The sequence below is a fragment of the Desulfosporosinus meridiei DSM 13257 genome (genome assembly GCF_000231385.2).
Taxonomy (GTDB): Bacteria; Bacillota; Desulfitobacteriia; order Desulfitobacteriales; family Desulfitobacteriaceae; genus Desulfosporosinus; species Desulfosporosinus meridiei.
Genome location: NC_018515.1, coordinates 1,121,868 through 1,179,538 on the forward strand (window position 1 = coordinate 1,121,868; position 57,671 = coordinate 1,179,538).

At 41.7% G+C, this 57,671-nt stretch carries 51 protein-coding genes, 1 tRNA gene and 1 pseudogene (2 of these 53 cut by a window edge); 44 read left to right on the forward strand and 9 right to left on the reverse strand.

Annotated elements, in window-relative coordinates:
- A protein-coding gene (locus tag DESMER_RS05235; protein ID WP_014902028.1) for a LytS/YhcK type 5TM receptor domain-containing protein crosses the window boundary here: on the forward strand, positions 1–1,210 show its 3' portion. It extends 491 nt beyond the left edge of the window; only the last 1,210 of its 1,701 coding nucleotides appear in the window; its start codon lies beyond the left edge, outside the window; its stop codon occupies positions 1,208–1,210.
- Entirely contained in the window at positions 1,207–1,968 is a 762-nt protein-coding gene (locus DESMER_RS05240; RefSeq protein WP_014902029.1) for a LytR/AlgR family response regulator transcription factor, read from the forward strand. Before DESMER_RS05235 ends, DESMER_RS05240 begins: the two co-directional genes overlap by 4 nt.
- A 146-nt stretch (positions 1,969–2,114) precedes the next feature.
- On the opposite strand, the gene DESMER_RS24655 is transcribed toward DESMER_RS05240, so the two are convergent.
- Positions 2,115–2,249, reverse strand: coding sequence for a hypothetical protein (locus DESMER_RS24655; protein ID WP_282433052.1), 135 nt, complete (start codon positions 2,247–2,249; stop codon positions 2,115–2,117).
- A gap of 223 nt (positions 2,250–2,472) precedes the next feature.
- Between DESMER_RS24655 and DESMER_RS05245 the strand changes: the two genes are divergently transcribed.
- The 7 genes from DESMER_RS05245 (at position 2,473) to DESMER_RS05275 (ending at position 11,985) form a co-directional block, all read left to right on the forward strand.
- A complete protein-coding gene (locus tag DESMER_RS05245; protein ID WP_014902030.1) occupies positions 2,473–3,192 on the forward strand; it encodes a FadR/GntR family transcriptional regulator in 720 nt (239 codons plus the stop codon).
- Positions 3,193–3,376: 184 nt separating this feature from the next.
- Positions 3,377–5,110 carry an L-lactate permease gene (locus DESMER_RS05250; protein WP_014902031.1) on the forward strand — a complete coding sequence of 578 codons (1,734 nt, stop codon included), beginning with the start codon at positions 3,377–3,379 and terminating at the stop codon, positions 5,108–5,110.
- Between the two features lie 257 nt (positions 5,111–5,367).
- Positions 5,368–7,017 carry an L-lactate permease gene (locus DESMER_RS05255; protein ID WP_014902032.1) on the forward strand — a complete coding sequence of 550 codons (1,650 nt, stop codon included), beginning with the start codon at positions 5,368–5,370 and terminating at the stop codon, positions 7,015–7,017.
- Between the two features lie 190 nt (positions 7,018–7,207).
- Positions 7,208–8,596, forward strand: a complete 1,389-nt coding sequence (locus DESMER_RS05260; RefSeq protein WP_014902033.1) for an FAD-binding oxidoreductase — start codon at positions 7,208–7,210, stop codon at positions 8,594–8,596.
- A 2-nt stretch (positions 8,597–8,598) separates the two neighbouring features.
- Positions 8,599–9,888, forward strand: coding sequence for a (Fe-S)-binding protein (locus tag DESMER_RS05265; RefSeq protein ID WP_014902034.1), 1,290 nt, complete (start codon positions 8,599–8,601; stop codon positions 9,886–9,888).
- Between the two features lie 126 nt (positions 9,889–10,014).
- Positions 10,015–10,728 carry a FadR/GntR family transcriptional regulator gene (locus DESMER_RS05270; protein WP_014902035.1) on the forward strand — a complete coding sequence of 238 codons (714 nt, stop codon included), beginning with the start codon at positions 10,015–10,017 and terminating at the stop codon, positions 10,726–10,728.
- Positions 10,729–10,908: 180 nt separating this feature from the next.
- A complete protein-coding gene (locus DESMER_RS05275; RefSeq protein ID WP_014902036.1) occupies positions 10,909–11,985 on the forward strand; it encodes a 4Fe-4S binding protein in 1,077 nt (358 codons plus the stop codon).
- A 36-nt stretch (positions 11,986–12,021) separates the two neighbouring features.
- On the opposite strand, the gene DESMER_RS05280 is transcribed toward DESMER_RS05275, so the two are convergent.
- A complete protein-coding gene (locus tag DESMER_RS05280) occupies positions 12,022–12,291 on the reverse strand; it encodes a hypothetical protein (RefSeq protein WP_014902037.1) in 270 nt (89 codons plus the stop codon).
- 130 nt (positions 12,292–12,421) lie between these two features.
- Here DESMER_RS05280 and DESMER_RS05285 point away from each other — a divergent pair, with 130 nt between their 5' ends.
- The 5 genes and pseudogenes from DESMER_RS05285 to aroF (DESMER_RS05305) form a co-directional block, all read left to right on the forward strand.
- Complete coding sequence (locus tag DESMER_RS05285; protein WP_014902038.1) at positions 12,422–13,669, forward strand: BaiN/RdsA family NAD(P)/FAD-dependent oxidoreductase; 1,248 nt, start codon at positions 12,422–12,424, stop codon at positions 13,667–13,669.
- Between the two features lie 88 nt (positions 13,670–13,757).
- Positions 13,758–14,210, forward strand: coding sequence for a hypothetical protein (locus DESMER_RS05290; RefSeq protein ID WP_242831051.1), 453 nt, complete (start codon positions 13,758–13,760; stop codon positions 14,208–14,210).
- 232 nt (positions 14,211–14,442) lie between these two features.
- A complete protein-coding gene (locus DESMER_RS05295; protein ID WP_014902040.1) occupies positions 14,443–14,859 on the forward strand; it encodes a HutP family protein in 417 nt (138 codons plus the stop codon).
- A 13-nt stretch (positions 14,860–14,872) separates the two neighbouring features.
- Entirely contained in the window at positions 14,873–15,250 is a 378-nt protein-coding gene (gene aroH / locus DESMER_RS05300; RefSeq protein ID WP_014902041.1) for a chorismate mutase, read from the forward strand.
- A 27-nt stretch (positions 15,251–15,277) separates the two neighbouring features.
- Positions 15,278–16,102, forward strand: a pseudogene (gene aroF, locus DESMER_RS05305) (3-deoxy-7-phosphoheptulonate synthase); the annotation flags it as partial.
- 86 nt (positions 16,103–16,188) lie between these two features.
- On the opposite strand, the gene DESMER_RS05310 reads toward aroF (DESMER_RS05305), so the two are convergent.
- Both DESMER_RS05310 and DESMER_RS05315 read right to left on the reverse strand, forming a co-directional pair.
- Positions 16,189–16,893, reverse strand: a complete 705-nt coding sequence (locus tag DESMER_RS05310; RefSeq protein WP_014902043.1) for a response regulator transcription factor — start codon at positions 16,891–16,893, stop codon at positions 16,189–16,191.
- Between the two features lie 19 nt (positions 16,894–16,912).
- Positions 16,913–18,592, reverse strand: a complete 1,680-nt coding sequence (locus DESMER_RS05315; protein ID WP_014902044.1) for an ATP-binding protein — start codon at positions 18,590–18,592, stop codon at positions 16,913–16,915.
- Positions 18,593–18,974: 382 nt separating this feature from the next.
- Here DESMER_RS05315 and DESMER_RS05320 point away from each other — a divergent pair, with 382 nt between their 5' ends.
- The 9 genes from DESMER_RS05320 (at position 18,975) to DESMER_RS05360 (ending at position 28,532) form a co-directional block, all read left to right on the forward strand.
- The gene (locus tag DESMER_RS05320; RefSeq protein ID WP_014902045.1) at positions 18,975–21,551 is read left to right on the forward strand and encodes a molybdopterin-dependent oxidoreductase; all 2,577 of its coding nucleotides are present in this window, start codon (positions 18,975–18,977) and stop codon (positions 21,549–21,551) included.
- Positions 21,552–21,569: 18 nt separating this feature from the next.
- The gene (locus DESMER_RS05325) at positions 21,570–22,148 is read left to right on the forward strand and encodes a 4Fe-4S dicluster domain-containing protein (RefSeq protein WP_014902046.1); all 579 of its coding nucleotides are present in this window, start codon (positions 21,570–21,572) and stop codon (positions 22,146–22,148) included.
- A 3-nt stretch (positions 22,149–22,151) separates the two neighbouring features.
- Positions 22,152–22,994, forward strand: a complete 843-nt coding sequence (locus tag DESMER_RS05330) for a dimethyl sulfoxide reductase anchor subunit family protein (protein WP_014902047.1) — start codon at positions 22,152–22,154, stop codon at positions 22,992–22,994.
- Positions 22,995–23,021: 27 nt separating this feature from the next.
- Positions 23,022–23,699, forward strand: coding sequence for a TorD/DmsD family molecular chaperone (locus DESMER_RS05335; protein ID WP_014902048.1), 678 nt, complete (start codon positions 23,022–23,024; stop codon positions 23,697–23,699).
- Positions 23,700–24,110: 411 nt separating this feature from the next.
- Positions 24,111–25,148 carry a 3-deoxy-7-phosphoheptulonate synthase gene (gene aroF, locus DESMER_RS05340; RefSeq protein ID WP_014902049.1) on the forward strand — a complete coding sequence of 346 codons (1,038 nt, stop codon included), beginning with the start codon at positions 24,111–24,113 and terminating at the stop codon, positions 25,146–25,148.
- Positions 25,138–26,058 carry a prephenate dehydrogenase gene (locus DESMER_RS05345; protein WP_014902050.1) on the forward strand — a complete coding sequence of 307 codons (921 nt, stop codon included), beginning with the start codon at positions 25,138–25,140 and terminating at the stop codon, positions 26,056–26,058. Before aroF (DESMER_RS05340) ends, DESMER_RS05345 begins: the two co-directional genes overlap by 11 nt.
- 83 nt (positions 26,059–26,141) lie before the next feature.
- A complete protein-coding gene (aroA, locus tag DESMER_RS05350; RefSeq protein WP_014902051.1) occupies positions 26,142–27,428 on the forward strand; it encodes a 3-phosphoshikimate 1-carboxyvinyltransferase in 1,287 nt (428 codons plus the stop codon).
- Positions 27,429–27,432: 4 nt separating this feature from the next.
- A complete protein-coding gene (locus DESMER_RS05355) occupies positions 27,433–28,182 on the forward strand; it encodes an AzlC family ABC transporter permease (RefSeq protein WP_014902052.1) in 750 nt (249 codons plus the stop codon).
- A 29-nt stretch (positions 28,183–28,211) separates the two neighbouring features.
- Positions 28,212–28,532: an AzlD domain-containing protein gene (locus tag DESMER_RS05360; RefSeq protein ID WP_014902053.1), complete on the forward strand. Its 321-nt coding sequence runs from the start codon at positions 28,212–28,214 to the stop codon at positions 28,530–28,532.
- Positions 28,533–28,610: 78 nt separating this feature from the next.
- On the opposite strand, the gene cls is transcribed toward DESMER_RS05360, so the two are convergent.
- Positions 28,611–30,146 (reverse strand): cardiolipin synthase, encoded by a 1,536-nt coding sequence (cls, locus tag DESMER_RS05365; RefSeq protein ID WP_014902054.1) that lies wholly within the window; start codon positions 30,144–30,146, stop codon positions 28,611–28,613.
- A 309-nt stretch (positions 30,147–30,455) separates the two neighbouring features.
- Positions 30,456–30,647, reverse strand: a complete 192-nt coding sequence (locus DESMER_RS05370) for a hypothetical protein (RefSeq protein ID WP_014902055.1) — start codon at positions 30,645–30,647, stop codon at positions 30,456–30,458.
- Positions 30,648–30,738: 91 nt separating this feature from the next.
- On the opposite strand from DESMER_RS05370, the gene DESMER_RS05375 reads away from it, so the two are divergent.
- On the forward strand, positions 30,739–31,392 hold the full coding sequence (locus DESMER_RS05375; RefSeq protein ID WP_014902056.1) for an HAD hydrolase-like protein: 654 nt from the start codon (positions 30,739–30,741) through the stop codon (positions 31,390–31,392).
- Here DESMER_RS05375 and DESMER_RS05380 read toward each other — a convergent pair.
- On the reverse strand, positions 31,389–31,631 hold the full coding sequence (locus DESMER_RS05380) for a hypothetical protein (RefSeq protein ID WP_014902057.1): 243 nt from the start codon (positions 31,629–31,631) through the stop codon (positions 31,389–31,391). The two genes, DESMER_RS05375 and DESMER_RS05380, sit on opposite strands and share 4 nt — an antisense overlap.
- 91 nt (positions 31,632–31,722) lie before the next feature.
- On the opposite strand from DESMER_RS05380, the gene DESMER_RS05385 reads away from it, so the two are divergent.
- From DESMER_RS05385 to DESMER_RS05480, 20 genes are all read left to right on the forward strand, one after another.
- A complete protein-coding gene (locus DESMER_RS05385) occupies positions 31,723–32,448 on the forward strand; it encodes a CPBP family intramembrane glutamic endopeptidase (RefSeq protein ID WP_014902058.1) in 726 nt (241 codons plus the stop codon).
- Between the two features lie 11 nt (positions 32,449–32,459).
- On the forward strand, positions 32,460–33,140 hold the full coding sequence (gene cmk / locus DESMER_RS05390; RefSeq protein WP_014902059.1) for a (d)CMP kinase: 681 nt from the start codon (positions 32,460–32,462) through the stop codon (positions 33,138–33,140).
- 3 nt (positions 33,141–33,143) lie between these two features.
- Complete coding sequence (locus DESMER_RS05395; protein ID WP_014902060.1) at positions 33,144–33,740, forward strand: lysophospholipid acyltransferase family protein; 597 nt, start codon at positions 33,144–33,146, stop codon at positions 33,738–33,740.
- An 82-nt stretch (positions 33,741–33,822) separates the two neighbouring features.
- Positions 33,823–35,805, forward strand: a complete 1,983-nt coding sequence (locus DESMER_RS05400) for a bifunctional 4-hydroxy-3-methylbut-2-enyl diphosphate reductase/30S ribosomal protein S1 (RefSeq protein WP_014902061.1) — start codon at positions 33,823–33,825, stop codon at positions 35,803–35,805.
- 150 nt (positions 35,806–35,955) lie between these two features.
- A complete protein-coding gene (ftsW, locus tag DESMER_RS05405) occupies positions 35,956–37,110 on the forward strand; it encodes a putative lipid II flippase FtsW (RefSeq protein ID WP_014902062.1) in 1,155 nt (384 codons plus the stop codon).
- Positions 37,111–37,160: 50 nt separating this feature from the next.
- A complete protein-coding gene (locus tag DESMER_RS05410) occupies positions 37,161–37,787 on the forward strand; it encodes a hypothetical protein (protein ID WP_014902063.1) in 627 nt (208 codons plus the stop codon).
- Between the two features lie 117 nt (positions 37,788–37,904).
- Positions 37,905–39,236, forward strand: coding sequence for a radical SAM protein (locus DESMER_RS05415; RefSeq protein ID WP_014902064.1), 1,332 nt, complete (start codon positions 37,905–37,907; stop codon positions 39,234–39,236).
- Positions 39,229–40,560 (forward strand): ribosome biogenesis GTPase Der, encoded by a 1,332-nt coding sequence (gene der / locus DESMER_RS05420; RefSeq protein WP_014902065.1) that lies wholly within the window; start codon positions 39,229–39,231, stop codon positions 40,558–40,560. The genes DESMER_RS05415 and der overlap by 8 nt, the downstream gene beginning before the upstream one ends.
- An 8-nt stretch (positions 40,561–40,568) precedes the next feature.
- Positions 40,569–41,162, forward strand: a complete 594-nt coding sequence (gene plsY, locus DESMER_RS05425; protein ID WP_014902066.1) for a glycerol-3-phosphate 1-O-acyltransferase PlsY — start codon at positions 40,569–40,571, stop codon at positions 41,160–41,162.
- Positions 41,163–41,353: 191 nt separating this feature from the next.
- Positions 41,354–42,367 carry an NAD(P)H-dependent glycerol-3-phosphate dehydrogenase gene (locus DESMER_RS05430; protein ID WP_014902067.1) on the forward strand — a complete coding sequence of 338 codons (1,014 nt, stop codon included), beginning with the start codon at positions 41,354–41,356 and terminating at the stop codon, positions 42,365–42,367.
- A 245-nt stretch (positions 42,368–42,612) separates the two neighbouring features.
- On the forward strand, positions 42,613–44,097 hold the full coding sequence (gene spoIVA / locus DESMER_RS05435) for a stage IV sporulation protein A (protein WP_014902068.1): 1,485 nt from the start codon (positions 42,613–42,615) through the stop codon (positions 44,095–44,097).
- 184 nt (positions 44,098–44,281) lie between these two features.
- On the forward strand, positions 44,282–45,100 hold the full coding sequence (locus tag DESMER_RS05440) for an EFR1 family ferrodoxin (RefSeq protein WP_014902069.1): 819 nt from the start codon (positions 44,282–44,284) through the stop codon (positions 45,098–45,100).
- A gap of 596 nt (positions 45,101–45,696) precedes the next feature.
- A complete protein-coding gene (locus DESMER_RS05445; RefSeq protein WP_014902070.1) occupies positions 45,697–46,233 on the forward strand; it encodes a biotin transporter BioY in 537 nt (178 codons plus the stop codon).
- A 14-nt stretch (positions 46,234–46,247) separates the two neighbouring features.
- The gene (locus DESMER_RS05450) at positions 46,248–47,132 is read left to right on the forward strand and encodes an energy-coupling factor transporter ATPase (RefSeq protein WP_014902071.1); all 885 of its coding nucleotides are present in this window, start codon (positions 46,248–46,250) and stop codon (positions 47,130–47,132) included.
- Positions 47,125–47,901 (forward strand): energy-coupling factor transporter transmembrane component T family protein, encoded by a 777-nt coding sequence (locus tag DESMER_RS05455; RefSeq protein ID WP_014902072.1) that lies wholly within the window; start codon positions 47,125–47,127, stop codon positions 47,899–47,901. Before DESMER_RS05450 ends, DESMER_RS05455 begins: the two co-directional genes overlap by 8 nt.
- Positions 47,902–48,068: 167 nt before the next feature.
- A complete protein-coding gene (locus DESMER_RS05460; RefSeq protein ID WP_014902073.1) occupies positions 48,069–48,515 on the forward strand; it encodes an ACT domain-containing protein in 447 nt (148 codons plus the stop codon).
- Positions 48,516–49,251: 736 nt separating this feature from the next.
- A tRNA-Pro gene (locus tag DESMER_RS05465) sits at positions 49,252–49,328 on the forward strand.
- Between the two features lie 690 nt (positions 49,329–50,018).
- Complete coding sequence (locus DESMER_RS05470; protein WP_014902074.1) at positions 50,019–50,528, forward strand: VUT family protein; 510 nt, start codon at positions 50,019–50,021, stop codon at positions 50,526–50,528.
- A 626-nt stretch (positions 50,529–51,154) separates the two neighbouring features.
- Complete coding sequence (locus DESMER_RS05475) at positions 51,155–52,321, forward strand: WCX domain-containing protein (RefSeq protein WP_014902076.1); 1,167 nt, start codon at positions 51,155–51,157, stop codon at positions 52,319–52,321.
- 5 nt (positions 52,322–52,326) lie between these two features.
- Positions 52,327–53,304 (forward strand): helix-turn-helix transcriptional regulator, encoded by a 978-nt coding sequence (locus DESMER_RS05480; protein ID WP_014902077.1) that lies wholly within the window; start codon positions 52,327–52,329, stop codon positions 53,302–53,304.
- Positions 53,305–53,520: 216 nt separating this feature from the next.
- Here the strand turns inward: DESMER_RS05480 and DESMER_RS05485 are convergent, their stop codons facing one another.
- Entirely contained in the window at positions 53,521–53,925 is a 405-nt protein-coding gene (locus DESMER_RS05485; protein ID WP_014902078.1) for a response regulator, read from the reverse strand.
- Positions 53,926–54,126: 201 nt separating this feature from the next.
- Positions 54,127–57,671, reverse strand: the 3' portion of a protein-coding gene (locus DESMER_RS22535; RefSeq protein WP_014902079.1) for an ATP-binding protein. 328 nt of this gene lie beyond the right edge of the window; the window shows 3,545 of its 3,873 coding nt (coding positions 329–3,873); the start codon falls outside the window, past its right edge — the gene reads right to left on this strand; it ends in the stop codon at positions 54,127–54,129.

The following is a 57,671-nucleotide window of genomic DNA, read 5'->3' on the forward strand; positions in this document are numbered from 1 at the left end:
CCTAATCATGGTCATTGCTATGCCAATGGTTCTATTCAATGGGCTTGGAGTGGGTCTTTTTTTATATATTATTAAGACAGTTTATCATGAGGAAGAACAGATTGCCGCCCTACAAGCCCAGAATGTCTTGCAAATAGCTGATATAACTTTGCCTTATTTTCGAAAGGGTTTAAATTTAGAAAGTGCTCAAAAAGCTGCTGAAATTATTCAAAAAATTTCCAAGGTGGCAGCGGTGGCAATAACCAATAAGCAGCAAATAATCGCTTATGTCGGTTTAGGATCGGATCACCATTTTATAGGACAACCATTTATGACAGAGGCAGGGCATAAAGCCTTACGGGATGGTAAATCTATCCAGATTTCTGAAGTTGAAACTGAGTGCAAGTATCCAAATTGTCCTTTACGCTCAGCTATTGCTGTCCCTCTGCGCCCTGGTGAAAAGACAATCGGAGCTTTAATTTTATATCGTGCTCGGCGAGGGAAATCAATTATCGACGTAACTTTAGCAGAGGGACTGGGGAAACTTTTTTCCACTCAACTTGAGTTAGCCGATCTTGAACACCAGAAAGAGTTAAGCGTTGCATCTGAAATACGAGCACTTCAAGCTCAAATCCAGCCTCATTTCCTATTTAATACCTTAAATACTGTAGTAAGTTTAATCAGGAGTCAGCCGGAAAAAGCGCGGGAGGTTCTTATTTTTTTGGGTGAATTCTTACGCCGCAATATGCGTCAAGGGGTTTCATTCCACACTGTACGGGAAGAATGTAAACATGTCGAAGCCTATATGGCTATCGAAGAGGCTAGATTTTCCAACAAGTTAAAGGTAGATATGAACATTGAGACAGGAACTGAGAATATTATATTGCCACCGCTAGTCTTGCAGCCACTGGTTGAAAATGCAGTTAGACACGGACTGTTACCTAAGGATAGCGGGGGTACAGTTTCAATCCATGTCCACAAAGATGGTGATAGCATACAAATTATAGTTCGAGATGATGGAATAGGCATATCTAGTTTTAAGCTGCGCGACATTTTTGAAGGAGTTGAAGAGGAAGATGCTGAGATAGGAATCGGTCTAAAGAACGTACATCGACGTTTATTAAGACTATACGGACAGGGACTACTGATTGAAAGTATCCTTGGTGTGGGAACGATTATTTCCTTTCGAGTACCCATTTCAAGAAGTGTACTTAGAGGAGTGACATTATGATCAAAATAGTATTAGTAGACGATGAACAACCGGCGCGTGAAGAACTAAGATTTTTGTTGGAGAAAAATTCTGAAATGGAAATCATCGGTGAGTTTTCAAGTGGAGTGCAGACTATTGAAGGAATTCCCAACCTGCAACCGGAGGTTATCTTTATGGATGTCCATCTGCAAGATATGGATGGTATTGATGTTGTTCGAGCTCTTCAACAGTTGGATATGCGGGCATCCGTTGTTTTTGCTACTGCTTATGATGTTCATGCTATACGCGCTTTTGAACTTAATGCCGTGGATTATATTCTTAAACCCTTTTCTCAGGAACGTTTGAAAGTTACAATTGATCGTATCCAACAACGTATACAGTCACATGACCAGGAATTGACGCAAAAAATATCACGTTTAATTCAAGAAATAGGGGTTAAACAACGACCGCGCAAACTTGCAGCTACCTCTAAGGGACGAGTTGTCTTGATTGACCCGCAGGAATTGCTTTATGTAGTCGCTGAAGGTCGCTATGCCAGTTTGGTAACTGAACACAAAATGTGGCCCACGACGTTCAGTTTGCACGAAATTGAAGAGAGACTGGATCCTGCCCAGTTCTTGCAAACTCACAGAGCTTACATTGTTAACCTAGATCGTATTAAAGAAGTAATTCCTTGGTTTAACTCAACCTATAAGATTATTATCGATGGCGAGAAAGCAACTGAAATTCCGGTTAGTCGAACTTATATCAAAAAACTAAAAGAACGGCTTGATGTTTGAGTGTTCAAAGAAGAACACTTTTTTTTTGTGTAATATAATGAATATGCAAAACATTACGTAAATTCATAATCTCATGTCAAATTTTATGTGTTTGGTGCAAATAATCTAGAGAATTTTCGCACAATATTATATTCTTTGTTTATTACTTAAATGGTCGGGTTCAATGGTCTGATGACCATCCATTCTCTTCCAGCATTGACGGCAGCTATAGCTGGGAAGTCGAGTCCGACCATCAAAGGAACAGCAGCTGCAGCAGGAGTACCGACCTGCTGCGGCAACATACAACAAATCAAGTGAATCAGGTCAAGACCTGCTTCACTTTTTATCTAAGAATAAAGAGTCGGGAAGGATTGCCTGGGATACCGATCGGTTCATGAAGGAACTTGTTATTTGCTGGATTTAATACAGCGTTTTACTCTTTAAAACAAAGAAGTAGTAACGGCCTTCGGCTTAAAACCAAGGAGTTTATTTTGATACAACCCGATATGCGAGGAGAGAAATAGGGTGATACTTAAACCCATCAAAACCCCAAAAGTTTATGAACAGATTGTTGATCAGATCAGCCAACAAATTGCCCAAAGTCATCTAAAACCAGGAGATCGCCTGCCTTCAGAAAGGGAATTAGTAGAGCGGTTTAAGGTAAGCCGTGCCTCAATAAGAGAAGCTCTTAGTGCTCTTGTGATGATGGGACTGGTAGAAGTACGTTCTGGGGAAGGAACTTATATCAGGCGAGTAAATGCAGAATCCGTAGTAACCCCTTTAGCATGGATGTTGGTGATCGAAAAGAATACAGATTTGGAACTTTATGAGGCACGAAAAATTATAGAGGTACAGACTGCCGGTTTGGCGGCAGAGAGAGCAAATATTGATGATTTGAAGGACATGTCCGAAGCGTTGGAAATTATGCGAAAAGATTTAAAATTGCATCAGTTGAGCGAAGAAGCAGATCATAACTTTCATTATGCAATTGCCAAATCAGCCCATAATAAAATTCTCTTTCGTTTGATGACTACTCTTTCAGATACTCTTAAAAAGAGCTTAAAAAGCAATCGAAGTAAGATTTTTGAACATGAAGATTCTCCTCTGAAGTTATTAAATGAGCATTTTAACATATATGAGGCTATAAAGAATCGTGACGTTGAAAGTGCTCAAAAACTGATGTTGGATCATCTACTAGGGGTAGAGAATAATCTTAGAAAATACATAGTCAATGACAGCAAATAAGGAGTCAACAACATTAAAAAAATTTTACAATAACCAAAAGTAATTCCTGGTATAAATTCACAATACCTAGGAATTTAAGTAGGTCTATGGGTAATTTGTAAGGAGGAATGCTTGGAAAAGACTCAGTTTACTCGGACTTGTAACTCTCATTAAGCACGTCATATTTTGGAAGGAGGATTTATCATTGACCTATCTACAGAATTATAACCCGACAGGTAACTTTTGGTTCTCTGTATTCTTAGCAGCTGTACCTATTCTGACTTTACTCTACTTTTTAGCCCTCCACCCTCATAAAGCTAAAAACGGTGAAAGAATCTTAGGAATTTATGCCCCCTATGCAGCTGCTATTGCAGTTGTTGTTACTTTTTTCATATGTGTTTTTGTTATGAAAATGCCTGCCACCTCAACTGCCGCGGCCTTTGGGTATGGTGTGATAAGCGGATTGTTCCCTATTGGCTGGATTGTTTTCGGGGCAATTTTCTTATACACAATGACAGTTGTTACCGGTAGGTTCGAAATAGTTAAAGACTCAATTGCCGGAATCACGCCGGATCGACGTTTACAGGCCCTGCTCGTTTCCTTTAGCTTCGGTGCCTTTATCGAAGGGGCTTCGGGTTTTGGTACTCCCGTAGCAGTGGCTGGTGCTATCATGGTTGGTTTAGGTTTCCGCCCCTTGACAGCTGCAGTTGTCTGCTTGATTGCCAATACAGCACCGGTTGCGTGGGGAGCTATCGGAACACCAGTACTCACTCTTGCAAAAGTCACTGGTATCCCGGACGGCATGATTACTATGATGGCAGGCAGACAATTACCGTTTTTCTCAATCCTCATTCCCTTCTGGTTAGTCGCAACACTGGTAATAATGGAAAAAGGCAAACTTAAGGAAGTCTTTGAAGTATGGCCTGCAATTCTCGTTACTGGAGCTTCCTTTGCTGTTACCCAGTTCATGATGGCCGAGGCTGGAATGACGATGCTTGTAGATATCGGATCGGGAATTATGAGTATTGTTATCACCTCAATCTTCTTGAAAATATGGAAACCTAAAAATGTTATTACCAATGAAATGGCTTATGCAAAACTAGAGGGAAGAGATCCAGGCAAACCGAAAGTTATCCCAAAACATCCTCTACCCGTTCTTCTTCAGGCTTGGATGCCTTGGGTATTCTTGGCTATCTTTGTAGCCATGTGGGGTGTCCCCAGTATCAAGGCTTGGTTGACCTCTCTCTTTAATCCTAGTTTTAACATTCCCTATCTTCATGGCTTAGTGTTTAAAACAGCACCGGTAACTGCTGGAGCTGTGGCAAAAACCGGAGAGGCTGCTGTATTTAGCTTCAATATATTTACAATGGCAGGAACAGGGATTCTAATCGCAGCGTTTATTACCGGAATCTTATTCCTCAGAGTCACTGCAGCTCAGTGGAAAGAAATTCTTGTTACGACAATTGTCCGTTTGAAAATTCCTCTTTCTGTTATCTCTTTAGTTATTGGCTTAAGTTACATGACAAAATATGCAGGAACTGACGTTATCCTTGCTTTAGCCTTTGCGAAAACAGGGACATTCTATCCCTTCTTTGCTGTTATGATTGGATGGCTGGGGGTTTTCCTTACCGGTAGTGACACAGCGTCAAACTCGCTCTTCGGTAACCTTCAGTTAGTAACCGCTCAGCAGTTGCATCTTGATCCTCTCCTCATGGTTACTGCTAACAGTACAGGTGGAGTTATGGGTAAAATGATCGATGCTCAGAGTATTACGGTTGCGACGGCTGCTTGCTATGCTGACGCTGACGAGGGGGTCAGAAATATCGGAGTTATTTTCCGGAAAGTATTCTGGCACAGCGTTGTGTTAGCAATGTTAATGGGTGTTTTAGTGTGGCTGCAAGCCTACGTATTCACCTGGATGATCCCAGTAATGAAATAAAAAAATCCAACAGGGCTGGCCTATTTATTTAGGTCATCCCTGTTAATTTAGTGTAAGTAAAGTATTGATATAACCAACTGGAATAGATGAGATTGCAGCATTAAAAATTAAAAAGCTGAGGCTTAGCCCTCAGCTTTTTAATTTTTAATTTTAATTAACAAAAAATGAATATTTAAACTGAGAAGCGTAAACAATTCCATAATAGTTGGCATTTCGAACACAGCGAGTCAAAACAAAATGAAAGGTGGAAGTTATAAATGCAATGGACACAAAACTATTCCGCGCTTGGAGGTAGTATTGGACTTACCGCATTAGTGGTATCTTTGCCTATCTTCTATTTACTATGGGCCTTAGCGGTAAAACGCATGAAAGGGCATATAGCTGGAGTAACCACGCTGATCTTTACGAATATTATTGTAATTCTAGTATACAAGATGCCAATAGGAGTTGCGCTTTCAGCAAGTGCCCTTGGAATACTAAATGGATTATTTCCAATTGCCTGGATTATTGTAACTGCAGTTTTCTTGTATAACTTAACTGTTGAAGCAGGTCAATTCGATATCATTAAGAGTTCAATCGCTTCTTTGTCCAACGACCGTCGTCTCCAAGCACTTCTAATTGCTTTTTCCTTTGGCGCTTTTTTAGAGGGTGCTGCTGGATTTGGTACTCCTGTAGCAATTACTGGTGCAATTTTAATCGGTTTGGGCTTTGAACCCCTCTATGCGGCAGGCCTTTGCCTGATCGCTAATACCGCTCCGGTAGCCTTCGGAGGAATTGGCGCTCCGATCATAGCCGCTGGTGCAGTAACCGGCGTCAATGCAGATATAATTTCTGCTGCAGTGGGTCGTCAACTTCCATTCCTTTCCGTTTTTATACCATTATATTTAATTATTCTAATGGCCGGCTGGAAAGGCGCCAAAGAGGTTCTGCCTGCTATTGCGGTTTCAGGTTGTTCCTTTGCTATAGCTCAGTGGTGGTCTTCTAACTACCTGGGACCAATGTTGCCGGATATAATTTCTTCACTGTTTTCACTTATTACCACAGCAATTCTACTCAAAGTTTGGAAACCCAAGAATATCTGGCGTTTTCCAAATGAGAAGAGTGAAAAGATCGAACAATACAAGAAATACTCCGGCGGTCAAATACTTAAAGCATGGTCTCCTTTCTTAGTGCTTACGGTTATGGTGGGAATTTGGGGCACAACAAGCTTTAAAAATTTTGTCACCAAACAGCTGGAATGGTTTGTTAATATTCCCCATTGGCCTGGGCTTGACGGCCTAGTCTATAAAACCATGCCAATTGTTACAAAACCGGCGGTTTACTCTGCTAGTTACAAATGGGATTTCTTCGCTGCTGCTGGAACCGCGATTTTAATCTCTTCAATAATCACAATGTTAATTCTTGGTGTTAGTCCAGCCAGGGGAGCAAAAGTAGCACGGGCAACCTTGAAAACTCTAATCTATCCTACCATTACAGTAAGCTCAGTACTTGGCTTTGCCTACATTGCTAACTATTCTGGATTATCTTATACACTGGGGATTCTTTTTGCAGGAACCGGTCATTTGTTTCCCTTCTTCGCTCCGGTTCTCGGTTGGCTCGGTGTATTCTTGACAGGGTCTGACACCTCGGCAAACGCCTTGTTCGGACAACTGCAAAATGTAACGGCTCAACAGGTTGGAGTAAACCCTGTTCTGACCATTGCCTCGAACAGTTCGGGTGGAGTTGTAGGAAAGATGATTTCTCCTCAATCTATAGCAGTTGCGACGGCCGCGACGGGTTTAGTTGGTAAAGAATCTGATCTATTCAGATTTACACTCAAACATTCGATCTTTCTCTTACTGCTAATTTGCATTATGACCTATCTACAGGCGTATGTCTTACCGGGAATGATTCCAGTTATTCAATAAAATCAAATAAATGTAAAAAATAAATAAATAAACCTAAAATGGGGAAAGGATATTTTTAACCTTTCCCCTTTATTTGAAATAAAATGCGTTTTACATATTGAAATACATTAACAATTGAATTAATATATGGTTAGGTGGTCTGACTATCAGACGAAATTTATAGTTTAAAAATACTATGGGGGGTAGATGAATGCTAGCTCGTGAAGTTATAGAAGATCTAATTAAAGTATTGGGTAAGGAAAACGTCCTCACGGAGCAGGAAGACTTACTGACCTATGCTTATGACGCGACGGCTGCGATGAAACATCATAAGCCGGGTGTCGTGGTTTCACCCCTTAATACCGAGCAAGTTGCAGAAGTTGTAAAGATAGCTAATCGCTATAAGATTCCGGTCTATCCACGTGGTTCGGGTACGAACTTAAGTGGAGGTACTATTCCTTCTGAGGACAGTATCGTTCTATCAATGCTTAACCTGAATAAAATCCTTGAAGTGGATCAGGATAATCTAACGGCAACCGTTCAACCTGGAGTAATTATTCAAGATCTGAATAACGCTGTACAGCAGTTTGGCTTGATTTATCCGCCAGATCCGGGAACAGTTACAACCGCTACTATGGGCGGTTCAGTTTCAGAATGTTCTGGAGGATTGCGTGGACTCAAGTATGGTGTTACCAAGCATTATATTATGGGTTTGCAAGTAGTCTTAGCGAACGGGGAAGTTATTCGCTGGGGTGGAAAAACCGTCAAAAATGTTACTGGCTATGATTTAGTAGCTCTCTTTACCGGAGCAGAAGGTACCTTAGGAATTATCACGGAAATTCTTGTGAAGTTAATCCCGGCACCTGAGGCTCGTAAGAGTATTATGGCTGTTTTTGATGATGTTGACAAGGCTGGAAAAGCTATTGCGTCAATTATCAGAAATAAGATTATCCCTGCTACCCTTGAGATTATGGACAATGTTACGATCCAAACTGTTGAACACTTTGTTCATGCTGGACTGCCCTTAAATGCTGAAGCAGTTCTGCTAATTGAAGTAGACGGGTATAAAGAAGTTGTTGAGCGGGAAGCCGTTTTGGTTGAGCAGATTTTAAAAGAAGAACAGGCTGCCGATGTCAAAATTGCTAAGGATGATAAAGAACGGGATCTATTATGGTTAGCACGTCGAAGTGCCCTTCCGGCCTTAGCTCAAAAAAGGCCTACCACGGTTCTAGAGGATGCTACTGTGCCCAGAAGTAAAATCCCCGATATGATCAAAGCCATTCGGAAAATCGCTGACAAGCATAAGCTCAACATTGCTACCTTTGGTCATGCCGGAGATGGCAACCTGCATCCAACGATCTTAACGGATGAGAGAGATCTAGACGAAATGAAGCGAGTTCACTTAGCTGTCGATGAAATATTCCAAACAGCGATTTCTTTAGGAGGAACTCTTTCCGGGGAACACGGAATTGGAGTTGCTAAAATGAAATACCTAGATTGGGAATTTGGTGAAGCTGGAGTTGCATTACTGCGAAGTATGAAAGAAGCCCTGGATCCCAACTATGTGTTGAACCCGGGGAAAATAGTGAGGAGGGACTAATCGTGTCCGTATATAATTCTCTGGATTCGATTACCGAAGAACTCCATAAATGCATGAAATGCGGAAACTGTATGGCAGTTTGTCCTATTTACAAGGAAACTCGCCAAGAAGTTGCCGTAGCAAGAGGAAAGATCAGCCTTGTCGAATTCCTCCTTTCAGGAGAAGCTGAAATGACTCAAGGGCTGGCAGAGCGTTTTTCTCTGTGTACAACCTGTATGGCATGTAATAATAACTGTCCCTGTGGAGTTAGATTTGATAAAATTATTTTAGCTGCTCGGGCTGAAGCCGTTCGTAAAAAGGGTCTGCACCCTGTCAAAAAGATTGCCTTTACGGCGCTTAAGATGCAGCGGATGTTTGATTTTGGTATGAAAACAGGCAGCATGTTCCAAGGCGTGGCCTTAAAACACGTACCTCATAAAAGTGATCGTATTGCCAGAATGCGTTTTGATATTGGCATTGGAACGGATAAAGTATTCCCAATGTTAGCCAGTAGGACACTGCGTTCGGAGTTTCCGGAAGTTGTTAAAGTCGAAAAACCGAAGATGAGAGTGGCCTTTTTCACGGGATGTATGATTAATTACTTCTACACTGATATTGGGAAAGCAGTTGTAGAAGTTCTCAAAGAAAATGACATTGAAGTTGTAATTCCTAAGGGTCAGGGATGCTGTGGAATTCCCGCCTCAGTAAATGGAGATGTTGCCTCGGCCAGTGCTTTAGCAAAACGGAATTTAAGAGCCTTTGAGAAGCTGGGCGCGGACGCTTTGGTAGTGGCATGTTCTTCCGGAGGAACTGCTTGGAAGCATGTCTTTGGTGAACTTTTGGACAATGATCCGCAGTTTAAGGCCTTAGCCGATAAATGGGCTGGCAAGTCCTACGATATTTCCGAATTCCTGATTCACAAAGTACCTTTCAAAAAGGAAGGTTTAGGACGAGTAAATCGTAAAGTGACTTATCATGATCCCTGTCACTTGAATCGTGGACAAGGGATTAATAAGGAGCCGCGAGAAATCTTAAAGAGTATTCCGGGTGTGGAATTGATTGAAATGAAAGAACCGGGGCGTTGTTGCGGGATGGCTGGATCTTTCAGCCTTGTGCACCCTGATCTCTCTGTACAGATATCTGATCGTAAGACAGCGGATATTGAGTTGACCCACACTGATACGGTGGCAACAGGCTGTCCAGCATGTAGGTTACAGCTAAAAAGCGGAGTGGAAAATGCCGGAATAAATGAAGAAGTTGTGCATACTGTCCAAATTTTGGCTGAATCATACCGAGCTGGCAAAAAGAAGTAAATCAGGGTGGTGAAAACATGGGAACACTTTAAGAATAAAGTGTTCCCATGTTTCATATAGTGGATAGCTATGGTAAACTAAGTACGGTTATGGTTTTACAACCGATGTGCGAGGAGTGAAAAAAGGGTGATTCTAAAACCCATTAGAACCCGAAAGATCTACGAACAGATTGTTGATCAGATCGGTCAACTCATTGCCGAGGGACAACTAAAGCCTGGTGACCGGCTACCCTCAGAGCGGGAATTAGTTGAACGGTTTCAGGTAAGTCGTGCGTCTATTCGGGAAGCGATCAGTGCCCTAGAGATGATGGGCTTAATAGAAGTGCGTTCCGGCGAGGGAACTTATATTAGGCAGGTTAATATTGAATCTGTTGTAACCCCTTTGGCCTGGATGCTCTTTATAGAAAAAGACACTGACCTGGAACTTTATGAGGCAAGAAAGATTTTAGAAGTTCAGGCTGCCGGATTAGCGGCTGCGAGAGCGGATGAAGATGAAATAAATGAGATGTTTGCAGCGTTAGAAATTATGCGGAAGGATCTCGAATTACATCATCTAGGTGAAGAGGCTGACCATTACTTTCATTATGCAATTGCTAGAGCGACCCATAATAAAATCCTCTTTCGCTTAATGAATACCCTTTCGGATACAATGAAAAAGGCCCTTAAAACCAGCCGCAGTAAGCTTTATGAACACGAAGACACCCCTGAAAAGTTGTTTAATGAGCATTTTTTAATATACGAGGCTATTAAAAATCATGATTCTGAGAAAGCTAAAAAAATGATGTTGGATCATCTAGTTGGAGTTGAGAACCATCTCGCTAAGTATATGATTGAGGATTAAAAATTAAAGAGGCAGAAACAAAAAACAGTTTCTAGCCTCTTTTGGCACTGCTCTCCAGAACAAACGGGATAATAAGAATGAGAGAGTTAGCCTACGGCAATCCTAATTATGTGAAAATGAATTAAGAAAGCAAGAAAGAATTGTGATGGACAAGAAGTAAATAATAGTGAGGACAAAACTATGACATGTCAAATGGTTTATCACAACGGTAATTGTCTTAACACAAAAAGACCCTATGCTCGTTCCTGTAAGCTATGTATTGAGAGTTGTCCCCATCAAGCTATCTCAAACTATCGTGAGCTTGATACTAAGAGTTGTACAGAATGCGGAGTTTGTATGGCTGTCTGCCCAAGTGGCGGCTTTGTAGATCATTCCATCGACAAATTCTATCAATATCTCCAAGAGGCTGAAGAAATTGTATTGAATTGTCCAAAAGCAGTCCCCGGTGGTTTTGAAATACCTTGTTTGGGAATGCTGGATAGGGATAGCTGGATGACCCTAATGCTGTTAGCCAAGGAAAAATCGGCAACAATTAGCACAGGATCATGTGCAGACTGTCCTGATCGCCAGGCATGTGCAATTAGCGTTGAGGCCTTTAAAGGGGTTCATGCGGACTGGCCGACACATCCTGTGATTCATATCAAGGTTCGACCGGATCAAGGGTCTGGGGAGGGGCATGAGGCTAGTATTAATAAGGCGCCCGGGTCAGGCGTTCAAAAGGACAGAACCTTGGGATGGAGGGAGAAAAGTCGGGAAAAGATCGAGGAATGGCTGCCGAGCCTAACGGCAGATGAGACTTATCATATCCCAAAATCTCGTCAGTGGCTCATTGAAGCCTTCGAGGCTTCCTCAGAAGAGAAGATTCCCTTTCAGGCTATTTCAATTGCGGATTCCTGTACAAGCTGCGGAGTCTGTGCAGCAATATGTCCTCAGGGAGCTTTACAGAAGCGGGAAGAAATGAACTCAGCCTCTAATGAGGAAGATTTGACCAAAGAAGATAGAATCACATCCCTGCGGCTGATTTTTGAACCTATGAAGTGTGTTCAATGCCATCGCTGTGTAGAGACCTGTCGTTCTCAGGCCTTAACCTTTAATTATCAACCATTGTCTCATAAACTAATAACCGGTAAAATACTAGTCCACGAAGGCAGCCCCAAGTATTGTAACCAATGCGGTAAACGCATTTTCGATAATGGAGACTTGTGTTTGGTTTGCGCTACAAGTGGTCCTGAAGGTGGAGGTTTTTTTACTCGCTAAATTTAGAAGCTTAAAGAACAACTTAGGAGAATAATACTAGGCATGGTGCCCGCCGCATCCACAGTGGGCGCTGTGCTCATGTGGTTTTTTCTTGCCTTCACGAAGGATTTGGCCCGTCATATGAGTCACATGAGATATTGGCTGCTGTTGAACCTCTTTAGCCAAGCTGATAACTTCCTGGATCTCTTCTTTGGTTAAACCGATGTTTAATCCTTCGGTTATTGATAGGCGTAGTGCTGCCAGGGCATTGCAAGCAACTGCCGCAGAAATTTGCGAAACAATTGTTGTGCGTTGATCAAGACTCATAATGAATTCCTCCCAAATGATTATTAGTATTAGCTTTCCTCAATCTTAGCACATAATAGTTTATGGGGCAAAATGCACGTTACATATCAAATGCTAATGAGAATCCTTGTGTCAGAGAAAGGAATTAATAATGAACGAGTATGATGTTATTGTAGTTGGCGGTGGCGCTGCCGGTATGATGGCTGCCGGACAAGCAGCCAGCGAAGGCGCAAGAGTTCTGCTTTTAGAAAAGAAGGAACGTTTAGGGCGAAAAATTGCGATTTCAGGTAAAGGACGCTGCAATATAACCAATGTTGAAAATGTGTCCGATTTTATAAGCCATTACCCTGGAAATGGCCGCTTTTTGCATGGAATTTTGAGAGATTTTGATAATGTGGCCTTGAGAGAGTTTCTTGCTAATTATGGCGTTGAGACCAAGGTTGAGCGAGGAGGAAGAGTTTTTCCCGTCTCGGATGATGCGGAAAAGATTGTTGAAGCATTTATTATCTTTCTTAAGAAAATGGGGGTTATTATTAAATCCGGTATTAGTGTAGAAGAGGTTCTGGTTGAAGATGGGCATGTGGTTGGAGTAACAGGAAATGGACAAAAGTACTCAGCTCCCCATGTGGTTATTTGTACGGGTGGGGCTTCATATCCAGCAACCGGTTCAAATGGGGATGGATTCCGATTCGCTCGAAAACTAGGACATTCAGTTATTACCCCCAGACCGGCGTTGGTTCCGCTTAAAGCGGCAGAGGGTTGGGTTAAAGAACTGCAAGGGCTTTCTTTGCGCAATGTGGAGGCTTCCTTATGGATTGGAGGAAAGAAACAGCATTCGGAATTCGGGGAAATGTTGTTCACCCATTTTGGAGTGTCTGGCCCCATTATTTTGACCTTGAGCCGACAAGCCGGGGATGCCCTTCGTGAGGGGAAGAAAGTCCAATTAAAAATTAATCTTAAACCAGCCTTAACTAATGAGCAATTAGATCTTCGAGTTCAGCGGGATTTTCAAAAGTATAGCAATAAACAGAGTAAAAATGCCTTTGATGATCTTATGCCGCAAAGTTTGATACCTGTCTTAATCCGCCTGAGTGGGATAAACCCAGATGGGGTAGTTCATCAAATTAGCCGGGAAGAACGCAAGGCTTTGGTTAAATTGTTGCAGGAATTATCGATTACTATTACAGACACCCTTTCTATGGAAACTGCTATAGTAACTGCCGGGGGAATTAATGTCAAAGAAATTAATCCCAAAACCATGGCTTCGAAATGTGTTGAAGGACTCTTTTGGGCCGGTGAAGTTGTGGATGTTGATGGGATAACAGGCGGGTATAACCTCCAGGCTGCTTTTGCCATGGGTTATAGAGCTGGCCGGGCGGCAGGAAATGTTATAGGATAGTTCATGGATATGAGGTCTGATTAATTAGCTTCTTGCATAAACTCTTTTCGAGGTGATGTACGTGCGTCGAAGAGGGAGTTTAATTGAGTTGTTATGGAATATGATCCAGCGAGGAGAACGACGAATCATTAGAGTTATGGTTTTAGCTTCAGTATTGCTTTTAGTAATGCAATTAAGCGCTGTAAGGGACCCTCTTGAATTCTACGTTTCTGTAGCGTCTAAGGTAGAAGCGCCTCCTTTAGAGTTGCCGGCACTTGCTCCCGCAGATCCTCAACAGTCGGCAAAAACCTGGATGATTACCTTAAAGGCAACTCCTGCTGCTCCAATTAGGGTGGTTCAAAATGGAACAGTTATCGCAAATTTAGCCAAAGGAGAACAGCAAATAGCCATTCAATCAGGTCAGATTCAACTTGACGGAATAGGTATTAATCAGACCGTAAAGGTACAGGTTATAAAAAGAGATAATCAATTGCTAGAGCCTCGTCAAAATCAAATTTTTATAATCCAGGGCAATATTCAGAACATGGTCATAAAGCAGTAATGTTGCAAAGCGCTCTCGGTGGTACTATAATTATTGGTAATAATTGTTGGGGGTTTTTCTCATAGAGTATAGATGAGAAAAGGAGGGTAGTATGGTAGGATGGTATAGGTATAGTATGATAAGCGAATAATTGAAGAATGGTGGGATGGTTTTTACAAAAATCAAAGGCACTGAGAAGTGTCTTTTTCTACCATTGTGGTTGTTAATTAGTTTGGAGAGGAAGAATGCTTAGATGACACAAAGCAAAAAAATCGCACTTGCTGCGTTAAAAATGGCTATGACTGAAAGTCGGGAAGAAGAAACCCTTTTGAAAGAATCTTATCTCAAAATGGGGGTCAAAACAGCTGCGGTTGATTATGGTGGTGAGTATATCGCTTCTGTTCGCAAAATTGTAGAACGTGCTATAGTAGCTGCCAAACGCGAAGGGGCGATCCGTGAGACCCATGGAGATGAGGGGGCTGTTGCTGGAGCCACGCGTGAAGCCTTAAGTCAAATAATGAACAAGGCTATAGGTTTGAATATTGGCGGAAAAATTGGTATTGCACGTCAAAATGATCATTTAAGTGTGGCAGTTTTTTTTGGAATTGGACTCTTACATTTAGATGAGGTGGCTGTTGGTCTGGGACATCGAGTTGCTCCCAAGGAATAAGGGGGGAAGAACGATGGTGCGAGGTATAAGGGGTGCGACCACGGTTGAGCACAATGATGCTGCGGAGATTCGAGAAGCAACCCAGGAATTATTGCAAATGATTCTCTCTGAGAATTCACTTTGCACCGAGGATTTGGTGAGTGCTATATTCACGGTAACCTCAGACTTAGATGCTGATTTTCCGGCATCAAGTGCCAGGGCGATTGGCTGGCAGCTGGTACCGCTTCTATGTTCCACAGAAATACCAGTTCCCGGTGCACTTCCCTATTGTATCCGCGTTCTGCTGCACGTTAATACTGAACGCAGTCAAAAGGAGATTCGCCACATTTTTTTGCGAAATGCGGTAAAATTACGTAAAGATCTTCTCGAGGGTGATCCCGAAAAAGATTAGACACCAAGCTATAGTAGGAAGAAGGAGAGCGCGATGAAGCTAATCGCTCGACGGAAGGAAGAACAACAAGAAACCACTACGGTTCGAGTGGGAGATGTTATCATCGGGGGCCCTCAGTTGGTCGTCATTGCCGGTCCCTGTGCTATCGAAAGTTATGACCAGCTGCTCAGCACAGCACTGGAGGTTCAACGTCTTGGCGCTACAATGTTAAGAGGTGGTGCTTATAAACCAAGAACTTCTCCCTATTCCTTTCGAGGTAAAGGTATAGGAGGCTTGGAAATGTTAGCTCAAATCAAAGCATTAACCGGTCTGCCGGTGGTGACTGAAGTAATGGATGCACGAGATATTGAACGAGTTGGGCTAGTTGCGGATATGTTTCAGATTGGTTCTCGAAATATGCAAAACTATACTCTCTTAACTGAGATAGGGAAAACTAAGCATCCTGTCTTTCTTAAAAGGGGTTTAGCTTCTACTTTAGAAGAATGGATTTATGCTGCAGAGTATATCATGGCAGAGGGTAACGATCAGGTAGTATTATGTGAACGAGGGATTCGAACCTTTGAGACCTATACCCGTAACACAGTGGACATAACAGCTATACCTGCGTTAAAGGAGTTAACTCATCTGCCTGTTTTTTTAGACCCGAGTCATGGTACAGGAAAAAGGTCGTTGGTTAACCCTGTTGGTTTGGCTGGAGTTGCCGCGGGTGCAGATGGATTAATGATCGAAGTCCATCCTCAACCAGAGCTTGCGTTAAGTGATGGAGATCAATCCCTCAATTTTCATAATTTTGAAGAATTCATGGATAGACTTAGACCTGTTGCGCAGGCTGTAGGACGAGAAGTTATTTAGATCAAATTATTTAGCTGCTTTTCAAGAATAAGAAGAGACCGGATTGCTGGTAAGTGCGGCAATCCGGTCTCTTCTATGTTGATGGACTAATCACAAAATTTATAGCCTACTCCCCATACTGTCAAAAGATACTCCGGATGGGCAGGGTCAAGCTCGATTTTCTCCCGGATTTTCCTGACAAAAACTGTAATGGTTCCGGGACTTCCCAAATATTTTTCTCCCCACAGATTATCAAAAAGCTGCTCTCGCGTAAACACTTGGCCGGGATGTTCCGCCATAAACCATAGGAGTTCAAATTCTTTGGAGGTGAAGTCAACTTTTTCCCCTCGTACTTGTACTTCAAAACTCTTATTGTTAATTTCTAAATCCTTAATCACAATACTATCCTCATTTTTAGAGGAGCTGGTGGATTTCTCTTTTAAAGAGGCTCTGCGAAAGATAGCTTTTATGCGTAAAGTCAGTTCTATGGGACTAAAGGGTTTAGTAATATAGTCATCAGCCCCCATGTTGAACCCCACACTCTTATCGACAATATCCCCTTTGGCCGAAAGCAAGATGATTGGAACATTACTGATTTGACGAATTCTTCGACAAACTTCGAAGCCATCAATTTCGGGGAGCATGACATCAAGAATAATCAGATCTGGCTTTTCGAGGGCAAACATTTGCAAAGCTTTTTCTCCGTCGGCAGCATAAGAAAAGTCATACCCCTCTTTTTGAACAAGATGCTCTACTATGGTATGAATTCTTTCATCGTCATCCACCAACATTACTTTTAAACGCTCCAGCATTTTCACCCTCTTTTTCACTTTATTCAATATCCCAGACAGGAAGACCGACAATGAAAGTACTACCTCCGCCAGATCTACTTTCTACCTTAATCCAGCCTTGATGGAGTTCTACTAATTCTTTGGCTAAGGCTAGACCCAAGCCGGTTCCTCCGTATTTACGCGAAGAAGAACTATCGGCCTGGGTAAACTTTTCAAAAATATAGGCTTGATATTCTTCTCTGATTCCTATGCCATTGTCGGTCACTTTAATAATGATCTCTTTTCTTAGATCATCAAATTGAACTTGAATTCCAACCTTGCCCCCTTTTTCCGTGAACTTGACAGCATTTCCAGCCAGATTTTCCACAACTCTGCGTATCTTCTCCGGATCGGCTTTAGTTAAGGGTACATCGGGAGCGACTTGAACCTGAAATGCCAATTCTTTGCTTTGAGCTAAAGGGGCAATGACACTCTCCACAGAAGCTACTATGTCGGTCATATCTAGAACTTCTAACACGAGCTGATCTTTCCCTGCTTCAATTTTGGCCAGATCCAGAATGTTATTGATCAGCCTTAGCAGGATTTGGCTGTTCTGGAGTACTTCCTTCAGATAGTATTGCTGTTTTGTATCTTTTGGAGGAATCCCAACAGAGATAAGTTCGGCGAAGGCCATGATCGATGTAAGAGGAGTTCTTAACTCGTGGCTCATAACTGCTAGAAATTCTGATTTATAAAGATTGCTTTCTTTTAATCTGAGATTTACCTGTTCAAGCTCCTGTTTATGCCTTTGTAAAAGCAAATTGCCTTTTTCTAATTCATCCGTTCGCTGTTCTACTTTTAATTCCAGGTTCGTATATAAATCCTTCAGCTGTTCAATCATAGTCTGAAAATGTTTGGTCAGCCTTTTTATTTCTCCCTTAGCCTTCAGATTAGTTAGATTTACATCCCATTTGCCTGCTCCTACTTGAGCAACAGCCTGCTCCAATTCACCCAGAGAGCTTGTCACCATTTTGGTTACTAAAGAATAGATACCAGTGACACACACTAAAATCAGAATGACGGAAAAGAAGCCATTGCTAAATAAACTTCTCTTAGTATTGTCCATATAGATATCCATGGGCATTGTCAGACTAACGGCTCCGGCAAAATCCCCGATAGCCAGACCTTCCTTGGCGAATCCGGAGATGTCGAGTTCTCCTTGAGGCTGTCCATGACAGTTTAAGCAATTTTCGTCGATACTTAAAGGGGACATATAGCGAAAAACCATTTCCCCCTTCTCTTCTTTGATAGCAAAATATTCCGTTGTGGAGGGATTTTCCTTAAGCCTGGTCAGACCCTCAATTTCAAATTCATCTGGGGCATTTAAGACGTTCCTATATTGTAGATTGGTTGGGTTTATCCTGTATTCCGTTTCGCTGGCCAGCATCATCCCTACTCCCATAGCCACCGTGGAACAGCTTAAATGCTTGAACTCAAAGTTGCCTTTAGAATCGTAATTGATCTTATTCTGATTGATAGCTACGAATTCCATCAAAGCTTTTTGCTGCTCAGAGATAATCTGAGCTTTTTCTATTAGCTCTCGCTCAGTCTGTTTTTTCTCTTCAGAATAATCCCAGGAAAACTTAATTCCCATCACAGTAATAATTATGATAACTGTAGCCAACATGAAACGAAACGTTAAATTATCCCTTACTCCCCCGAAAAATTTGCTATTTTGCATAGCTTACCCCACTTTGCCTTGTATTATTATCCCCTGTTCGGGTTACCTGTTACTTCAAGTAAGGGTTTAGTTGGTATTTATTGTTATAGAAAAAAGTAATTACGATTATTAAAAAGTCTATCATATTCTCGGCGTTTTGTAATTTTTTATTTTTAGGAAATTTGTCTTTAGTATCCAATTTAACTAATTAAAAAAATAATATTATATTAATAATCTATTAATATTTAACAATAAGATCATTAATATCTTTGTGTTAAGCTAGAAATTAGTACTGCTTATAAAGTTTTAAATGTAGCTATTATTAATAAAGGGGGGCAAATTAGATTCTTTTATGTGAATTATTTAGCTTTCTACTTGTTTTATAAGGAGGTTATTACAACAAATGGCTAATTTTATGGATAAAGTTAACAGTCTGAACCTTAGTCGAAGAAGTTTTATTAAGGCCAGCACGGCTGCAGCTGCCAGTTTATCCTTAGTGGGTTGTGGCAATACATTAAAGACAGCGGGTGTTGATCAAGCTGCAAGTCAGGAAGGCAAGTGGATAACTGCTGCTTGTTGGCATAATTGTGGCAGCAGATGCTTGAATAAAGCATTTGTGATTGATGGTGTGGTTATTCGCCAAAAAACCGATGATACCCATCCGGATACTCCGGACTTCCCGCAACAAAGGGCTTGTCTGCGCGGACGTTCTCAACGGCAGCAGGTTTTTGGTGCTGATCGACTAAAGTACCCCATGAGACGGAAAAACTGGGCTCCAGGTGGCGGTCAGAAGGAGCTGCGGGGTAAAGATGAATGGGTCAGAATTTCTTGGAAAGAAGCTTTAGATTCCATTGCGGGTGAAATGAAACGGATCAAAGAAGAACACGATAATCGGGCCTTCTTTGCCGATGGTGGCAGCGTATCAAAGATTTTAAGTTTATATGGTGGTTATGTAGGTAATTGGGGCACTACATCCCGAGGTACTTGGCACGGTACCAATGGCCCCATTGGCTTTACCCCCTCGGCAGTTGAGGGTATCAATGACCGCTTAGATATGCGCAATTGTGAAACAGTGATTATGTTCAGCATGAACCCGGCTTGGAGTGCCGGAGGGAATCCTTCCTATAATTTTCTCCAAGTGAAAAAGGCCGGTGCTGAGTTTATTGGAGTTGACCCCTATTATAATGATACCTATGCTTTATTAGAGGCGGACTGGATTCCTACTCGTCCGTCAACGGATACGACTCTGCTGTTAGGAGCCGCTCATACTTTAATTGTTGAAGACAATCCCATGACCAACCCTTTAATTGACTGGGAGTTCTTAAAAAATAATACCATCGGCTTTGATGCCGATAGTATGCCGGAAGGTGCTGATCCAAAGGAGAATTTTAAGGACTATGTCTTAGGGACCTATGACGGTGTGCCTAAAAGTGCAGAGTGGGCTTCTGAGATTTGCGGTGTAGAGCCTGATCAAATCCGTTACCTGGCTAGAGCTATGAATAAAAATAAGAAGGTTGCTATCATCTTTGGCTGGGCCTCTGCCCGAACCCAAAATGCGGATAGTCTTCCTCATATGGTGATGACTATCGGAGCGATGACTGGGCATATCGGAAAATCAGGCCATATGTGCGGAGTAAGTTGTCATACCGGCTCCAGCAATGGCGGGCCTTCCTTAGTAAGCCCTGGCGGCAATGGTTTGCCCACTGTAAAAAATCCTGTCACAGATAGTATGAATCATACGGAAATGTGGAGAGCTATTCTTGAGGGCAAATACAATTTTACGGGCAATATGCAATGGCTTAAAGGCGAAATGCGGGATATTGACATTCACATGATTTATCATGACACGAGTGCCAGGCTGCAAACCGCTGATGGCATGACGAAAGGGATCGAAGCTCATCGTAAAGTCGATTTAGTCGTTAGCCATGCCCAATTCTTGACCACTAACGCTAAGTATTCCGACTTCGTGCTTCCCTTGACCACTGAATGGGAAAAACTCGGCGGGTTCGTTACAGGCAATCGGGAAATTCTGATTATGTACTCTCAAATCACCGAGCCGATGTATGAATGTCAAAGTGATGAGTGGATAGCTATGGAATTAGGCAAACGTCTGGGAGTAGATCCTAACAAGGCATTTCCTATTGATTCTAAACAACAGCTTTTCAATCAAATCGCCGGTGCCACTGTCATTGCCGAGGATGGAGTAACCAAAGAGCCTTTGGTTACCATTACTGAAGCGGATATTGCTGAGCGCAAGGTAAAAGGAAAACCGCAACAAGGCAGAATTAGCCTGAAAGAATTTCAAGAAAAAGGGATTTATCAAGTTGAAAGAAAACCCGGCGATAACTACGGCTTTATTGCTTTAAAGGAATTCCGGGATGATCCGGCAGCTAATCCACGCAAAACCACCAGCGGCAAAATGGAGATCTATTCTCAGGCCTTGGCTGATAGAATTAACAATATGGGTTATAGCAAAATTAGACCTATTCCCACCTACACTCCGCCGGTTGAAGGATATGAGGCCACCTTTAGTGATTGGAAAGGTAAAGTGAAAGGGGATTATCCTTACCAGGTCATCAATCCCCATTATCTACGCCGTTCACATTCTGTTTTCGACAATGTTCAGTGGCTCAGAGAGACCTGGCCCAACCCCGTCTTCATTAGCGAAAAGGATGCTAAAGAATTAGGCATCAGCGATGGGAATACGGTTTTATTGACCAGTCAGCATGGCAAGACCTTGCGTACTGCTTGCGTTACTGAGCGTTTTATGCCTGGGGTCGTTGGCTTGCCTCATGGTTCATGGGTTGACATGGATGAGAAAACAGGAATTGATACTGGGGGCGCAGACAATATTCTTTGTGGTCCGGTGTCGACGGGGCAAGGTGCATCAGGCTGGAATAGCTGCGTGGTTAAAATGGAAAAATATTCAGATCTGCCATTAACTCCCGACGTTAAAAAACCACAAAGAATTATTTTCTAGAAAGGAGAGTGGGCGAGAATGGGACGTATGGGATTCTATTTTAATATGACGACTTGTATAGGCTGCCGAACTTGTCAAATTGCTTGTAAAGATAAAAACGATCTAAAGATAGGTACTATCTTTAGACAAGTAAGAAATTTTGAAACGGGTGTTTTTCCGACTCCTGGTGTGTACCATTATTCGGGAACCTGTAATCATTGTGCTAATCCTAAATGCGTAGAAGGTTGCCCTACCCGTGCTATGCATGTTGATGCCGATGGTACGGTACAGCACGATAAAACCAAGTGTATTGGCTGTCGTTATTGCACTTGGGCTTGTCCTTACGGGGTTCCTCAATTCATTGAAGAGTTAGGCAAGGTAAGCAAATGCGATGGATGTAAGGATCTTCGGGATCAAGGAGCAACCCCTGTTTGTGTGGAGGCCTGTCCGATGCGTGCTCTGGAATGGGGAGAGCTGGAAGAATTAAAAGCCAAACATGGCAGCGACATCACCAATGATCTGCCGATTCTCCCGCCTTCCTCTACGACCAACCCATCGGTGCTTATTAAAGCAAAAGCCATAGCCAGGCAAAAAGATTTCCGAAAAAAGGAGATTTAGAAAATGGACGAAACAGCTTTATTGATATTTACCCTTTGTCTGCAGGCTGCTATCGGCAGCATGATCTTTATTACCTTAGGGAAACAGCTTTATAAAGACAAACAGTTTAAAGTTGCCGCACTAATCTCAGCGGGCTTAAGTGTTGCAGGAGTTTTGGCTTCCTTTGTGCATTTAGGGCAACCCTTTTCGGCTTTAAATTCCCTCTCTAACTTAGGGAGTTCTTGGTTAAGCAAGGAAGCTCTGCTGGCAGGAATCTTCATGGGTATCGCTGTGCTATACGCTTTCGTCCAATACTACAGGCCGGAGAGCCAAGGTCTTAATACAGTCTTAAGATGGGCTGGATGTGCCGTCGGTCTTGTCACCGTCTTCTCCATGGCTAAAGTATATACCATGGCCAGTGTGCCGGCTTGGGATGGAATGAACACCTTTGTGGATTTTTATACAACAGCCATAGCTTTAGGTGCGCTGATCTTCTTAGTGTCCGGCTTTAAGGAGCTAAACGAAGCTAATCATAGACTTCTTCCTTTTATCGTTTTAGTTGCAGTAGTAATTCAAGCTGCTGTAGCGGTTCCCTATGCTTTTAGCTTAGGACAGAACGGGATGGCTGCTCAAGAGAGTGCTAAGGCACTTAGTGATATGGGCGTAGTCATTGCTCTGAAATGGCTGCTTATTCTAGGAGGGGCCGGACTTCTTCTGTGGCCGGCCATTGAGAAAAGCGGTACGACGGGGTCTAAATCTGCTGCAGGAATGATTTATGTGGCGGCGGCTATCTTGTTAATCGGTGAGATAATAGGCAGATATGTTTTCTATGCTTCAATGATCACCTCTCACATTGGTTTGACTTAAAATACGGATAAAGGGAGGTTTAAATCTATGAAAACCGAATCTAGGCAGGATGATATTGCAATACTCTTGGCAAACAGAACCTATCTATATCGTTTATTGCAAAACTCATTTGGAAATGAACCTGCCCTAGAGACAATCCGGATTCTAAACAGCGATCATACTCAAACCTCACTAGCTTTACTGTCTTTAGAAGATAGCCTAGATCTTGTCAGAGATTTTACGGAGCAATTAGAAGAGAATGAGGACGATGCTCTGGACGAGGTTCGCATTGAATATACGCGGTTGTTTCTCGGTCCAACTAAATTGCCTGCTCCTCCTTGGGAATCTGTTTATGTAAGCAAAGAGAGGCTGATATTTCAGGAAAGCACCTTAGAAGTGCGCAAGTGTTATTTGAAATATAACTTTCTCCCTGCTCAATATCGTTTTGAGGCCGATGATCACCTGGCTTTAGAATTAGATTTCATGTATAATCTCAGCAACCTTGCTGAAATCGCCTTCCAAGCAGAAGATATTGTTAAGTTTAGAGCGATTTTAAAGGATCAAAAGGCTTTTTTGACGGAGCATTTACTTGTCTGGGTTCCTCAGTTTGCATCGGATTTGGAGGCTGCCAGGCCTCATTCCTTCTACAGAGGTATTGTCTCTCTATTAAAGAGATACCTAAAAACAGATATAAAGGTTATTGATGAAATACTGACGAGCCTTTAAGTTTTTCTCGGGAATTTGATATAACTTCACATCGCAATAAAACAAGGTGGACTTCTTTTTCTAAGGAGTCCACCTTGTTTTGAACTAGTGGGAAAACCTATGTAATAATTACGATAGAATATTTTAGTGATCAAAGGGGTTGTAGGGACAGCCCATTCTATGTTAAGATAGCTCTAATTTAATTTTATCTGAAGCTAAGATGAACTTGATCAAATCTTTGTATAAGCAAGCTTTGTTTGGCAAAGCTTAAGTAGGATGGTTTTCCGTTATCGCGTGAGCGGTTCGAACGGATTTGCCGATGAGTTGTTAGAATAGTAGGATGGGAGCAATTGGAATCAAGGCACCCTCTATTCAGGGTGTCTTTTTGCATCCAAATTAAATAAATGTAGGATGGTAGAAAGGGGTATTAAGATGATTGTAGTAATGAAAACGGGTTCAACGGCAGAACAGATTGAAGAGGTTTCTACACGATTAGCTGAGGAGGGCTTTAAGATCCATCTTTCCCAAGGGGTAGAAAAGACAATTATGGGGGCAATTGGAGACCGTAGTCGCCTTGAAGCCCTCGATTTAGAAGCATTGCCTTTTGTAGAAAAGGTTGTGCCTATTTTAGCCCCTTATAAATTGGTGAGTCGAGAATTTCATCCAGCAAACAGTATTATTCGTATTGGCGATCAAGAAATTGGCGGTAATAAGGTTCATGTCATGGCGGGGCCCTGTGCGGTTGAAAGCAGGGAACAAATTCTAGAAACAGCACATGCGGTGCGAGAAGCAGGGGCGACCTTTCTACGTGGGGGTGCCTTTAAGCCAAGAACCTCACCATATTCTTTTCAGGGACTTGAAGAGGAAGGATTGCGTTATCTAGCCGAAGCCCGGGAGAAAACCGGTCTTTTAGTAATTACTGAGGTTATTGATGCTCGAGATGTTTCTTTGGTGGCGGATTATGCAGATGTACTTCAAATTGGGGCTCGTAATATGCAGAACTTCATTCTTCTTAAAGAAGCGGCCAAGTGTGGGAAGCCGGTTCTTCTCAAAAGAGGACCGTCTGCAACCTTGGAAGAGTGGATGATGGCGGCAGAGTATCTTATGGATGGCGGGAATTACCAAGTTATGTTTTGTGAGCGTGGAATTCGAACTTTCGAAAGCTACACTCGAAATACTCTGGATTTGAGTATGGTTCCGGCCTTGCATACACTTTCCCACTTGCCGGTCATAATTGACCCTAGTCATGGAACTGGAAAGTGGCATTTAGTCCCTCCTATGGCAAAAGCCGCTCTGGCAGCAGGAGCCGATGGCTTAATTGTTGAAGTTCATCCACACCCTGAAAAAGCAGTTTCAGATGGCAAACAATCTTTAACACCTGAAAAGTTCAAAGTCATGATGGACGATTTGGCAAGACTGACTTCTGTGTTAGATCGTGAGTTAGGGGAAGTGAGTAAGCGTGCTGAGTGACGAATCTATATTTACCAAAAGTGTAAAAGAATTAGCACCGGGATGGTCAGGCCTTCGAATACCGAGGGCTTGCATTTTCGGTCTGGGTCTCATTGGAGGATCTTGGGCGGGAGCTTTGCATAATGCGGGGTGGGATGTTTCAGCAATCGATTCTGAAAAGGCCAGTATCAAGGAAGCAGTTGAGCGGGGCTGGCTGCAGGATGGTTGGACATCTGTGCCAGAGTTTTTGGATGTGGATTTGATAGTATTAGCACTTCCGTTACAGATACTGGAGGAAGGGCTTGATCAATTGACGGGAAGGATTCCTAAGGGAGCAGTTGTTACGGATGTGGGAAGCCTAAAGAGAGGTATTTGCAGGAAATCAGGAGTTGACAACCAGACGGATTTTCCTGAATTCTATTTTATTGGCGGACATCCCATGACCGGTTCCGAACAGTCGGGATTTAGAGTGGCAGATCCTAACCTTTTTCAGGGTTACCCTTACGTCCTAACACCTGACAAGGATTGTCCGCCTCATGTCTATCAAAAACTAGCCGCTACTTTAAAAGGATTTGGCGCCAAAGTAGTATTTCGGGAACCTCTTGAACATGATGTGGAAGTGGCAATGGTTAGTCATATCCCCCATTTGTTAGCCGTAGCCTTAACCTTAGCAACTCAAGATGCTTCCAAAGAAGGTAAAGAGCCTTTTGCTTTAGCCGGTCGTAGTTTTCGTGATATAACACGCATAGCAGACAGTTCTCCTGAAATGTGGAAAGAAATAATGGTTAAAAATGCTGACGCAATTTTAGGCGGACTTACTTTATGGGAACAAAGAGTCCGGGAGTTGAAGGAGTCCCTTCTGCAAGGGGATGGAGAGGGGATTGCCGAAGCCTTTCGTAAGGCTCACCTGGCGAGGGAAAGTCTTAATTAAGTAATATCGTATGTGATTGATAAGTTTTTAGGTTATAATAGAGACTACCAATGGTAATTGAATGCGCTGGGAGGTAATCATTTATGGGAGGCGTGTATATAAAGCCGATCACCAAACTGAGAGGCGAAATCAGAGTTCCTGGCGATAAGTCTATTTCTCATAGGGCAGCACTTTTTGGCGGGATGGCTCATGGAGAAACACATGTATCAAACTTTTTATTGGGCCAGGACTGTTTAAGTACCCTTCGATGCCTTAAACAATTAGGAGTATCTTGGGAAAGACAGGGTACTGATGTGTGGATAAGAGGTGAGGGCATTGAGGCATGGAAGGAACCAGACGATGTTCTTGATGCGGGTAATTCCGGAACGACCATGAGACTGATGCTGGGTGCTCTGGCGGGAAGTCCTTTTACTGTTACCATGAGCGGTGACCACTCTCTGCGATCACGACCTATGCGCAGAGTTACCGACCCTCTTAAAATGATGGGGGCTCAGATAATGGGGCGCAAGGATGGGAATTTTGCTCCCCTTACAATGCAAGGTGGTCAGTTAGAGGGCCGTGTCTTTAATACCCCTGTTGCTTCAGCTCAAATAAAATCCGCTATTCTTTTGGCAGGGTTAAGAGCTCACGGAGAAACTAGTGTGCAGGAACCTGCGCTTTCTAGAGATCATACGGAACGAATGCTCCGAGGGTTCGGAGTTGATGTCCGGAGCCATAAGACCCTTGTGAAGATCCAAGGTGGTGGAAGTCTCAAGAGTCAAGCTGTTTCTGTACCGGGGGATATTTCATCGGCAGCCTTCTTCTTAGTCTTAGGAAGCTTGGTAGGGCAAGGAGAGATTATTCTGCCCCATGTTGGTGTCAACCCAACTCGTACCGGAATCTTAGAGGTATTGATGGCCATGGGTGCAGATATTGAATTAATCAATATTCAAGAACTATGCGGTGAACCTAGAGCTACTATACGTGTACGTCCTGCTAAACTTAAAGGTGTGGAGATAGCCGGAGACATAATTCCTCGTCTGATTGATGAGATCCCTATCCTGGCTGTAGCAGCGAGTTTGGCTGAAGGAGAAACCGTTATTCGGGATGCGGCAGAACTGAGAGTTAAAGAAACGGATCGGATAAGTACTGTTGTGCAAGGGTTAAGTGCTCTGGGGGCTAAAGTGGAAGAACTTCCGGATGGTCTGCGTATCTATGGTCAGACTTCGTTGAACGGAGGACAAGCGAGCAGTTTGGGTGATCATCGCCTGGCTATGGCCTGGGCCATCGCCGGGATGCTGTCAAAGGAAGGAGTTAGTGTGGAAGACATGGCCGCGGCTGATGTTTCATACCCTGACTTTTTATCTGTTATAGAGAAAGTAGCTGGATAACTCAATGTCTTACAAAGGTGATAAATCTAATAAAGCTATTGAAAAGGGATTTGCCTACGGATTGAGGCAATCATTGACCATTGCAATTGGATATGCACCAGTGGCTATAACCTTTGGTATACTTGCAACTCAGTTCGGATTAACCTTTTGGGAAGCCGGATTTATGTCGCTCTTTGTGTATGCCGGGGCTTCTCAGTTTATTGCAATTGAAATGATCCATCAAGGAGCAACCCCTTTAATGATTGGGGTTACAACCCTTATTGTAAATATTCGACATTTTATCATGAGCTTGTCGGTTGTTCCTTACTTCCCGGAGAGATCACTTCCTTGGTCACTGGGTTTGGCTCAAGGGCTTACCGACGAAACCTTTGTGCTTAATACAAAGGTTTTGCAGAATGTTGAAGGGGAAGAAAATCGTCGTAGAGTTATGGCAGGAATTAACCTAGGAGCTTATTCTACTTGGGTAAGCTTTACAATCCTAGGGGGATTAATTGGCAAATGGCTCCCGATTCAGTTCTCGGGTTTTCAATTTGCTCTCTTAGCTTTGTTCATCATCCTAACAACATCCTCTCTGTCTAAGAAGAATTATATGACGTATATCTCAGCTGCCGTTCTGGCAGTTTTCTTAAAGGTACTGATTCCCGGGAAAATTTACTTAATTATTAGTGTGGTTGTTGCCGCAGGCATCGGGGCATGGTGGCGTGGGAAGAGAGTGTCTGAGAGTGTCGGCTATGACAGCCAAGAGAGTATTTAAGAGGTTTAGAATGAGAAGGGAAGAGATTCATGTCAATCCAATTGCTTGAAACCGTTTTATTAATGACAATTGTTACATATGGTTCGCGGGTACTGCCTTTTCTATTGTTTAAAGGAAAGAATGTTAAGGGGTTTGCTCGAGATTTTATCGAACTTGTCCCCATTGCCTTACTTGCTGCCTTGGTTGTTCCTGAGCTAGTAACACCGAGTGGAACAATTGTTATTGTAAATAACCCCTTTCTCTGGGCGGGAATTTTGACATTTCTCTTTTCAAAATTCGTACCGAATTTATTTTTAGGAATCCTCTTTGGGATGAGTGTGTTCTGGGGGTTGGATAAATTACTCGTGTAAGAATAGCCGCGACTTAATTAAAAAATTCTTCTCAAAAATAATAACCGTGCAGACCTTTACTGCACGGTTATTATTTTATTACATAAGCGGGGCGAAAACACGCAGAACAGAACGACCTAGACGCTTGTACCATTTGACAGCCCGACAGTCCGCCAATGTGACAGGTTTACATCGTTCTACGGTCGAAAGAAAATCCTTAGTTACTTCCAAAACGCTTTGTGTTTGGTAAAGCCAGACCCCGCATTCGAAATGTAAGAATAGACTGCGGTAATCTAAATTAATTGTTCCGACAACAGCCAGCTTGTCATCAATCACCAGGGATTTAGCATGCATGAAGCCTGGGGTGTACTCATAGATCTTTACGCCGTTTTCCACAAGGGCATCATAGTTTGCGCGGGTCACAGCATGAACGTACCATTTATCCCAGATGTGAGGGGTTATGATTCGAACATCTACATTTCGCTTAGCTGCAGAGCAAAGGGCAGTAAGCATCACATTGTCGAGAATGAGATAAGGGGAATAGATATAGACATATTGCTCAGCTGTGTTGATGAGATTCAAATAAATGGTTTCTCCTAACGACTCGTCGTCTAATGGAGTGTCGCCAAAAGGCTGAACATAGCCATCCGAGAAGAATTTCTTTATATCCTTGGTCATAGGTTTGAAGTGTTCATAGTCTTCATCTGTATTTCGCTGATGACTCCATAGCGACAGAAACATTACAGTAAAGCTCCAAACAGCATCTCCTTGAAGAAGGACAGCTGAATCTTTCCAGTGTCCATATTTATTATAAGCGTTGATATACTCATCTGCGAGATTGATACCGCCTGTAAAGGCAGTATAACCGTCGATGACTGCAATTTTTCGGTGATCACGATTGTTCATTCGAGTCGATAGAACTGGGATAAAGGGGTTAAAAGCACAGCACTTGATTCCCATTCGTTCAAGTTGTTTATGATAGCCATATGGTAACGTAAAAAGACATCCGACATCATCATAAATGACACGAACATCCACTCCTTGACTTACCTTTTCGATTAGAATATCCAGTACGGAATTCCAGAAGGTTCCTTCTTCAATGATGAAGTATTCCAGAAAAATATATTTTTCCGCCTTGGTTAGTTCCTCTAGTAAGCGTGCATACATTCGCTCTCCAGGTGTAAGATACTCAGAAGTCGTGTTTTGATAGACCGGACAGAAGGAATAGTTTTCTATATAGTATGACTGATTGGCTGCACTTAAGCTTTTGGCTTTGATTTCCTGGCTAAGCATCTCGTTATGACCAAGTAATTTGATCATCTTCTCCTGAATCGCCTTCATTTTTCTTCTTGAACGCTTACTTAATTTCTTACCGCCAAATAACAGATAAAAAAGTCCACCAAAGATGGGAAAGAGCATAATTGGAACAATCCAGGCAATCTTATAGGCGGGATTTACCTTGCCGCTTAATATCCTTAGCAGGGCTACTACACTAAGTAATGTACAAATTGCATAAAAATAAACAAAGAAGTTACTGAATTTCCAAATGACAAGGACTAAAGCAAATACTTGGATAAGAATAGGTATGCCGACTAAAAAGATCCTGTTAAGTAGAAGCTTCAATATCCTTTTCATACACACCTCTATATTATAGAACTTAGGTTATATATTGACTAAATAAAGTATACTCAATAATATATAGTGAGTAAATATATTCTTACGTATTGTGCGGAGCTCAAACATAAATGGATCTTCCGGCCTATCATACCATCAAGTTGGGTGGAGTTGCTGTCTCAGGTGATTAGTTGCTCACTGAAATGTATATAAGATTTAGTTGTTATTAATTTGAAACTCCGAGAATACTCTCGGAGTTTCATTTAGGTAATCTAGCATAGGTGCTATAATAGATTTAAGTTAGAAAGACTTATGAGGAAACAAGTTGATCTATTGGGGGTAACTATTAGTAGGCGTGGAATCACTCATTATTTCCATTTCCTCGTCATCTTCATAGCAACCGCACCCTCGCGAAACTATGGTTAAACCATACCTCTCTGATTTACGTCCCAGAATGAAAGCTAAAATAAGACTAACAAAAAATAACATTCCATGGGTATGATAGTGTTTTTGATGAAACATTTGTTATCCCTCCTTTAGTTTTAGAATAGCCGCAATAGCTTAGATTCATCCCGGAAATTTAAGGAAATAATATTCTGATTTGGAGGTTTATATGCGCTACGATATTCTGCTCTGGGATTTAGATGGAACTTTAACAGATTCGAAAGAAGGGATTACCCGCTCGGTTCAATACGCGTTAAGTCAGTTAGGTTATCCCATACCTAAAGCAGATGATCTCGAATGGGTCATTGGGCCGTCGTTAAAAGAGAGTTTTAAAATACTACTAGAAACTCAAAATGATGCACTGTTAAATGAAGCAGTGTTGACCTATAGAAGGCGTTTTCAAGAAATAGGACTCTACGAAAATGAAGTTTACTCTGGAATCCCAGAGTTATTGTTGCAGTTAAGAGAAAAGGGGTGTAAACATTTTTTAGCAACATCCAAACCAAGAATTTTTGCAGAAAAAATTCTTCAACATTTTTTACTAGCAGAGTACTTTGATGTTATCATGGGAAGTGAGTTAAACGGTCAGTTGGCGGAAAAGGAGACAGTCATTAAAGAAGTTCTGAAAAAAGCTCCTAAGGCTTCACTGTCAAAAGCAGTAATGATCGGTGATCGGAAATATGATGTTTATGGTGCTCGGGAAAACAAAATTGATGTGATAGCTGTTGGATATGGGTATGGGACTGCTGAGGAATTACAAGTAGCAAAGCCTGACTTTTTTGCGCCAAATGTTGAGAGTTTAGGAAAGCTGCTTTTAAGTTAATCCATGGTCTGCGGATACCGGACGGCGGCATCTAGGTAGACGTAGTTTTCATCTCTTTCTTGACGAACCATTCCTACGATACCGTTGTCCTTAGCTTCTTCCAAGTATTTATGAACTACAAATTGATAGGCCCGCTCATCCCAAGGATCCAGAAAATCTGTGACTGTATTGAAATAGGTTTCAATGGGAATTTTAAGATGATGATGATAAACTTGTAGGGTTATCTCTGATGACTCCATAAAAATTCCTCCTTTAGGGTTTAGTCTAGGAAAAAATTAATTGAATTATGTGCTCCGACGTTTTGCCCGCTAAGAAGAAGGAGAGTGAGTAATGGACAATAATGGACTAAATCTAACAGATGGTGAAAGTCCACGTTGCGACCGAAAATTAAATTGGGTCGACTTAGCCTTGGTATTAGGTGGAGTTATAGGTATTTATGTCGGCTTAGCTTTTGGAACGTTTTGGTTGATGGATCTTTGGCCCCACGAACGGGTTTTGATGTATTTGAATGCTTTTTTGACACAGTTATCTTTCGCCCTGTTAATCTATTTTCTAAAACGTGTCAGGCGCTGGACGTGGGCTGATTTTGGCTGGAGGGATGTACCTTTACGAGTGATCTTTTCCAAGGTTTTGGTATTATACGCTTTAACTTGGGTGGTTAATATTTGTTACGCTATTGCACTTTTTAATTATGGGTTTACACCTCCCGAGACGGATGTATACTCCAAACTTTTAGGAGATGTTACAGGGTATACATTGATTCTTAATTTGCTGTTGGCAGGCATTTTAGCCCCCCTTGTAGAAGAAACCCTGTTTAGAGGAGTTATCTTTGGAGGTCTGCAAGCCTACTTTGGAAAATGGACAGCAGCAGTCATAAGTGCGATTATTTTCTCCGCCCTTCACTTCCAGGCCTATGGATTTTTCCCACGCTTTGTTTTAGGAATGGTGCTTGTTTATCTTTATGATCGCTATAAGTCCCTTTATCCTTCCGTTGGGCTGCATGCTTTGAATAATATAGTTGCTACACTTATCGCGGCTAAAATAATGATTGAGTAAAAGGAGCAAATATGATGATAAAAAGGCAACAGCACGCCTTACAGATTGCCCTTGATGGCCCTGCAGGTGCAGGGAAAAGTACAGTTGCCAAGATTGTAGCTGAGAAATTAAAGCTTTTTTATGTTGATACCGGGGCAATGTACCGAGCAATTGCTTATAAAGTGCTTGAAATAAATGCACCAATCGACGATGAAACCAGAGTTAGTCAGATTGCTAAAGAGACTGAGGTTGTCCTAGATCATTCGGATAAGAGGATTGTTTGGTGTGATGGAGAAGAGGTTACTGAGGAAATTCGTTCTCCTGAGGTATCCCGTGCTGTTTCCGTGGTGGCCTCCTACCCTGGAGTCAGAGAACGTTTAGTCGAGCTTCAGCGCCTAGAGGCAAACCGGGGCGGAGTGGTTATGGATGGTCGGGATATTGGTACTTATGTTTTGCCGGAAGCAGATTTTAAATTCTTTTTGACGGCTACACCTGAGGAGCGAGCAAGGCGTCGGTGGTTAGAACTTGCGAAAATAGGTAAAGAAGTGCCCTTACAAGAGGTTACTCAAGACATGGTTGAACGCGATCGTCTTGATACAGAGCGCCAGGTCTCTCCACTGAAGCCTGCTGAAGATGCAATTATTCTGGATACAACAGGAATTGGTATTGACGAGCTTGTAACTAAGATTCTGACGCTGGTGCAGGGAGGTTAAGCAATGACGTTTTATAGTTTTGCTAAGGGAATCTTTCGTCTGCAATTTCGGCTAATGGGATGGAAAGTGCAAGGGGTAGAGAACATGCCTTGTGAAGGTCCGGTTATTTTAGCGATTAACCATGTTAGTATGTGGGATCCTGTTGTAGCAGCTTGTAGTGTTCCTCGTCATGTCTCTTTTATGGCGAAAGAAGAGTTGTTTTCCTTACCGATTTTGGGAAAGATTTTCTCAAGACTTGGTGCTTTTCCAGTTAAACGTGGGCATGGAGATATGAATGCAATTAGACAATCTTTGGCAATCTTAAAAGGCGGAGGGGTTTTAGGGCTTTTTCCCGAAGGAACTAGATCGAAGACTGGAGAAATTCAAAAGGGTATGCCTGGAATGGTTCTTCTAATGGAAAAAAGCCAAGCCTCGGTTGTTCCCGTAAAGGTAAGAGGGACAAAACACATGTTTACTAAAGGTTGGGGGAAAATTACTATCGTGCTTGGTCAGCCTCTGACCGCACAGATGCTTAAAGTTCCGGAAGGTGTCGAAAACCGTCGTGAATGGATTGCTGATCGTATAATGCAGGCGATGATTGAGCTTCCGGAAGCAAAGTAAAATGTTTCTCTATTAAATTGGCAGGATTTTTAGAACAGTATAGAGAATTAGTTCTTTACAATTTTTAGGGGGGTTCTAAATTTTGAAAGTCGTACGCGCAGCGAAGGCTGGGTTTTGCTTTGGCGTGAAGCGCGCCCTTGAAATGGCTGAACGGACATCGGAGACATCTCATGCAGTATCACTTGGCCCGCTCATACACAACCAGCAGGTTGTTAAACGCTTAGCGGAAAAAGGCATCCAGGTTGTAGATGATTTAAAAGAGGTCACTAATCAACAAGCCCTGATTATTAGGTCTCATGGTGTAGCGCCGAGTGTTTATCAAGGGGCGGAAGGCATAGGAGTTCAAGTGGTGGATGCTACCTGCCCTTTTGTCCAGAAAGCTCAACGTTTGGCGGCGATGTCTGCCCAAAAGGGGCAGCAAGTTATTGTCATGGGGGATAAACTTCATCCTGAGGTACAGGGAATTCTCGGCTGGGCTGGGAATGAGGCAGTCCCTATCCAGACGGTTGAAGAAGCAAAAGAGCTTCCATTTTATCCTCATCTGGCTGTTTTAGCACAGACGACCCAACTAGCAGAGAATTTTGCTAAGATAGTCGAGGAATTACAAAATCATACCGATGATTTAATCGTACACAATACAATTTGCAATGCCACAGCTGAGCGGCAAAAAGTTGCCAGTGAGTTAGCAGAAGTAGTCGATGTCATGGTAGTCGTGGGCGGACGAAATAGTGCTAATACCCAAAAATTAGCAAGTATCTGTGCTGAGCGCACAAAAACATATCTGATTGAAACGGCGGATGAATTAGAAACTGTTTGGTTTGAGGGAGCTGAAGTTGCTGGTTTAACTGCAGGTGCTTCTACCCCAGATTGGATAATCGAGGAGGTTTTTAAAAAAATGACGGAAATGAATGAGCAACAAATGGATATGGCGAGTTGGTTAGACAGTTGCCCGGAGCTACATAACGGCACAAAAGTAACCGGTACCGTAGTGAAAATAACCAGGGAAGAGATCTTTGTTGATATTGGCTGGAAATGTGAAGGAGTTATTCCTTTAGGGGAGTTATCGGTATCCCGAAAAACTCGCCCGGAGGATACTGTGTCCATCGGAGATCAAATTAGCGCTGTAGTTGTTCGAGTGGAAAACGAGGAAGGGCATACTGTTCTTTCTAAACGAAAGGCTGATGAAGAAGGAGCTAAAGATCGTTTAGAGAAGCTAGTTGAGAGTAAAGAAGAAATTCAGGCCGAGGTTGTTGAGGTTGTAAAAGGTGGATTAGTAGTAGATGTAGGGCTGCGAGGCTTTGTTCCTGCATCCCAGATTCAATTGGGATATGTGGATGACTTAGATCAATTTCTAGGTCAAACTCTCCGTTTGCGCTTGATTGATTACGATCCTGCAAAGCGCAAGGTTGTTCTTTCGCAAAAAGTAATTTTAGAAGAAGAGCGGGCAGTTAAGCGCACACAGCTGCTAGAATCCCTTAAAGAGGGTGACGTAGTGACTGGAACGGTCAAAAGAATGGCAGATTTCGGTGTGTTTGTAGATATTGGTGGAATTGATGGACTCCTGCATATTTCAGATATGGCCTATACTCGTATTAAGCATCCGTCGGACATGCTTAAGATTGGGGATGAAGTGGAGGTTCAAGTATTAAAGCTTGAACAACAAACTGGGAAAGTTTCACTAGGCTTAAAACAGCTTAAGGAAAGCCCCTGGGCTCAAGCAGCAAAAAACTTCCCGATTGGGGCTATTGTTAATGGCAAAGTAATGCGGATTACTCCTTTTGGAGCCTTTGTGGGACTTGGCGATGGGGTAGATGGTTTAGTTCATATTTCTCAATTGGCGGACCATCGTGTCAATAAAGTTGAAGAGGTCGTTAAAGTTGGAGATATGGTGTCGGCAAAGATCATAGACTGTAAGCCCGACGAGAAACGAATCAGTTTAAGCATACGCGAGGGAATTGCAGATGCTGCTAAGGCCAGCGATCAAGAAGCCTTAGACTCACAGTCTGAAATAAAACCTGTGACAATTGGTGATGCAGTAGGGAAGGAATTCCCTACTGAAAACTAAGATATCCTTGAATTCTGGCTCAGCTTTAGTGTAAGAATCTAATGACTTCCTGTTTCTAAAATACGGGAAGTCATTTTACTGACCTATACAGTTGCAAGTGTTTGGGTTGTTGGTGATTTTGGATTTAGCATAGTAAGGAAGGAGATTCAAATGCCTAAACGAAAACCGACGCTGCCGATTGATTTTCCAATATTATATATTGCCTTAGCCGTCTTAGCCTTTGGCTTAATTATGGTTTTAAGTGCTGGGGCAGTGCGTGGTTTCAATGCAACTCAGAACTCCTATTACTATTTCTCTCAGCAATTAAAATGGACACTAATCGGTTCTGTTTTCGCTATTATAGCCATGAAGATTCCCTATACATTTCTGCGCCGTTTCGCAGGAATTGGAGTTCTTGTAAGCATAGTGTTACTCTTTACTATTCTTTTTACTGACGCCGGAATTGCAGCAAATGGATCGGCTCGATGGATTTCAATAGCAGGAGTCACAGTCCAACCTTCGGAAATTGCAAAGCTTGCTATGGTACTTTTTTATGCACATATTCTAGATCGTTATCCTATCCAACGAGGCAGCGATTGGCGTATTTCTTTGGGCATACTTGTTCCTTTCACTGTCCTTGTTTTGGGCTTAGTCTATAAGCAGCCGGATTTAGGGACGACGATGGTTATTGCTTTAACCTGTGCAGTAATGCTTTTACAGACGGAAATTCCAACGATCTGGTTTGTTGCTGCTGTGCCGACTTTGGGGCTGCCTCTCTTCTATTTTATTCGTGCTACAGAGTATCAATGGGAACGGATTATGGTTTGGATGGATCCCTGGAAATATGCAATGGGTAAAGGATATCAGATAACAAATGCGGAGATTGCCTTTGGCTCGGGGGGATTATTTGGAGTTGGTTTAGGACGGAGCTTGCAAAAATACGGCTTCTTGCCAGAAAACCATACAGATACCATCTATGCTATTGTTGGAGAAGAATTAGGTCTGCTGGGTACAACACTTTTATTATGTCTCTTTGTTGCCTTATATGCTCGAGCTTACCAGGTTCTGAGAGAATGCCCTGATCGCTTCGGCAGGTTGCTAGGGTATGGCATAACCTCTTCTTTAGCGATTCAGACAACGATTAACCTGGCCGTTGTTACCGGAGTTTTACCTGTGACAGGAATTACTCTGCCCCTTATCTCTTATGGCGGGGCGTCTCTTGTGATAACTTTAGTTAAAATTGGGTTGATCTTGAATCTTTCTCGCTATCGAAAAACAGCCTCCAAGGAGAGAAATGTTAAAGTCCTCACAGATATTTCTGTGTAAACCCTCTCTAAACGGGAATAATATGGTAAGCAACGTTTAGGAGGGGTACTATGCCTTTTCCATTTGGGGAATGGGTTATTCTGTTCCTTACCTTGATCGCTTGGGCGGAAAAACGAACTACAAGGTGCTTTTTTTCTCTGTTGACGATTGCCTGGCTCCTTGGAAAATGGGCAGAGACTTATTTGCTTGTCAATATGCCTTGGCGCTGGCAACTTTCACGCCTGGCAGTTATGATGGTTTTTTGGGTTTGGGCGTTCCGCAGAGCTGAACGTCGATTTTTACCACTGTTCTTCGCTAGTTTAGTTGCCTTTGTCCAAACCTTGTTTTTTGTTAACGAGCCTGGGGTGTTTCCCTTCGGAGAATGGTTTTTTGCAATTGCCATGGTCTTAGTGGCTTGGTTAAGTGCTAAGTCGTTTTGGGGAACCGCCGCTGCTTTAACTGGAGGTTCCCTCTTGAACCAAGTGTTTGTTCGTTTTACTTATGATGGTATAATGAGGTTTGCTAACTTACCCGACGATTTCACCTGGAATTTGGGCGTTGGCTTATTCTCGACTTGGACAGCCCTGGCCTATGGCTGGAGGTTAAATGCCGAGAAGAAAGCGAAAAGAATGACTCAGGATCTTGTAGTGGTTCAAAACTTAGTAAACTGTGAATCCTCAGAAGAGAAGGAGCTTTAGGAGAGTCAGAAAGCTGAATTTTAGGGAATATAGCAGTTTGATAGTTATTTATAGTATACTTGTAAAGATTAAGGCCGAGAGTAGGCTTTCGATTATATGGTGGGAGGATGAAATGTTTTGCCTAAAGGGCTTGTAGTCGCAGCGGTCCATCCAGGGAGCATCGCTGAAGAAATGGAAATTGAGGTTGGGGATCGTGTTCTTGAGGTAAATGAACAAGAGCTCAATGATATCATTGACTTTCAGTTTGGTGTATCTGAAGAAGAATTCCTACTACTTATTGAAAAGCCTGATGGCGAACTATGGGAGCTTGATATTGAGAAGGGATCAGGAGAGTTCTTAGGTTTAGAGGTTGAGACAGTTAGCACTAAGGGTCTAAAGAAATGCTCTAATAATTGCAGCTTTTGTTTCGTAGCTCAAATGCCTGAGGGGATGCGTCCGTCTCTTTACGATAAAGATGATGATTATCGCTTATCTCTTACGCAAGGTAGTTTTATAACCTTGTCTAATCTAAGTGAGGAAGAGGTATCTCGAATCACGTCTTTACATTTAACTCCGATGTATGTTTCTGTGCATGCGTGGAACCCGGAAGAGCGTGTTAAACTTATGAAAAATCCCCAGGCGGGAAAATTGCCTGAGCAGATTCGTCGCTTCGCAGATGCCGGAATAGTGGTACATGCTCAGATAGTATTAATTCCTGAACACAATGATGGAGAGGTTTTGAGAGAAACTGTTGAGAGGTTAGCAGAGCTCTATCCCTCTGTCCAATCAATCGCTGTAGTTCCCGTAGGGTTGACACGTTATCGTGATAAGCTGACCCCTTTGCGTGGCTTTACAGGTGAAGAAGCAAGTCAGCTGCTAGATCAGGCTGACAAGTGGCAAAAGGAATACTTTGCCAAGACCGGACGCCGCCTAGTCTATTTTTCCGATGAGTTTTATGTGCTGGCCGGCAGAGAGTTTCCTGAGTCCGCAGTGTATGATGATTTTCCCCAATTAGAAAACGGTGTAGGTATGGCCCGGAAGTTCATCTCAGAGATTGAATCCGGCTGGGAATTATTGCCCACTGAAGTTGCTGAACGCAATGTGCATTTAATAACGGGAGCAGCAGCAGAAGAGTTCTTCCGCTCATGGCAAAAACGTTTGATGGAGCGAATTAGGGGCTTGCGAATCGTGTTACATAAGATTGATAATGAATTTTTTGGGTTGTCCGTCACTGCTGCAGGACTTCTGACAGCCCGAGATATTGCTCAGCAGTTGGGGGATCTGCAAGGAGAAGAATTTCTGATACCTCGTACAATGCTCAAGGCTGATGAGGACATCTTTCTTGACGATTTAAGTGTCGAGTGGTTAGAACAGCAGGTCAATGGCAAGGTGCGCATTGTTGAAAACGATGGTTTTGCATTTTTGGAAAATGTTATTGGATATTCATTGGAGGTAGAAAGCATTGAGTAAACCTATTGTAGCCATAGTCGGGCGGCCGAATGTGGGTAAATCTACATTATTTAACCGAATAACGGGCGGACTGGTAGCTATTGTTGAAAATATGCCCGGAGTAACACGAGACCGCCTTTATCGTGATGCTGAATGGCTAGGGAGAAAGTTTGCCTTAATTGATACCGGCGGAATTGAGTTTAAAGATGAGGGTACACCGATTTCATCTCAGATGAGGCGGCAGGCGGAAATTGCTATGGAGGAAGCAGATGTCGTAATATTTGTAGTGGACGCTCAGATCTCTCCAACCCCCGAGGATGAGTTGATTGCTCGAACATTACGCCGTTCGGGTAAGCCTGTATTATTGGCAGCGAATAAAGTCGAAGATTTCACAAAGATAGAGGGCCAATTATATGAGTTTTTAAGTTTCGGGTTAGGAGAAGCAATTCCTATCTCCGCGGTTCATGGCATGAACACAGGAGATTTGCTTGATTTAGTCATTTCACATCTTCCAGAGAATAATGATGATGAGTTTGACCCGGATGTTATTCGTATTTCAGTTATTGGACGACCAAATGTTGGCAAGTCCTCTTTGGTCAACACTCTGTTAGGAAGAGAACGAGTAATTGTCAGTAACATCCCCGGCACTACCCGGGATGCTATAGACACTCCCTTTGAACACGAGGGCAAGCATTATATCCTTATAGATACTGCGGGAATGCGGCGCAAATCACGCATAGAAGAGCTGACAGAGCAATATAGTGTGGTACGATCACTTCGTGCTGTTGATCGTTCAGATGCGATTCTCATGCTTATTGATGCTGTGGATGGGGTTACAGAGCAGGATAAAAAAATCGCCGGGTATGCCGAAGAAGCTGGTAAGGCCATAATTTTAGTCGTCAATAAGTGGGATCTCGTGGAAAAAGATGAAAAGACCATTAATAAATTTGAAAAGTCGATTCGCGAAGAACTGGGATTTTTACAGTATGCACCAACAATGTTTATCTCCGCGAAAACAGGACAAAGAGTTAACAAAATTTTAGACCTGGTAGATTTTGTGGTGGAGCAAAATTCAACGCGTGTAACTACGGCAACCTTGAATACTTTACTGAGAGAATGGGTGCACCTCAATCCTCCTCCAACTGATAAAGGCAGACGACTGAAAATCAGATATATAACTCAAGTAGGGGTTAAACCGCCAACCTTTGTTTTCTTTGTTAATGATCCGGAACTAATGCATTTTTCCTACAAACGATATCTAGAGAATCAGATGCGGAAGCACTTTGGATTTGAGGGTACTCCGATCCGAATTGTAATTCGACAAAAAGATGAAGAAAAGGAGTAGGTCTTTTGATGTCACGTTACCTTATTTTTATCTTGGCGTATTGCTTAGGTGCCATTCCCTTTGCGTATTTAGCAGGCGCGTATAAGGGAATTGACGTACGTCGGCATGGTAGCGGAAATATTGGCACAACAAACGCCTTCAGACTCTTAGGAGCAAAACTTGGCATCATGGTGCTTCTTGGTGATTTTTTGAAAGGTGCTTTATCTGCCTACTTGGGTTTATGGGCTTTTGGCTTTGAACCTTGGGGGGGAATTGTTGGCGGGTTGCTGGCAATGGCAGGGCATAGCTGGAATCCGCTTTTCGGCTTTCGACCCAGTGGAAAAGGGGTTGCTGCCGGATTCGGGATTGTTACTGTATTAATGCCAAAAGTCACTTTGATTGCAATTACAGTCTTTGTCCTGGTTGTTTGGATCACTCGCTATGTTTCCATGGGTTCGGTCACCGGTGCACTTACGGTTCTAATTCTGGTCTTCGTATTTCCCCAACCCATTGCCTATCGGGTTTTTGCGGTTGTTGCTGTTTTTGCAGTTTTAGTTCTCCATCGGAGTAATTTTAAGCGAGTATTACAAGGAACCGAGCATAAATTTGGAACAAAGAAATAGCGAGGCTCGAAGTTCGAGGCTTGATAGACTGAAGTCTAAGGTATCAGTTTGAACATTAAAGGCGCGATGCTCGATGATTGGGATTCTTGTCAGAGTTCGAATGTTCGATCAGGGTTCAAGGGTAAACGAACTTGGTCGAATCGATTCGAACTACGAACATCGAACCACGAACATCGATTAGGGGGGATTAGATGCCGAAAATTGCTGTTTATGGGGCTGGAAGTTGGGGGAGTGCTTTAGCGGTTTTATTAGCCAAAGCGGGTCATGAGGTTGCGCTTATTGGTCGTCATGCGGATGAAATGGAAGAAATGAAAAGGCAGCGCGAAAATAAGCGTTATTTACCTGGTGTTGCGTTGCCTTCAGGGCTGTTGCCGACCACGGATCTCACATTGCTTAAGGCGGAAATGGTTGTTTTTAGCGTGCCCTCTCATGGCGTTCGGGAGGCTGCTTGCTTGGTAAGACCTTACTTGAGTGAGGGATGTATTGTGGTCAATACTGCCAAAGGGATGGAGGAAGGGACTCACCTTCGCCTTTCTCAAGTGTTAATTGAAGAGCTTCCTAATAACCCGGTTGCAGTTTTGTCAGGCCCAAGTCATGCGGAAGAAGTGGGCAGGGATATGCCGACAACAGTGGTAGTGGCCTCAGAGGTCGAGACTGCTAAAGCAGTTCAAGATATGATGATGACCCCAAGCTTTAGAGTTTACACTAACCCTGACGTTATCGGAGTTGAACTTGGCGGGGCCTTAAAGAACGTCATTGCCTTATGCACAGGGATTGCTGAGGGTTTAGGTTTTGGAGATAATACTAAAGCAGCTCTGATGACCCGGGGATTGGCAGAAATTGCCCGCTTAGGAGTAGCCTTGGGTGGAAATCCGCTGACCTTCGCCGGATTGTCAGGAGTTGGAGATCTCATTGTAACCTGTACCAGTCCGCATAGTCGTAATCGTCGAGCGGGTGTCGCCCTGGGTCAAGGCAAGGCTTTAGATACTGTTCTTAGAGAGGTAGGGATGGTTGTTGAAGGAGTTAGGGCAACTCGAATTGCCCATAACCTAGGTATTGAAAATAACATTCCCATGCCCATTACAGAACAGGCTTATAAAGTCTTGTTTGAAAATGCTGATGCCAAAGTGGCAGTTTCGGACTTAATGCTGCGGGGTAAACGTCATGAACTTGAAGAAGTTTTAGAGATGAATTGGTTAAGTTAAAGCTAAAATAGCATACATATTTTCGTGATTAGGAACATAGACGTAGAAGAGGTTGTTTTAAAAGCCTTTTCTACGTTTTTTGTTATGTAGTCATATTTACTCAAAATGGCCAATATACTTATACTGCTTAATGTGCTAGTCCAGTAATGGGAATCCACGCGCTACAGGGAGGTGGAAGGGGAGATAAGGTGGAGGCCCTTCCCCAAATTTTGGGACAGCATTCAAAAGGGAGGGAAATAATACTAATGGAAAAATTAGACATTTTTAGAGATATCGCGGAGCGAACTGGGGGCGATATCTACCTCGGTGTTGTTGGGCCAGTACGTACGGGAAAGTCCACCTTTATCAAACGATTCATGGACCTCCTAGTTCTACCCAACATCCAAGATGCCTTCGAGCGGGAACGAGCAAAGGATGAACTGCCTCAAAGCGGGACCGGTAGAATGATTACGACAACTGAACCAAAGTTTATTCCATCAGAATCGGTGGAAATCATTGTTAAAGATTCAATTCATATGAATGTCCGCCTAGTGGACTGTGTAGGGTATAGTGTGGAAGGTGCTTTAGGTTACGAATCGGAAGATGGGGAAGAGCCTCGCATGATGAAAACGTCATGGAGCGATGAGCCAATGTCCTTCCAAGATGCTGCTGAAATGGGCACACGAAAGGTTATTTCTGATCATGCTACAATAGGGGTTGTAATAACAACAGATGGATCCATAACGGATATTCCCAGAGAAGCATACCTGGATGCAGAAGAGCGTGTTATCTCTGAGCTTCGTCAATTAGGGAAACCTTTTGTCGTAGTGCTAAATACGACTCGCCCCTATGCAGAAACCACCCTGGAATTGTGCCGCTCACTTGAGGAAAACTATGGGTTACCTGTTATTCCAGTCAATTGTCATGATATGACCCAAGAAGATCTGACTCAGATTTTAGAAGAAGTACTTTATGAATTCCCTGTGGCAGAAGTAAATATCGACCTGCCAAAGTGGGTTGAAGAACTTGAACCCACTCACGGAGTCCGTGCAGCTTTCGAAGATTCTGTTCGCAAAGCAATCGACGGTGTAAGACGTCTACGTGATATTGATCAGGCTTTAGATGCCTTGACGGAATGCCAATATGCTCAGGATGTTCTACTAAAAGAGATGAACCTGGGTAATGGAGTCGCCAATGTGGAAATTACGGCTGTTGATGGGCTCTTTAAGACTGTTCTGCAAGATCTTACAGGAATTGAGATCGAAGGGGATCATTCTCTGCTGCGCTTGGTCTTAGACTATAGTAAAGGCAAGAAAGAATGGGATAAACTATCGGAAGCAATAGAAGAGGTTCGTGTCAACGGCTATGGTGTAGTCACGCCTCAACTTGAAGAAATGTTCCTTGATGAGCCGGAACTGGTAAAGCAAGGGGGACATTATGGTATTAAACTTAAGGCAAGTGCTCCGTCACTGCATATTATTAGAGCGGATGTAACTACCGAAATTACCCCTTTGATTGGTACAGAGAAACAAGCTGAAGAACTCGTGAAGTATATGCTGGACGAATTTGAAAGTGATCCTAAGAAGGTTTGGCAATCCAACATTTTCGGCAAGTCTCTCCACGACTTAGTTCGGGAGGGAATTCAGAACAAACTTTATAAAATGCCAGAAAATGCTCAGAACAAGCTCCAAGACACTTTACAAAGGATAGTTAACGATGGCAGTGGTGGTCTGATTTGTATTATTATTTAAACGATCGAAAATTATCGGGATCTAAGTGTATTTAAACTAAAAGAACGTTTGAAGTGCGGTTCATAAGACTGCAAATCGAACGTTCTTTTAGTTTAGAGTTAATAAAAAAATATTTAGAATTATGTAACAATGACCTTTGGAAAGAGGTATAATTAGTTATGTTTTTAATAAGGGGGCAGATGTTTTGAATAAGCAAATTAATGCAATGTACTTTAGTCCCACAGGTACTACTAAAAAGATTGTGTCTGGTATTGCAGAAAAAATCTCTGAAAACCTTGATGATGGAAGAGTAATTAACTATATTGATTTTACTTTACCTAAACTAAGGAAACAATTAATCTCCTTTACACAAGAAGATGTAGTTGTCTTAGGAGTTCCGGTCTATGCCGGAAGAGTTCCCAATGTACTCTTAAAATATCTGAACACTATAAAAGGAAATGGTGCCTTAGCGGTTCCTGTAGTTGTTTATGGAAACAGAAATTATGACGATGCCTTAATTGAACTGAAAGATATTCTCGAACTAAACGGCTTTAAACCCATTGCCGGTGCGGCATTTATCGGGGAGCACTCATTTTCAAGAACCCTTGCCAAAGATCGACCTGATGATAGAGATTTGATAATAGTAAGGGATTTTGCCAGACAAATATATAACAAGATAACCACAGGAGATAATTTTCAAGCATTAGTTGTAAAAGGAAACTCAGACTATAAAAGCTATTACATGCCAAAAGATAAAGAGGGGCGGCCTGTAGATATAAGAAAGGTTACCCCGAAAACTAACAGTGATTGCACTAATTGTAAGCTTTGTGTGCAAATATGTCCGATGGGCTCGATTGATCAGGAGGATGTCTCTAAATTGAACGGTATTTGTATCAAATGTGGAGCATGCATTAAAAAGTGTCCTTTTCAAGCGAAGTATTATGACAGTGAAGACTATTTAAGACATAAATACGAATTAGAGGTTGAATTTGCCTCAAGAAAAGAACCGGTGTTATTTATATAAAGGGAAAGTCAATTTTAGTTTTTTTAAAGGCGCAATAGAATAATCGGATGGCGAGAAAAGTGTTCTAGAGTTACTTTGACTTTCGGATTGATTTTAAAAAGTAAAGGTTGGGAGCATTTAAGGGCTCAATAAGGGCGTATGGAGATCAAATCCCATAGGCTCTATTATTTTAGGCATTAATTTGGGCAGTGTCAATTTTAAGATCTTGATGGAGTGATGGTAAGTTCGAGCTTGGCAAAGAATTAGGGGGAGTAAATTCTTTCCACACTGTGACAAGGGGATATGTGCGGGCTACCCCTTGTCACTAGCCATCAGGAGTGAGAACACTGGTACAGTAGCTAAATCAAGAGTTAGAATATATGTAAACCTAATTGCATGAATGTGGTTGACAATAGAAATTGATAACATTATACTTATTGCAACATCACCTTGCTAATAAATATGCTTCTAAGTGATAGGGGACTTGCGACAGGAAGTTTTCTGTCGTAAGTCCTCTATCACGTATGGGAAGGCCTCTAGGGCCGTTATGAATTAATTCAATCTTAATTCGAAAGAAAAAATGAAACGAGAAAGAACGAGAAAGAGGGATTAAAGAGATGGTTAAAACTAATAGTCCTATTCGGCGAATGGTTTACGCTGCTATGTTTGGAGCTTTGACAGCAATCGGCGCATTAATAGTCATTCCCTTGCAACCTCTGCCCATTACACTGCAAACTCTTTTTACAGGTTTGGCGGGGATAGTTTTGGGTGGATATACAGGTGCATTGAGCCAGATTGTCTACGTACTTTTGGGTATTATCGGATTACCTGTCTTTGCCGGTGGAAAAGCTGGTCTTGGAACACTATTGGGGCCTTCAGGTGGTTATCTTATAGGCTTTATTGTGGGCGCATTCATCATCGGCAAACTTGTAGAATTCAAAAAGGAACCGGGTATTGCCTGGACGGGATTTTCTCTGGTTGTGGGCAATTTAGTGATCTATGCTTTTGGGGTTACCCAGCTTGCGTTAGTGGCGCACTTATCTATAGCCAAGGCCCTGATGGTAGGAGTAGTACCCTTTATTATTGGTGACTTGCTCAAGTTAATTGCCACAGTTCTAATTGCCTCTAAATTACGAAAAGTTATCAAACGATAGGGAATTGTTAGGACATGAAAAATTTGATTAGGGTTCATAACCTGACCCACGCTTATGAAAAAAGTCGACAACCTGCTCTAAAAGAAATAAATCTACTAATAGATCAAGGTGAATACATAGCTATTATCGGCCCCAACGGCTGTGGCAAGACTACTCTCATAAGGCATTTCAATGCCTTGTTGATACCAACATCCGGCGAGGTACAAGTTGATGAGTTCCCTACCAATGACTCGAAACGCCTTTTAGAAATACGGCGCCGTGTAGGTATGGCCTTTCAAAATGCTGATAATCAAATTGTCGGAATGAGCGTTGAGGAAGACGTTGCCTTCGGGCCGGGTAACCTCGGTCTACCAACTCAAGAAGTGCGCAGACGAGTTGATCAGGCACTTGCGATAGTAGGCCTGACTGCAATGCGAAGTCACTCTCCCCATAGTCTTTCTGGAGGACAGAAACATCTTCTGGCGTTAGCAGGTCTGTTGGCTATGGAGCCTAAAGTTATAGTTCTCGATGAGCCCACTGCTTCTCTGGATCCAGAAGCCAGAACAATGGTTTTAAAATTATTACGGGAGTTAAATAGCCGAGGGATTTGTATCGTTCACGTCACCCACAGCATGGAAGAGGCAGCTCTTGCCGAGCGAGTGCTGGTGATGGATAAGGGTGAATTGGTTGCCGATGGAAGTCCTGATCAGATATTGAACCGAGTGTCTTGGCTTAAGTCCCTGGGCCTGGCTCCCCCTATTATTACTGAGTTGATGTGGCGGCTCCAAGAAAACGGTTTAAACGTGAGTTCAAGTGTCTTTACAATTGACGCTGCGATTGAAGAAATAACTTCCTTACTAGAACAGCTTAGGGGCTCAAGCCAGGCATCTTTAACCCTGGAGGGGGATGAAAATGCTTAGGCCAGGATACGCATATCGGGAATCACCTGTGCACGATCGAGATCCTCGGGTTAAACTCATAGCGGTTATAGCATTAAGCATAATAATATTTAAAGTGAATTTTTTTGGCCTCCTAGTAGTCAGTATGATTACCCTAGTTATCTCGTTACTTGGCCGTTTATCCCTTAGGTCAGTTCTAAAAACTGTTTATCCTGTACTCCCCTTCTTTATCCTGCTATTCTTGATGTATATCTTCTTTACTCCAGGTCGTCCCATACCACCTTTTCCTATAGGACTACTACAGATAAGTTACGAGGGTTTAAACCTGGGAATTTTACAGATTTGGAAGTTTCTTTTGTTAGTTGTGGCAGCAGCTATTTTGACCATGACTACCAGCCAATCTGGGATTACTATGGGTTTGGAACGACTGTTAAGACCTGTAAGAATTGTAGGAATATCATCTCATGATATTGCCATGCTGATATCACTTGCCTTAAGGTTTATGCCAACGTTGCTGGATGAAATGAACAGTATTAGTCAAGCTCAGTTAAGTCGAGGAGCTAATTTTAACCCTCGTCGATTAAGCGGAAAAATTAGGGCAATTGGTTATCTAGCAATCCCTCTGGCGGTCAACGTCTTCCGCCGTTGTGATGAGTTAGTGGATGCCATGGAAGCTCGAGGATATCAGCCTGGTCACCGTACCTACCTGCACGAGCTGGCCTTATCTCGCTTAGACTATTGGTTAATAGTAGGGATTATTGCGGCATTGGTTTTAGTGGTAATAGTATAATGAACGGTTACTATTTAGTATAATGATCAGTAGCTATTTGACTCACAAGTTTGAAAATCAACCCATCGAGTTAAATGTCCATTTATTATTGCAAAGCTCACGCAAATTAGAATATAATATCTATGACATAACAAAAAAGGATTGTGGGAATAGATAGGAGAGATTAGGTGGCTGGCAAGACAAATGAGTTTCTTATTGTCAGTAAAAGTATTTTGCCGGAAGCCATTTTAAAGACTGCACAGGTGAAAGAACTCCTTGTAAAAGGAGATGCCGATACTATTAACGATGCTGTTGAACGTGTAGGGCTTAGTCGAAGTGCTTTCTATAAATATAAGGATGGCGTATTCCCTTTTTATGAGGCTAGCCGCGAAAGAATTATTACTATTTCCTTAATTCTGGAGGATAAAGCAGGAGTGCTTTCTCATGTACTTAACTTCATTGCCTCTGTAAAGGGTAATGTCCTGACGATTAATCAGGGAATTCCTCTGCAAGGTGTTGCCAATGTCTCAATTTCTATAGAAACTGCAGGTTTGGCAGATACTCCAGAAAACCTTTTAGCTGGGTTGGGGGAAATTGTTGGAGTAAGAAAAATTGAGGTAATCGGGCAGACTTAAGGGTTGTTTATCAGTGTTCAGAAAACTAATGAATTGCCATCTTTAAAAAGGGAGATTTAGGAGGGCTTGCAACCAGAGGCCGATGGATTCGCATTTTGTCCAAACCGAGAGGGCAAATGGTGCATCGATGCACCATTTGATTTACTCTATGTGCACGGTTTTTGACGTCAAAGGCTGTTTTTTTATGCACATATTTATTAAGACACTAACCGTAAAACCTTGCAAAGTCTAGACTTTGCGATAATTAGCAAGCCCAAAGTAAACTTTAAGAAACTTAATAATTAGTTAAAAACTTAAGCCTTGATATAATGGAAGTTCGTAATAAGTATTTTGTAAAAAACATCCTTCATTCTGGATGTTTTTTATTTAATAAAAAAAATTCTGGAGTTGCTGCAAACTGACACAGTTATATTATAGTTGCATGAATGTTGCAAACGGTATATTCGAAATATCTCTTTAATATAAACGCTTTATGTGTGGTAGGCGGAGGTGAAAAGGAGAAGTAGTCAGGCGCAAGGCTTAATAACAGAACCCAAGAGAAGGTATGACGGCTTTTATTGGGAAAACGCAAAACAAATTTTAACGAACCAACCTAACATTCCAGAGGCTAAGTTAGGGGAGGTTATATAATTAGAGAAAATAATTAAGTCATCGGGCAATATGGGGTAAACTTAGGGGTTGCGATTTTAGTTCTAATATGGTATCCTATAAAAGCCTTCGAAAGAGGGGTGTAAGTCGGGGCGTGGCTCAGCTTGGTAGAGCGCTACCTTGGGGTGGTAGAGGTCGCACGTTCAAATCGTGTCGCTCCGACCAGTAATATCAAGGCTTTCAGCCTTTTGGAAATATGACAAAAACATTAAACTACTGCAACTGTTTTTAATTAGCTTTTTAACTGGATTCCTCCCTTTTGGGGGGGATTTTTTTTATCTTCTCAAGTAACCATTCATATTTATTGCAACTGTGACTTTTACCTCTGGCATGACGTGTGCGTAAGTTTTTATCGGTAGCAACTATATCTAATCTATTTTATTGCAGAATTGCATTTTATAATGTTTTGAATCGAGGAAGTGAAGGAAGAGATCAGGCCGGGAGGATTTGAAATTTCTAGTATTTTACATGCATAATATAATTCGCAGCAAATGAAGTGCCCGAAATTAATGTGGCAACAGATTCATCTATACCTACTGAACTAGTGTAGATTGTTAGAGGTTTTTACGTTGTTTTAACAAGTTTCCAAATTTAATCGAGGAGGCTAGTGTGCCATATATAAGTTTAGTAACCCCTCTATTTCTATCATAATGAATTTCGTGTTAGAATGAAGTAACTTATTGAAATAAAAAGACTTAGAGGGTACTTATTAACGGAAAACGGATTGGACAAGCTTTTTGAGTAATTTGTTCTTTAACTGGAAAAAGTCCCTGAATTCATACAAGGGACTTTTTCTAGTTATGAACTTCTAAGCTGAACAAATCAATTAATGATTTGAGGGAGTGTGTTTAACATATGTTTATGGTTCTAGCTTATTTAACAGCTAATGTTTTAGCAAATTTATCGGTTGCTTATTTTGGCCCTGTCTCTACCCCCATAAATGCCTTTTTATTAATCGCCTTTGATCTCGTTTCTAGGGACGCATTGCACGAGCGGTGGAATCATAAGAATCTTTGGTTAAAGATGGCACTTTTGATATCTACTGGTGCAGTAATCTCTTTTTTATTAAATCAAGGAGCCGGCCGAATTGCTATTGCATCTTTGATTGCTTTCCTATTAACAGGCTTTACCGATACAGTAGTTTATCAACTATTAAAGAATCACTCACGTTTCTTAAAAGTCAATGGTTCTAATATTATATCATCTGCTGTAGATTCAATTGCCTTTCCGACTATTGCCTTTGGCAGTTTCATACCTTGGATAGTATTAGGCCAATTTGTAGCAAAGGTATTCGGCGGGTATTTATGGTCTCTAGTCCTATTCAAAGGGGAGAAAGGATCTAGAATCAAATCTATCTTGAATTAAAATTTCATGATATAGTCACTCTAGACTATATCGTGAAGTTTTGGAAGATAAATCTTGGAAAAAATATGAGCGCAAAATATCTAGAGAGATAGGGATTGACGTAATAATATTCAGGGGTAACAATCGAAACCCTAGAGGATTTCATAACACTTATGTATTTTTTATAAACAGAAGGAAGAATTATTTCTTTCAGAAAGATAAAATAGTCGTATTACAACTGCAATAACAAAGAAGAGAGTAGCGAGCATAATAAACTCCTCCTCTCTTTTTTTATTATCTATGAAATTTATCTAAAAGATGCCATTAACCGCAATTTTCTTATACACTTTTAATATTATGGGGTATTGACGATACGGATTATGCCCAGGTGGAGTCCCGATCGTAATGGCGGTTATGTAACAGCTGCAGTACACAGTTCGCAAACATAAGTTTAAGGGTTTTACGATGGAGCGGAGGAAGGGTATCATGGCGCTTGAAGAGTTCACCAGCTCTGTGTACTCTCGCCAAGACTCGGCATTAAGCAGAGGTTTCTTTATTCAGTTTGTAAGTAAGTTTAAAGTTTGTTATGCAGGAAAAGACTACCAGAGGTAGAACAATTACACTAAACAAAAAATTGAGGTGACAAAATGGGTAAGGCTGATCTTCAATATAAATTGATTAAGACTCTGGCCTTTGCACCGTGGGAGTATACCGTTAAAACCTTGGCAGATTTCTTGGGGGTTAGTCAAATCACTTTAAATCGTAATTTAACGGAGATGGAAACACGAGGTTGTATTTTTACCTATGATAGTCAAGGACGCATCTTTTTGCAGCAAACTGGTTGGGATGGTTTTAATATCAAAGAGGCAACTCTCCGGCAAATGGAAATTCTGCGATTTATCAGCGCTTATCCAAACGGGGTAAAGGTGACGGAGATTTACTCCCGCTTTAATGACCATAAAAATGAGAAAACTATAGGTCGAGATCTAAAAGAACTGCTTCAACGACAGCTTATAAGCAATAGTCAAGGGAACTATGCATTTAACGCCAACTTCGTGATCCCGCCTATCCAATTAGACACTGCGGAGAAGAGCTTATTATTTGAACACTTGGCCGTGCAGCAAGAGATGTCTCCTCTTAAGGATGAGGTTAAATCGTTAACAGCCAAGCTTCATATTTCTTTAAATATACCGAAAAATGATCAGGATATGGTTATTGTTCATGGCCGCAGGCCCATCGAAGATTTAAGGCGCAGCCATTTCTGTCAGCGGTTAGAGGAATGTGCCCGGTCTTGTAAAAGAATCTTGATACTTTATCGTAAAAATGAGGGCGAAGTATCCGAGTTGGAACTAAATCCTCTCGGTATTATGTATCACTGGGGGTTAGATAACTGGTATTTAGCGGCCCAAGATAATGGCCAGGAAGGATACATAAAAACTTACGCCGTTGATAAGATTCTGACGATCAAAGAACTAGGCGGAAATTTTTCCAGACCGACGGGTTTTGATTTAGGAGAGTGGTACAAGTACTCTTGGGGAGTTTACCGAAGCGGAAAACCAGCAAAAGTAGTCATCCGCTTTCATAATTACTATTCAACCATTATCCGAGTGAAGGCAGAACTCAGTTTCCGGGAAACCTGTGTTTTACGAGAAGATGATGATGGAATGATTATGGAAGATATGGTGGACGGGCTGGGGGAATTGGCTGTCTGGTTGAGAAGCTTCGGTCAAGGAGCAGAAGTTCTCGAACCACTTGAATTGCGTGAAGCAGTGATCAAAGATCTGGAGCAGATGATTGAAAATTATGGAGGGTGATTAAAATGGATCCCCATCTACACACAGAAAGAATCCTTGCTTTGATCGAGGCGGAGCCCGGTATTACCGGACAAAAAATTGCTGAGGCCTGTGCAGTGCCCTGGTCAATGATTAAAAACGATTTGGAAACTATCATGCTGGCTGCGGCAAATCATATTCCGCTTTATACAGATCAAGACGAGAACAGCGGGCCTGCTGACTATCTGGATGACATAGACGGCGAAGTTGCTCCGGAGACCAAGTTTTATCTGGATACCTATAACAGAAAACATAGTCCTCTTCATTTGACGGTAGGTGAAGCCCTACAGGTTCTAAGCTCGGTCAACAGCGAGGAAAAGCGTCCCAAACTTCTCTCCTTAAGGCAAAAGATCCTCCACAGCCTTGATTTAGATAGCCAGGGAACATTCCGCTATGTTAAAGGAAATATGACGACCGCTGCCGAGGTCGACAGTGAGGTGTTAATTTTGCTTGAACAGGCGATTTCTAAGCATCTGCAAATCGGCTTTACTTATAATTCTCTTCCCATGACAGCAACCCCCTTGGGCTTAGTGTATTATTCCCGCTTAAGGCAGTGGTATCTTGCAGCGGTCAATGACAGCCTTATCAAGACCTTTAATGTGAGTAAAATTAACGACCTCGAGGAACTTTCTAAATCCTTCATTTATCCTGCGGATTTTTCTCTTAAAGACGAGTTAGCTCCTCGCTGGGGGATAGAATTTGGCGATCCCTTTAAAGTTAAAGTTCGATTCCTCAACAGGTCTCAAACGTTTAACAAAGTGCGTAAGGATGTCGCCCATCGTCAATGTCAATTAACGGTCGAAAATGGCGGTGCAAGCCTATTGTATGAGGATACTATTATAGGAAAAAATGAGTTTTCTGTCTGGATTCTTGGTTTTGGCTCAGCAGCAATAGTACTGGAACCCCTTGATTTGAAAAATGAAATTCTCGCCAGGGTTAAAGCTGCATTAAGAAACTATAAGTAAATTACAAATTTTTGTCGCCGTGTTTTTATACGTTACATAAATGATCATGTAGAGCAAAACGAGGAGATGAATACGGCTGTTAATTAATTGTCAGCCGGGTAGCAGATATAATTGAGCCAAATCAATAAAGAAGAATGGATCTTTCGGGAGCATTCAGTTCATGCCTTTGCGAGCAGATCCATTCTTTTTCTTTCAATGTCCGATTTAGGAATAGTGCTATGCGCTTACTTCTAATTGCTTGTCATATAATAGTTCACGAATTTTATTAACCAGGGTATCCATATCGAAAGGTTTTTGTATGAAATATTTTGCCCCTAAATCAAGTGCTTGTTGAGTAATATTTTCATCTCCCATGGCTGATAGCATGATAAATTGTGGCTTTCTATTTATTTTTGCAGAATTTATTTTATTAATAACGCCAACCCCGTCAAGTTTAGGCATAATTATATCAAGCACAACAACGTCAGGTTCTTCCTTTATGATTAAGTCAACTGCATCAAGACCATCGAATGCAGTACCTACTACAATAATTTCATTTTGACAGTCAAGGTATTCACACAACAATTCATTAAAAGCCCGATTATCGTCTGCAATCAATACATTGATTTTGTTAATATTCATAAATACAAATACTCCTTTGTGTAGGTTTATTGCCCATTAGTAATTATAAATATTAGACAACCTATTCTCAAGTTTTCGATTAAGACAAGGTTTTCTACATAAGAGGTTTAAATGACAGGATTGTTCTGTTGAAAACCTAATATTCCTAGCAATTTATTGATTATTGTTGAAAAGCAACTTATTTTAAACAAATTTTGTATTTTAGTCTAAGTATAAATCAGAGAACTCTATTGCAATTGCTTTTAATACCCGGCTATCATCGGGTACAATAATTAGCTTTCCTTGTCCTTTGTCGTTTATTTGATTAATTGGCAATATAACCTTAAACGTACTGCCTTTGCCTATTTCACTAAAAACATTGATCTTACCGCCCATGCCTTTAACCAATGTTTTGACTAACGAGAGGCCGATTCCTGTGCCTTCGGCTTGTCTTGTAAGGGAATTATCTACCTGTCCGAAACGTTCAAATATTAGCTTCTGTTTATTTTTCGGGATGCCCACGCCCTCGTCTTTAACCATTATAACGGCCTTTTCATTTTGGCTTGAGATATTAACCCATATTGATTTCCCTTTAGGTGTAAACTTAATAGCGTTTGATAAAAGGTTTAAGAGAATACGTTCATATTTTTCCTCATCTATAGCCATTTCTAAGCAGTCGTTGTCTGTAGAAAATATTAATTGTATTCCTTTTTCCTTGGCTATACTCTCCACGGATTTAATAATCGCATTGGAAATAAAGATGATATCCCGGTTCTCTAAAGCCATTTTTAAATGACCGGCATTATACCTCGTGATGTCCAGAAGATTACTGACTAAACGCATTTGTCGGTAGGTATTAACTTTGATTTTTTGCAGGTGTTTTTTGACCTTATCATGTAAGTGATCACCATATAGATTTTCGATGACTTGTAAAGCAGCATTGATTACATTTAAGGGAGTCCTGAACTCATGGCTGATAGTTCCAAGAAACTCATCCTTCATCTTAATTGCCTTTTCAAGTGCTTCATTCTTCTCTCTTTCAACCTTTATCATGAGTTGCTGCTGGCTTCTTAATACTTCCTCTGTTTTTATTCTGTTCATTGAAATAGCAACCTGGTCAACAACCGCCTTCATAAGAGCAAGTTCATCTTCATCGAAGCTATCTTTAGATTTTGTACCAAATGAAAGCGTACCAATAATCTTTTGCTGGTCCATAAGAGGATGACAAGCATATGCTCTTATTCCAAAGGACTTTACAAGTTCAGTCCTAATGTCAGGTGAGGACTGAATATTCTCCGCCACTATCCTGCATCCATCTCTTGCTACACAGCCACAGACTGCAACACCGTAATCCAGCGACTCAATTTCCTGGGCGATCTCTTTTGGAATTCCGGCACAGGCATTAAGATGTAGACACATTTTTTCTTCATCAATTAGGTAATTGAAAAAAGCATCACACTTAAGAAACTTCATAATACGAAGGCAAAGCTCCTCGACTATCTCCTGTGGCCGGTCACTCGCAAGAAGCTTTCCGGTAACTTCGTAAAGGATTTCTGCTTTTTCAATATTCCATCTGATTTTTTCTTCAGCCTGCTTTTGCTCAATTAAGTCAGCAACCTGCCGTGCCAATACATCAAGATGTCTCAATTCACGTTCTGTTGGCTCATGAGTTTCGTTCCAGTGAGTGGAAATTATACCTATCAGTCTCCCGCTGCGTGAGCGCAAGGGAGTAGACTGGACGGCGTTAATACCTGTTTGCAGGTACATGGCTTGGTCTTTTGTACCAATCATGAAACCGAATTCCTGTACATTTGGCGCTATGATACGTAGACCTGTACGCAAAGCTTCACAGCAGGTAGTACAGGCAGATTTAGAGTCTAACCATTCCCACAGCTTTGCCGCATCCGGTTTAAATCCGCAGAAAGCCAACAGTTGAAGTTTATCACTTTTACCCGGTTCAGTATGTACTATCTGCAAACTCGCATATTGTGAATGCATTATTTGCATTGCGGCATCAATAATCTTCTCATAGAGTGTCAAAACATTATTTTCACGGAGAAGTTCGATGCTTACACTTTGAAGAAGTTTGGTGTCTGATAATTCTACTTCAAGTAATTCTTTTTGTTCTTTTATCTTTTCCTCGTATTGCACCACTTGTGAAATGTCATGGTGGGTCACTACTGCTAATATCAAGTTATTTGCATCATCAAAAACAGGAACAGCATTTATTTCTACAAATATGCTCTTATAAGGGTATTTTACTATAATTCTTTCATTCCTTATCCTTTCATTTTTAAATACTCTTCTTGTCGGAAGGTTTTCTACAGGTATAATGTTATTTTCTAAATCAAAACACACGTAGCCATTGTGAATAAGCTCGTATTTAGTCTCGGTGCTTACATCAGGGTACATCCTGCGTGCTTCAGCATTTATTAGAATACCATTACCTTTATTATCATAAATTGCGACGGCGTCATTCATATTTTCAAGGACAGCCTCAAGCATTTCTTTCTGTTTTTTAATTATGTTTTCATTTTTCACCTTTTCCGTTACATCGCGGTTGTGAATAATGCCTAATCTAACTTCACCTTTGTCATCAAAAATAGGATTTGCATTAAAATCAAAATAAGAGGTATTATCCCCACGTTTTGTAATTACCCTTTGGTTTTCAACCTTTTCTCCTCTTATTACTTTAGCAGCCGGAAAATCTTCAAGGGAAAGAGGGATGCCAGCAGCATTATAATATTTTTCACCCATGTCTAATGATTTGCCAATATTATTTACTGTGTTTTTTAGAGTAGTTGCCTTTCGTGTATACTCTTTAACTTTCTTATTAACTCTTATATATTTTCCGTATTTATCAACTACTGTTAACCCTTCAGACATGTTATCAATGATAACTTCCAATTCTTCTTTCTGATTTTTCAATTCCTGTTCCGTTTTCTTACTTGCTTTATATAGCTTATCTAATTGCTCCTTCTGCAGTTCTACATCTTTTTTCCGTTTTATTAATTCTGTTATGTTACGGCTACTGATTACTCCATATAAAAAGTCTCCGTTCTTATCAAAGACAGGTGTTCCGCTTATAATCGAGTAAAATTCCTGTCCATTTAATTTGAAGGTCAAAATCTCATTTTTTACTACCTCACCACATTTTACGCGATAATTTGGTGTATTTTCTAATGGAATTTTGTTTCCTTCCAAATCATAAAATTCTGTAACATTATTACTATCACCAATTTTATCAAATGAAGTTGAAAAGCGTTCTTTGGCAATTTTATTCATAATTATGTATTTGCTTTCCTTGTCAAAGACAAATAGCGCTTCTTGCATATTGTTCAGTATAGCTTCCAATTGTTCTTTTTGCTTTTGGATTATTGCATTTTGGTCTTCTATTTGTTTACGGTTCAAAACGTCCTGTGTTACTTCTCTAACTGTTTCAATTAGATATTTAACTTTATCATCTTCTAATATAGGCATAACGATGACATCCCAATAGGTAGTGCCTTTATTAAGTCCTGCATAAGCAAATTCCTTGTCAACCAGGGGTATTCCTGTATCGACTACTTTTTGCCATTCTTCATTAGAATTGCTACCTGTCCAACCGGTACATATCTGATGAAAACTCTTACCAATGCTTTTTTCAGGTATATTAAACGGTTCATTGTGAAAATCCAAGAATAGTTGATTGGCTTTTAGTAGCAAAAAATCTTCAGCTTGAAATATAGCAGTACCGATAAGGTTATATTTAAATTGATGCTCAAGAT

Bases quoted from the DNA above. Each gene is read 5' to 3' on its own strand.
- DESMER_RS05330 (WP_014902047.1), top strand. From the start codon at position 22,152: ATGGACGAAACAGCTTTATTGATATTTACCCTTTGTCTGCAGGCTGCT.
- DESMER_RS05445 (WP_014902070.1), top strand. From the start codon at position 45,697: ATGGTTAAAACTAATAGTCCTATTCGGCGAATGGTTTACGCTGCTATG.
- ftsW (WP_014902062.1), top strand. From the start codon at position 35,956: ATGCCTAAACGAAAACCGACGCTGCCGATTGATTTTCCAATATTATAT.
- DESMER_RS05240 (WP_014902029.1), top strand. From the start codon at position 1,207: ATGATCAAAATAGTATTAGTAGACGATGAACAACCGGCGCGTGAAGAA.
- DESMER_RS05360 (WP_014902053.1), top strand. From the start codon at position 28,212: ATGTCAATCCAATTGCTTGAAACCGTTTTATTAATGACAATTGTTACA.
- DESMER_RS05275 (WP_014902036.1), top strand. From the start codon at position 10,909: ATGACATGTCAAATGGTTTATCACAACGGTAATTGTCTTAACACAAAA.
- DESMER_RS05480 (WP_014902077.1), top strand. From the start codon at position 52,327: ATGGATCCCCATCTACACACAGAAAGAATCCTTGCTTTGATCGAGGCG.
- DESMER_RS05315 (WP_014902044.1), bottom strand. From the start codon at position 18,592: ATGCAAAATAGCAAATTTTTCGGGGGAGTAAGGGATAATTTAACGTTT.
- cls (WP_014902054.1), bottom strand. From the start codon at position 30,146: ATGAAAAGGATATTGAAGCTTCTACTTAACAGGATCTTTTTAGTCGGC.
- DESMER_RS05335 (WP_014902048.1), top strand. From the start codon at position 23,022: ATGAAAACCGAATCTAGGCAGGATGATATTGCAATACTCTTGGCAAAC.
- DESMER_RS05280 (WP_014902037.1), bottom strand. From the start codon at position 12,291: ATGAGTCTTGATCAACGCACAACAATTGTTTCGCAAATTTCTGCGGCA.
- spoIVA (WP_014902068.1), top strand. From the start codon at position 42,613: ATGGAAAAATTAGACATTTTTAGAGATATCGCGGAGCGAACTGGGGGC.
- plsY (WP_014902066.1), top strand. From the start codon at position 40,569: ATGTCACGTTACCTTATTTTTATCTTGGCGTATTGCTTAGGTGCCATT.
- DESMER_RS05255 (WP_014902032.1), top strand. From the start codon at position 5,368: ATGCAATGGACACAAAACTATTCCGCGCTTGGAGGTAGTATTGGACTT.
- DESMER_RS24655 (WP_282433052.1), bottom strand. From the start codon at position 2,249: ATGTTGCCGCAGCAGGTCGGTACTCCTGCTGCAGCTGCTGTTCCTTTG.
- DESMER_RS05375 (WP_014902056.1), top strand. From the start codon at position 30,739: ATGCGCTACGATATTCTGCTCTGGGATTTAGATGGAACTTTAACAGAT.
- DESMER_RS05485 (WP_014902078.1), bottom strand. From the start codon at position 53,925: ATGAATATTAACAAAATCAATGTATTGATTGCAGACGATAATCGGGCT.
- aroF (WP_014902049.1), top strand. From the start codon at position 24,111: ATGATTGTAGTAATGAAAACGGGTTCAACGGCAGAACAGATTGAAGAG.
- DESMER_RS05310 (WP_014902043.1), bottom strand. From the start codon at position 16,893: ATGCTGGAGCGTTTAAAAGTAATGTTGGTGGATGACGATGAAAGAATT.
- DESMER_RS05475 (WP_014902076.1), top strand. From the start codon at position 51,155: ATGGGTAAGGCTGATCTTCAATATAAATTGATTAAGACTCTGGCCTTT.
- DESMER_RS05430 (WP_014902067.1), top strand. From the start codon at position 41,354: ATGCCGAAAATTGCTGTTTATGGGGCTGGAAGTTGGGGGAGTGCTTTA.
- aroH (WP_014902041.1), top strand. From the start codon at position 14,873: ATGGTGCGAGGTATAAGGGGTGCGACCACGGTTGAGCACAATGATGCT.
- DESMER_RS05395 (WP_014902060.1), top strand. From the start codon at position 33,144: ATGACGTTTTATAGTTTTGCTAAGGGAATCTTTCGTCTGCAATTTCGG.
- DESMER_RS05380 (WP_014902057.1), bottom strand. From the start codon at position 31,631: ATGGAGTCATCAGAGATAACCCTACAAGTTTATCATCATCATCTTAAA.
- aroA (WP_014902051.1), top strand. From the start codon at position 26,142: ATGGGAGGCGTGTATATAAAGCCGATCACCAAACTGAGAGGCGAAATC.
- cmk (WP_014902059.1), top strand. From the start codon at position 32,460: ATGATGATAAAAAGGCAACAGCACGCCTTACAGATTGCCCTTGATGGC.
- DESMER_RS05285 (WP_014902038.1), top strand. From the start codon at position 12,422: ATGAACGAGTATGATGTTATTGTAGTTGGCGGTGGCGCTGCCGGTATG.
- DESMER_RS05260 (WP_014902033.1), top strand. From the start codon at position 7,208: ATGCTAGCTCGTGAAGTTATAGAAGATCTAATTAAAGTATTGGGTAAG.
- DESMER_RS05320 (WP_014902045.1), top strand. From the start codon at position 18,975: ATGGCTAATTTTATGGATAAAGTTAACAGTCTGAACCTTAGTCGAAGA.
- DESMER_RS05370 (WP_014902055.1), bottom strand. From the start codon at position 30,647: ATGTTTCATCAAAAACACTATCATACCCATGGAATGTTATTTTTTGTT.
- DESMER_RS05325 (WP_014902046.1), top strand. From the start codon at position 21,570: ATGGGACGTATGGGATTCTATTTTAATATGACGACTTGTATAGGCTGC.
- DESMER_RS05295 (WP_014902040.1), top strand. From the start codon at position 14,443: ATGACACAAAGCAAAAAAATCGCACTTGCTGCGTTAAAAATGGCTATG.
- DESMER_RS05410 (WP_014902063.1), top strand. From the start codon at position 37,161: ATGCCTTTTCCATTTGGGGAATGGGTTATTCTGTTCCTTACCTTGATC.
- DESMER_RS05385 (WP_014902058.1), top strand. From the start codon at position 31,723: ATGGACAATAATGGACTAAATCTAACAGATGGTGAAAGTCCACGTTGC.
- DESMER_RS05455 (WP_014902072.1), top strand. From the start codon at position 47,125: ATGCTTAGGCCAGGATACGCATATCGGGAATCACCTGTGCACGATCGA.
- DESMER_RS05450 (WP_014902071.1), top strand. From the start codon at position 46,248: ATGAAAAATTTGATTAGGGTTCATAACCTGACCCACGCTTATGAAAAA.
- DESMER_RS05470 (WP_014902074.1), top strand. From the start codon at position 50,019: ATGTTTATGGTTCTAGCTTATTTAACAGCTAATGTTTTAGCAAATTTA.
- DESMER_RS05355 (WP_014902052.1), top strand. From the start codon at position 27,433: ATGTCTTACAAAGGTGATAAATCTAATAAAGCTATTGAAAAGGGATTT.